We start from the raw sequence: 57,671 nt of genomic DNA on the forward strand, positions 1-57,671 counted from the left end.
TTTTACCAAAATCAAAAATACAGGAAATCAAAAATTATTTAAAAGGGAAAGAGTATAATCAAAATTTAGCAGTTTTCATCAATTTTAAAACACATTCTGGGAAATATCGTTATTTTGTTTACGATTTAAAAAATGATAAAATTCTCCAAAAAGCTGTTGTTGCACATGGCGAAGGTTCGGTAGTCAAAAACTCAAATGTTTTGCAATTCAGCAATACAGATGGTTCTCATCAGTCTTCTCTGGGGAAATATGAAATTCGTGAAAGTTATAATGGAAAATTCGGAAAAGCCTATCGTTTAAAAGGTTTAGATGCAACCAATAGCAATGCGATGGATCGGGCGATTGTCCTTCATTCTTATTACTGCGTTCCCGATAAAGAGTCTGCAGATTTGTCTTGTTTAAGTTTTGGCTGCCCGATGTTATCGAAAAATGCATTCAATGAAACAGCTAAATATTTAGACCAATCAAAGAAAACGATACTTTTATACGCCTTTTATTAATTCAATCCTAATTCCTGAAACCTGTTATCTTAAAAAATATGTCCATAAAATTCCTAGCCGAAGATGACCGACCCCGAGAAAAATTTTTACTGAAAGGTAAGAATTCGCTTTCTGATTCTGAGCTATTGGCAATCATCATGGGTAGCGGAAACAGGGAACAAACGGCAGTGGAACTGGCAAGAAAAATTTTGGCATCGGTTGATAACAACTGGCATCAATTGAGCTTACTTTCCATAAAAGATTTAATGAAATTCAAAGGAGTGGGCGAAGTGAAAGCTATTTCAATTGCTACGGCATTGGAAATCGGAAGACGGAGAGCCAGCCAGGAAGTGATGGAAAAACCTACTATCTCAAGCAGTAACAGCGCTTATTTGGTGTTAAAAAATCATTTGTCAGATCTAAGAACGGAAGAATTTTGGGAAATTTTTCTGAATCAAAGTAATAAAATCATTCATATTGCGCAATTAACACAAGGCGGAATCAGTCAGTCTATTGTTGATGTGAGGATTTTATTTAAAACGGCATTAGAACATTTTTCAACAGGAATTATCATTGCTCATAATCATCCTTCAGGAAATTTAAAACCGAGTAGGGAAGATATCGAGATTACCCAAAAAGTGAAAGAAGCGGGAAAACTTTTAACGATCCAGCTTTTAGACCATTTAATTATTACGCAGAATTCCTATTTTAGTTTCTCAGACGAAGGATTATTATGATTAGAAGATTGAAATACCACGAAATTGATTTCAAAAAATATACAGAATGTTTAGAAAATTCGGAACAGCGAAAATATTCAGCGACTAAAGATTTTCTGGATATTACTTCCGGAAAGCAATGGGAAATATTGGTTTATAATGATTATGAAGCGGTAATGCCGGTTCCTTTTGTAAAGAAATTTGGTTTTAAACTGGTTATCAATCCTAAACTTTGTCAGCAATTAGGTATTTTTTCAAAAGTTGATACTATAGAAATTAATGATGCTTTTTTAAATTTTTTTGAAAAGAAGTACAATATTTGGTATTATGCTTTTAATGCTGAAAATAAATTTTCTAAACAATTAAATCAGAGACAAAATTTTCTTATTTATCCCAATGATTATGAAACTGTAAGACAAAAATATTCGCCAAAAAGAAAAAGAAAATTACGGTTGGATGAAGAGGTTTTAGAAAATTCTGAAGTGCGAGAAGTGACAATGGCTGAGGCTTTTGATTTTATATCCAAGAATACAATCGGAGCAAAAGATGAGAAAGATAAAAATGAATTTTTAAAGACTTTTACGGATTTTGAAAATGCTCAACATCTTAAAATTGTTGCTTTTTTCTATCATGGAAACATCATTAATGCTATTGCTGTTTTTTCGGATGATAAAACACTTGCGCTTTTAGGAACTTTTAATGATAAAGAATATGTAAAATTATCTGGTTCTTCGGTCATTATAGATCATATTATTTCACAAAATATTCAGCATAAAATTTTTGATTTTGAAGGAAGCGAAGTTCCTGCCATTGAAGAATTTTTCCGGGGTTTTCGCCCGGAATTACAGAAATATTCTACGATTTTTAATGCTAAAAAAGATCTTTTGAAAGGATTTTTTAAATTTTATAAAAACTAATGATTCAACTAAAAAATACTGCAATCTCGGGAAAAAATAAAGCAATTGTGAAATTTGTGCTCGCGATTTATTTGTGCATCATGTCTTACTATCTTTATACTCATCAATATTATAATGCTGATATCGAAGCATATATGGGTTTGGTTTATAAGGCTAATTTTCCTGATATGAAAATTGAGGAAATTCATAAAAAAGTTTACGACGAATTAAAGCCCAAAAGACCTGAAATTACTCAAGTTGATGAAAATCGGGTAGAAGAAGCTGATGGAGAGAGTAGTTATTATAAGATTTTATCTGAAAATCCGAAAGTGTATGAAGAAGAAATTCAGTTGTTTACGGTGAAGCCATTCTATAATTTTATCAATTCTATTTTCTTTAAACTTGGGTTTAAGGCTGCTACATCTACGTTTTTAATAACTATCATTTCGTATGTTCTTATTTTAATACTAATTTTTTCTTTTCTGTTAAAAACGGTAAAAAATGACTACGTTGCTTTTGGGTTTACCATATTAATATCCTTGTTTAAGCCACTTTTAGATGCGTCTCGTCATGCAACACCAGATGGTTTGTCTTGTTTGCTTTTACTGTTAAGTTTTTATTTTGTGGCAATAAAAAGAAACCTGTTCATAGCTACTATTGTTGGTATTTTGTGTATTTTAACAAGACCGGAATACTTTATTTTTTACAGTTTTTTATTAGGAATACTTTATATTTTTAGATCTGATTTTAATTTTAAAGCTAAAGAAATTGTATTTGCATTTGTGTATTTTGCTTTAACTTTTGGAATTATCCAGTATTTTAACCAAATTTCATGGTCTGTATTGTTTATGAATCAGTTTACTAAAGTTCAATTGTATCCTATTTCAAATCCTGATGCCTTTAATTTTGGAGAATATTTAGCCTGTATAAAAAGTAAATTATTAATAGAATTTAATACTTCATACTTCCCATTATTATTAATTTTCATTATTTTAATTCTTGATTATAAATTAATTTTAAATAAAAACAGAAAGGCGTTTATTTTTCTAAGTTTGTACGCTGCGATTTATATCACTGTATTTGTGAGGTTTATCATGTTTCCGAGTTTGGTAACAAGAATGATGGTTGGTTTTTATCTGATTATCATTTTATCTTTAATTACATACCAAAGCTCTAAATCACAAATAATAGATAAGACAGCATAGAAATTATAAAATTATCATTAATTTTGCACATCAAATTATGGCTAGCTTTTCAGGATATCTACCGTATGCATTCGCATTAATTATCGCAATACCTTTTCTGGTTTTGCTGAGACAGTTTGTACATTCTTACATCACGCTTAAAAATCAGGAAATAAAGCTTCTTTCCGTAAAGTCGAACTCCGAAAACAAAGCGAAAGCTTATGAAAGGATGACACTTTTTATGGAGAGAATAAAACCTTCTAATCTGGTTCAGAGGTTTGATAAAGAACTGGCCGTTCACGAATTTATTTTCCTTACAGAAAAAACCATTCATGATGAATTTGAATATAATTCTTCTCAACAGCTGTATTTAACAAAAAATTCGTGGCAGAATATTGTTGATTCTAAATTGGCGGTGATCGATTTGCTTCACAAAACTTATGAAGGAATGAACAGCAATGCAAGTCTTGAAGAATTTAAAACAGTTTTTATCGTAAATTATATGAATAGTGATGATTATATCGCTTCAACGATGGAAAACCTTAGAAGAGAAATTTTAATAGTTGCATAAACTAAACGTAAAAAATAAATAGATATAATGATTCCAAATTTTAAAGCACATCCGTGGCACGGAATTTCTGCAGGAGAAGATGCGCCAAATGTTGTAAACGTATTCGTGGAAATCGTTCCTTCAGATACGATTAAATATGAAGTAGATAAAGAAACCGGGTTTTTGATGGTTGACAGACCTCAGAAGTTTTCTAACATTATCCCGGCATTATACGGTTTCGTTCCAAGAACATATTGCGATACGGCGGTAATGAATTTAGCGATCGAAAGAGGCGCTACAGACGTTACAATGGGAGATCACGATCCGTTAGATATCTGTGTTTTGAGTTCTCACAATATTCATTCAGGAGGTTTGTTGATGAAAGCTATTCCAATCGGGGGTTTCAAAATGATCGACGATGGTGAAGCAGATGATAAGATCGTTGCAGTAATGATTGGCGACCACGCTTTCGGACATTTCAGAGATATTACAGAATTGCCTGAAGCTGAAGTGAAACGATTAATGCACTATTTCTTGACGTACAAAAACTTACCAGATGAACCTGCAAAATGCAGAATTCAGGAGGTTTACGGAGCAGAACACGCTAGAAAAGTGATCCAGGCTTCACAAGAAGACTATGCGAATAATTACGGAGGATAATATTCTTTGTTTTATGATATTAAAAGGATAAATGAATTCTTCGTTTATCCTTTTTTTATTTTTTAAGGTAATATCTACAAATACTTTTTCTCAACCTCTCAAACACTCCAACACTAAGCCACTCCAACACTCAAGCCTAATAGGAGCTATTTCCCGCTTTCCGCACTCGCTATTTTTTTTTGGTTCGGCGCGGCAGCGAAGCTGCCGCGCCGAACCAAAAAAAATGAGCTCAAACAAATGCTGCAATCGCGGCTAGGAATTTAGTCATCAATTAAAACGGAGGAAATAAATTCCATATTTCTCAAGAAAAATATACTTTAAACAAACTAAAAAGGATAATAAAATAGAGTAATCATTTGTGAAAAATTCGTGGCAAATAAAAGAAAGATATACACCTTTAAATTTTATCACAGATAAAATCCTTGCGCCTTAAAAATATGCCACAAATAAAAAAATCCTTGTGCCTTTGTGATCGACCAACAAAAAATCTATAAACTAAAAACCATCAACTAAATCCATTTTGCTTAAGCGTTTAAGTGTTAATTTCGAATAACTTAGATTTAAACTTAACATAATCCTGAAAATTATTCATTATATTTAATATTATATTACCAAAAAAATATTAAACTATGGATCTATTCTTTTTAGTGCCAATTTTTGGTGTCATTGCCCTGCTTTATACATTTCTTCAAAGCAATTGGGTAAATAAGCAGAATGCCGGAAATGAAAAAATGAAACTGATCAGCGGACATATCGCTGACGGAGCGATGGCTTTTCTAAAGGCCGAGTACAAAGTCCTCATGTATTTCGTAATTATTGTAGCCATACTTTTGGCAGTGATGGGAATGAGCAATGATAATTCTCATTGGAGCATCGGAATTGCTTTTATAGTCGGAGCCATACTTTCCGCTCTCGCAGGTTTCATCGGAATGAAAATCGCAACAAAAGCGAATGTAAGAACCGCCGAAGCAGCAAAAACTTCACTTTCTCAAGCGCTTAAAGTTTCTTTTACAGGAGGTTCTGTAATGGGAATGGGCGTTGCCGGATTAGCCGTTTTAGGTTTAGGAGCTTTATTTTTAATCATCAAACAAATCTTTGCGCCAGATGCCACAGTAGATTCTCATGAAATGGAAAGAACAATCGAAATCTTAACCGGATTTTCTTTAGGAGCAGAATCAATCGCGCTTTTCGCAAGAGTAGGTGGTGGAATTTATACCAAAGCAGCCGATGTCGGAGCCGACCTGGTTGGAAAAGTAGAAGCCGGAATTCCGGAAGATGATCCTCGAAATCCAGCGACAATTGCGGATAATGTAGGAGATAACGTGGGAGATGTTGCAGGAATGGGCGCAGATTTATTCGGTTCTTATGTGGCAACAGTTTTAGCAACAATGGTTTTGGGCAGAGAAACGATTTCCGAAGATTCTTTTAGCGGTTTCGCACCCATTCTTTTACCAATGATGATTGCCGGTACCGGAATTATCTTTTCCATTATAGGAACTTTATTTGTCAGAATCAATGATAACGATGGTTCATCGACTTCAAGTGTTCAAAATGCTTTAAATCTGGGAAATTGGGGAAGTATTGTTATCACGGCAATTGCTTCTTATTTTCTCGTCAATTATATTTTGCCTGAATCAATGGTTTTGAGAGGTCATGAATTTACTAAAATGGGCGTTTTCGGAGCGATTATGGTAGGTTTAGTGGTCGGGACTTTAATGAGCATCATTACAGAATATTATACAGCCATGGGGAAAAGACCTGTTTCGAGTATTGTAAGGCAGTCTTCCACAGGTCACGCGACCAATATTATAGGCGGACTATCCGTGGGAATGGAATCAACTTTACTTCCAATCATCGTTTTAGCAGGAGGAATTTACGGTTCTTACCTATGTGCAGGATTGTATGGAGTTGCCATTGCCGCAGCAGGAATGATGGCAACCACAGCAATGCAATTAGCAATCGATGCTTTCGGCCCGATAGCAGATAATGCAGGCGGAATTGCTGAAATGAGTGAATTACCAAAAGAAATTCGTGAAAAAACAGATATTTTAGATGCAGTAGGAAATACAACTGCAGCTACCGGAAAAGGCTTTGCGATTGCTTCTGCAGCATTAACAGCTCTAGCATTATTCGCAGCCTTTGTAGGCATTGCAGGAATCGACGGAATTGATATTTACAGAGCCGATGTTTTAGCCGGATTATTTGTTGGCGGAATGATTCCTTTTATTTTTTCATCATTGGCGATTACGGCAGTCGGACAGGCTGCCATGGCGATGGTAGAGGAAGTTCGCAGGCAGTTTCGTGAAATTCCGGGAATTTTAGAAGGAAAGGCTCAGCCTGAATATGAAAAATGTGTCGCTATTTCAACCGATGCTTCGATCAAAAAAATGATGCTTCCGGGAGCTATTGCTATTATTTCTCCTTTGTTGATCGGGTTTATTTTCGGACCGGAAGTTTTGGGCGGATTTCTAGCAGGAGCAACCGTTTGCGGTGTTTTGATGGGAATGTTCCAGAATAATGCAGGCGGTGCCTGGGATAATGCTAAAAAATCATTTGAAAAAGGTGTCGATATCAACGGACAGACTTATTACAAAGGTTCAGAACCACATAAAGCATCAGTAACAGGCGATACGGTGGGCGATCCGTTCAAAGATACTTCTGGGCCTTCAATGAATATTTTAATTAAGTTAATGTCGATTGTGTCTCTGGTGATTGCTCCAACTTTAGCAGTTTTACATAAAGACAAAATTGAAGCGAACAGACAGGCAAAAATTGAAAGTTTAACAGGTGTTCAGGTAAGTTCTGCGGATCACGTTGATGGTAATGGAATGGTAGAACCTCAAAATATTTCAAGAGAAAATGCCAAAGGTCATCTCAATGAAAGCGGTGATTTTTTTTACGAAACCGGAAAAGAGCAGAAGATCAAGCTGAAAAACGGAAAGATGGTGATAATTGGTGAATCTAGCCAGTTGTACTCTCTTTATAATGCGATTAAGAAAAAAGATCAATCGATTATCGATCCCAATAAATGGTTTACGATTGAAAATCTTTATTTTGAAACTGGTTCCGGAGATTTGAAAGCGGGTTCCGAAATTCAGTTAATGAATCTTGCGGAGATCATGACGGCTTATCCTGATGTAAAGATCAAATTAGGCGGTTATACAGACGATACGGGTAATGAAGAAGGAAATCAGTCTTTGTCTAATTTAAGAGCACAAACAGTCAAATTAAAGCTTTTAGAATTAGGAATTGCAGGCGAGAGGATAGAAGCGGAAGGATATGGTTCTCAACATCCCGTTTGTCCGGCGAATGATACCGATGAGTGTAAAGCGAAAAACCGAAGAATTGATGTACGGGTTTTAGCTCTCTAAAGTCAATTTAAAATGTTGAAAAGCACTGCGTTTCGCGGTGCTTTTTTATAATCAAATATCTGCGTAATTTCCTAAATCTGCGAGACAAAAATATAGAAAGTAATTATTTTAAAGATTTTTCCTTAAATGTTCTAACGCCTGAATTATCACTTCATCTTTTTTAGCGAAACTAAAACGTATATAATCAGAGTTTTGTTTAGAATTATAAAACGCAGAAAGTGGTAAACAGGCTACTTTCTTTTCAATCGTCAGCCATTTTGAAAATTCAACATCAGATTTTGTTTTTGATACAGCCCTGAAATTAACGATCTGAAAAACAGCCCCCTCACATTGCTTTTCAACAACTAAAGGCATCTCTTTTATCATTTCATTAAAAATATCACGCTTTTTCTGCATTAAGATTTGATTTTCAGAAGGATCGTATATTTCTAAATATTTAGCAATAGCATACTGTCCTGGAGCATTGGCGCTGTAGGAAATGTATTGCTGATGGCATCTGAATTTTTTCGTCAGTTCTTCACTGGCGAGTAAATAGCTTACTTTCCAGCCGGTTGCATGAAACATTTTACCAAAAGAAAAAATACAAAATGTTCTTTTTTTTAGTTCAGGATGAAGATAAGAGCTGTAGTGCGTGGCACCATCATAGTAGTAAATGTCATAAATTTCTTCAGAAATAAGATAAATTTCGCGATCTTTAATCAATTCATACAATTTTTCCCAGTCAGATTTTGTCCAGATTTTTCCTGTTGGATTTTGAGGTGAATTTACAATAATAGCTTTTGTCTTTTCAGATATGCAGTTTTCCAACAAATCCCAATGAATAGCAAAATCATTTTCAAGATTATAATAAACCGGAATTCCACCATTCATAACAATAGATGGAGCATAAGTATAATATGAAGGTTGAATTATAATTACTTCATCTCCTTGATTTAAAATAGATTTAAGCGAAGTATATAAAGCAAAAGTAGAACATGGAACGATAGTCACTTCCTCTTCCTGAATCGATAAACTGTTTTCCCTTTTTAGATTATAATCCACAATACTTTTTATTAAAAGCGGGTTTCCGGCAAGAGGTTCGTAATTGTGATGATTAAGATCAGCGGCTTCTTTTAAATATTCTCTCAAGCGATCATCGATGTCAAAATCGGGTAAACCTAATGACAAATCGAAACTATTGTGTTTCGAAGCCAATTCCGCCATTTCGGTGAAAAAAGTATAATGATTGAATCCGTAAATATTTTCCATATCCTTTGCAATGGTATCAAATATAATGAAAATTAGTATTCAAAATATTTAGAAGAATATAATTTAAATTGATTGGTTATTAATGGTTTTTAAGTTGTTTTTCAGTGAATTTATCTAAATATCTTAAAAAATATTCAGTCTATGTAAAAATATTATGTACCACATTTTAAAATTTTAGCCCAAAATGGTATGCTTTTCGTTTTGATGATTTTAAGTTTTACTTATGAAAACTTAACAATACAAACACCAAATTATTATATTATGAAATTATCTACACAATCCGAAAACATTACTTCGCATTTCACTAGAGAAATGGAGCGTCAAAAGGCAATTAAGGCATTAGAAAAAGCAAAGTCGATTAAAAGAAAAGTTGTTTTTCTACCGATGGGAGCAACGGGAAATCTTAATATCAGAGAAGTTTTTTAATTCGTAATTAATCTTAAAATAAGCTGCTTTCGGGCGGCTTATTTTTTTGATCAATTTAATGATTTTGGTAAGTTTTAATATCTTTACGGCATAAATCATTAATATTATTTTATGAAAATTAAATCGTGTAATATACTTTTAATTGCAACTTTTCAATTATTCAGCATTTTTGCTTTAGCACAGAAAAATGTTAATTTAAGCTCGTTATTAGATAAAAACGCTGAATTTATTTTACCACAAACTCAGGATAATATTTCAAAAGTTTTAAAAATAAAGCCTGTGATTTCTGAAGATGCAAATGAGGAAAAGTATGCCTATTGGCGTACATCGTCGGGTTTGGAATTGTACAGTAGTTTTGGAAATGGTAAAATAAACGAAATGTTTTTTGATATTCCGGATGATAAATTTATCATTGTGAGCGGATTGCCTTACGGATTAACGATGAATAAAACGACTTCACAGGAAGCTAAAGCTAAATTTGCAAAATACAATCCCAAAAGTGAAAAATTGGGTGATGACAGTTCGTTTTCAGGAGGTTTAAAATTGACTTTGAAAAAAGAAAAACATTATCTCACATTGCTTTTTGATCGTAAAAACGTTTTAAAATTTCTAAGCATCACTCAAAATCTTATTGATCCGGCGGCTAATTAACCTTTATTAAAGCTATTGCTTTAGAAGATTCAATAAAAATTCTTATTTTTAAAATCAAATTAGTTTAATAATGAAAAAAATACTCATACCGCTATTTTCGGCTGCTGTGATGGTAAGTTGCGGATCTGCAAATGTTTCAAACAAAGGAAATTCATCGCAAAATTCTATTTCAACAAAAGTTCAAGGTGATAAATCGTTTCTATCTGCATATAAGGAAATTAAGGCTGATGATCTAAAGAAGAATTTATACGTGATTGCTTCGGATGAAATGGAAGGTAGAGATACAGGAAGTCCGGGACAGAAAAAAGCAGGTGAGTACATGATTAATTATTACAAAAATCTCGGAATTTCTTATCCAAAAGCGTTGGGATCCTATTATCAAAAGGTTCCTGCGGATTTTATGAAAAAGAGAGGTGGTGGAAATTTACCAGATTCTGAAAATATTCTAGCTTTTATTGAAGGAAGTGAAAAGCCTGAAGAAATTGTTGTTGTATCAGCACATTACGATCACGTAGGAACGAAAAACGGAGTGGTTTATAATGGAGCCGACGATGATGGAAGCGGAACGGTTGCCGTGATGGAAATTGCAAAAGCTTTTCAGAGTGCTAAAAAGGCGGGGAAAGGTCCAAAAAGATCCATTCTTTTTCTTCACGTGACGGGAGAGGAGCATGGTTTATTCGGTTCTGAATTTTATACTGATAATCCGGTGTTTCCGCTTGCCAATACAGTTGTTGATTTGAATATCGATATGATTGGTCGTGATGATCCTGAGAATAGAGGAAAACAGTATGTGTATGTTATTGGTTCTGAAATGCTAAGCTCTGAATTAAAGGTGATTAACGAAGCCTCGAATAAGAAGACAAATAATCTTGAGCTGAATTATAAATACGACGATCCAAATGATCCTGAGCAATTGTATTATCGTTCAGATCATTATAATTTTGCTAAAAATAATGTGCCTGTAGCTTTTTTCTTTGATGGCATTCACGAAGATTATCACAAGCCAACCGATGACGTGGAAAAAATTGATTATTCATTGCTGCAAAAAAGAACGCAATTGGTTTTCGCGACTGCTTGGGAAATTGCCAACAGAGAAGCCAGAATTGTAGTTGATAAAAAATAAGTTAACCAAAATATTTGAAAAAGGCAGATTTGTAATTGTACATTTTTGCCTTTTTTTGATTCAAATTTATAAGAAAATGAACATTCGTGAAGTAAAATTAAGCGATATTCCACAAATTCAGATTGTAAGAAATGCTGTGAAGGAAAATACTTTATCAAATCCAAATCTGGTGACCGATAAAGATTGTGAAGAATTTCTTTTTGAAAGAGGAAAAGGCTGGGTTTGTGAGATAGATCATAAAGTTATTGGGTTTTCTATTGTAGATTTACAAGAGAACAATATTTGGGCTTTATTTCTTCATCCCGACTTTGAAAATCAGGGAATTGGAAGGTTGCTTCATGATATTATGTTGGATTGGTATTTTGAACAGACCAAAGAAAACGTATGGTTGGGAACTTCACCCGATACGAGAGCAGAAATTTTTTACCGAAAATCCGGTTGGAAAGAAATTGGTAAGCACGGAAAAGAAATTAAGTTTGAAATGACTTATAATCAATGGACAAACAAATAATTATGAAACAAAATGTAAAATCAATTCGTCCGTTCATCGGATCGGAAAACTTTGAAGAAAGCAGAAATTTTTATAAAGATTTAGGATTTGAAGAAATTATCTTGGAGCCAAAATTATCTTTATTTGCATGGCAAAATATTAACTTTTATTTGCAGGATGCCTATGTAAAAGATTGGGTTGAGAACACCATGGTTTTCATTGAAGTAGAAAATACAGACGATTTTTGGCAGTATATTCTCAGCTTAGATCTTACCGAAAAATTTAAAACAATAAAGTTAACTCCCGTTAGTACAATGCCTTGGGGTAAAGAATGTTTTGTTCATGATCCTGCAGGAAATTTATTACACTTCGGAGAGTTTTTTAATAAATAATTCCAATCTTATAACTAAAACCGAAAAATGATTTACGCTTTCGATACGTACTATTATGATGATTATGCCAATACGATTTGTATTGCCTTTAAAGACTGGGATTCTGAACATGAAAATGAGATCTTCAGTGAAAAAACTCCAATAACTTCAGACTATGAAAGTGGCGCTTTTTATAAAAGAGAATTACCTTGCATTTTAAGTTTGCTGAATAAAATCAAGCTTGAAAATGAAGACATTATCATTGTCGATGGATATGTAACATTGGATAATGATGGCAAAATAGGATTGGGCGGTTATTTGTACGAAGCTTTGGATAAAAAATATCCGATTATTGGTATCGCTAAAAATGGTTTTGCATCACCTGATTTTATGCGAAGAGAGGTTTTTCGCGGTGAAAGTAAAACCCCTTTGTTTTTGACAGCGAAAGGGATAAATGTAGATGAAGTAAAGCCTAAAATTGAGAATATGCACGGAAATTTCAGGATTCCGACATTGCTGAAGAAATTAGATCAGTTAACAAGAATTTAAAATAAAAATTTTATTTCTATAAGAATTTTTAAACGAATGTTAATTTTTATTAAATTATAATTAAACTGAGAAAAGTCAGTTGTGAATTAAAAATATTTTAGTTTTTTATAAAGTATCGATTTTACATTATTTTTAAAAATAATTTGAAAAGGTCTTGTTTAATTAAAAAAAAGCTATACATTTGTCTCGTTATTATTAACAAAATGCAAATAAAATTCAACACTATTATTGCTATTATTATTGTCATTATCGGGTTCGGTGATGAGCGATGGTATTGTTGAAAATATTAAAAAATATAAATATTAATTACAACCATCCTCATCCACGAGGGTGGTTTTTTTTGTGGCAAAAATTTAAAACTATAAAATATAAATATGTATTACAACGAGGAGAGTTTACTCTATTTTGATGGAGAATTTTTACGGGCTTCCAAAGCTTCTACAGACTTGTACGGACAATCGCTTCACTATGGCTATGCTGTGTTTGAAGGAATTAAATCATATCAAACAGCAGAAGGAACTAAAATTTTCAAGGCTGAAGAACATTATGACAGATTAAGAAAATCTGCAGAATTGATGATGATGCCTTTCAATTATTCTACACAGGAGATGATTGATATTACGTACAAATTATTAGAAATGAACAATTTAAGTAATGCATATATAAGACCTTTGGTTATTTGTTCGCCTAATATGTCACTTTCTAAAGGGCAGAAAAGCACGCTTGTAATTGAAGCTTGGAATTGGGATAATGGCTATATGGCAAATAAAATGAAAGTAATGACTTCTTCTTTTGAACGTCCTAATCCAAAGGCTTTCAGGATAGAAGCAAAAGTGAGCGGACATTATGTAAACTCGATTTTAGCATGTCAGGAAGCTAAAGATAAAGGTTTTGATGAAGCTTTATTGTTAGACTCCAACGGAAATGTTGCTGAAAGTTCAGGGGCGAATGTTTTCTTCGAAAAAGATGCTAAGTTTTATACTCCGAAAAAAGGAAATATCCTGCCGGGGATTACTCGTGAGACGGTTTTCGAGATATTGGGTCAGTTAGGGATTTATAGTGAAGAAAAAGACTTTACGCCATCAGAAATGAAGGAAGCAGATGCCGCATTTTTCTGTGGAACGGCTGCTGAAATTGTAGCCTTGGAATCGCTTGATAATGTTCAGTTTAAGTTAAATTGGGAAGATAGTTTATCTGCTGTGGTTCAAAAAGCATACAGACATTTGGTAGTAGGAGAAGATTATTCATACTTAAAAAATCAGCTGCAATATGTGTAATGTACTCAATAAATATTCGAAAACGTTGACGCAGGATCCTACGCAGCCTGCAACTCAGGCAATGTTTTACGGAATTGGCTTTAAAAAAGAAGATTTTGATAAAGCTCAGATTGGCGTAGCGAGTATGGGTTATGACGGGAATACCTGCAACATGCACCTAAATGGACTTTCTGAAATTGTAAAAAAAGGAGTTAACAGTCAGAATTTGGTGGGTTTAATGTTCCACACCATCGGAATTAGTGACGGAATGACGAATGGGACGGATGGAATGCGATATTCTTTGGTGAGTCGAGACATTATTGCAGATAGTATTGAAGCCGTTTGTGCCGGGCAATATTACGACGGATTAATTACCGTTCCGGGTTGTGATAAAAATATGCCGGGTTCTGTGATGGCAATGGCGAGATTGAATCGTCCTTCAATTATGGTGTATGGGGGAAGTATCGAAGCAGGTCATTACAAAGGAAATGATTTGAATATCGTTTCCGCTTTTGAAGCCTTAGGAAATAAAATTGCCGGAAAACTTTCTGACGAAGATTATGATGGAATTATAAAAAATTCGTGCCCGAGCGCAGGGGCCTGTGGCGGAATGTACACAGCCAATACAATGGCATCAGCAATTGAAGCATTGGGAATGAGTTTGCCCTATTCATCGTCTTATCCGGCTTTAAGTGAAGAGAAAAAAGAAGAGTGCGAATATGTAGGTCATTACATCAGAATTCTTCTCGAAAAAGATATAAAACCTTCGGATATCATGACGCCAAAAGCGTTTGAAAATGCTTTACGAATGATTATGGTGTTAGGTGGAAGTACGAATGCTGTACTCCATTTTATTGCGATTGCGAAAAGTATAGGTCACAATTTGACGCTTGATGATTTTCAGAAAGTAAGTGATACAACACCTTTGTTGGCAGATTTAAAACCAAGCGGAAAATATCTGATGAAGGATTTACATAAAGTAGGAGGCGTTCCGGCGGTGATGAAATATTTATTGGATGAAGGCTTAATTCATGGAGATTGTTTAACCGTAACAGGAAAAACAGTTGCTGAAAATCTTGAAAATATTACATCAATTATTGATAGAGAGCAGGATATTATTCGAAAAGTTGATAATCCGATTAAAGAAACTGGGCATATCAGAATTATGTACGGAAATCTTGCAGAGAGAGGTTGTGTGGCAAAAATTACCGGAAAAGAAGGTAGTTTTTTTAAAGGAAAAGCAAGAGTTTTTGATGGTGAAAAACAATTTATCAAAGGAATTGAAGATAAAATTATTCAGGAAGGCGATGTTGTTGTGATAAAAAATGAAGGACCAAAAGGCGCTCCCGGCATGCCGGAAATGTTGAAACCAACTTCAGCATTAATGGGTTCAGGTTTAGGAAAAAATGTTGCCTTGATTACAGATGGAAGATTTTCAGGAGGAACACACGGTTTTGTGGTTGGTCATATTACACCTGAAGCTTTTGAAGGTGGTTTAATTGGTTTGGTTGAAAATAATGACCTCATTGAAATTGATGCAGAAAAAAATACAATTAATCTCATGGTTTCAGAGGAAGAATTAAATAAAAGAAGGTCAGGCTTTCAACAACCTGATTATAAAGTAAAAAGTGGTGTTTTATACAAATATGCCAAGCTGGTTTCTGATGCTTCAAACGGCTGTATAACAGATTTTTAAAATCAAAAAAAATGGAATTATCATTAAATAAATTAGAAGAAAATAAAACTTCAGCTTCCAAAAAATTAAAAGGAGCCGAAGTAATTCTCGAAATCTTAAAAGCAGAGAATGTAGACACCGTTTTTGGATATCCGGGAGGTGCGGTGATCCCTGTTTATGATGCTTTGTACGATTATAAAGATTCAATTCAGCATATTCTGGTAAGACATGAGCAAGGGGCAATTCATGCTGCACAGGGATTTTCAAGGTCTTCTAATAAAGTTGGGGTTGCGATTGCAACAAGCGGCCCAGGAGCAACTAATCTCGTCACCGGACTTGCCGATGCGATGATTGACAGTACGCCTGTGGTTTGCATTACGGGGCAGGTGTATGCTTCGTTATTGGGTTCCGATGCTTTTCAGGAGGTCGATGTGGTGAATATTACGGCTCCCGTTACCAAGTGGAATTGCCAGATTACGGATGCAGAAGATATTCCAAAGGCTTTGGCTAAAGCATTTTATATCGCAAAATCGGGTAGGCCAGGGCCTGTTTTGGTGGATATTACCAAAAATGCACAGCTTCAGGAAATTGATTTTGAAAGTTATGAAAAGTGTACAAATATAAGGTCTTATGTTCCAAAACCTAAAGTAAAACATGAATATTTAGAAAAGGCAGCTTATATCATTAGCGGAGCTAAAAAACCTTTTCTTCTTTTCGGTCAGGGAGTAATTCTTGGAAATGCAGAAAATGAATTGAAAAATTTCATTGAAAAGACAGGAATTCCGGCTGCTGCAACAGCTTTAGGTTTGGGTGCTTTATCTACCGATCATCCTTTGTATGTCGGAATGTTGGGGATGCATGGTCATTATGCTCCCAACAAATTAACCAACGATTGTGATGTTTTAATTGCTGTTGGAATGCGTTTCGATGATCGTGTAACAGGACGTTTGGATCAATATGCGAAACAGGCAAAAGTAGTTCATTTAGATATCGATTTAGCTGAAATTGATAAAAATGTAAAAGCAGATGTTCCGGTTTTGGGAGATTGTAAAGAAACGCTTCCGTTGTTGTTGAATTTATTGAATGACAATCAACATGAAGAATGGCTGAATCAATTTAAACAACTTCAAGAAGAAGAAAATCAGGAAGTTATTGAAAAAGAATTGAATCCGACTTCCGAAGAATTAACGATGGGAGAAGTTTTAAAATGCTTAAATGAAATCACCAACGGAGATTATATTATTTGTACGGATGTTGGTCAGCATCAGATGATTTCGTGTCGATATGCGCAATTTAAAGATTCCAAAAGAAATGTGACTTCCGGAGGTTTAGGAACAATGGGATTTGGTTTGCCTTCCGCGATGGGAGCAAAAATGGCAAATCCTGAAAAACATGTGATCTGTATTGCCGGAGATGGTGGTTTTCAGATGAATATTCAGGAATTGGGAACGATTTCCCAGTTTAATATCGGAGTTAAAATGATTGTTCTGAATAATTCATTTTTAGGGATGGTTCGTCAGTGGCAAGAGCTTTTCCATGACCGTCGTTATTCGTTTGTAGACATTACAAGTCCAGACTTTCCAGCAGTAGCGAAGGCTTATGGAATTAATGGGAAACATGTTCAGCAAAGAGAAGAATTAAAATCTTCATTAAAAGAAATGCTCGAAACGGAAGGAGCTTATCTTTTGGAAGTAAAAGTAGGTAAAGAAAACAATGTATTTCCGATGGTTCCGCAGGGATGTAGCATCAGCGAAATTCGTTTAAAATAAATCAGTTATAATGAATAAACAAGAATATACTATAAGTGTTTTCACCGAAAATCAGGTGGGATTACTGACTAAAATAGCAATCGTTTTTTCAAGACGTGGAGTAAATATCGAGAGTTTAAATGTTTCTCCAACAGAAATTGACAGTATTTCAAGGTTTACCATCGTAGTGAAAGAAAGCTACGAATTGGTGAGAAAAATTTCAAGGCAAATTCAAAAAATGATTGATGTTATTAAGGTGTATTACAATACCGATGAAGAAATTGTTTGGCAGGAAATGGCTTTATTTAAAATTGAAACCGACATTGTTTCCGAAAAATTTCAGGTTGAAAGAATCTTGCGTCAATATGGAGCGACAATCGTCTGTGTTAGAAAAGATTACACTGTGTTCAACATTGTTGGGCATTATGAAGAGATTGATAATTTCCTTAAAGTGATTGAGCCTCACGGATTATCAGAATTCATCCGAAGCGGAAGAGTCGCAATCATCAAGGAAAATGTTGGTTTCCACCAAAAGCTCAATTCATTTGAAATGGATTATCAGTAAATAATTATACAATTAAACTTTGCATCTGTTGTGTTAAAAGTATGAGACAACAGAATTATAAAATTTAAGATAAAACGAAGCGTTGGCTTCAACAAATTAACAATCAAATTATAAAAATTATGGCACTAATTAAGTTTGCAGGAGTAGAAGAAAATGTAGTAACAAGAGAAGAATTTCCGGTAGAAAAAGCGCAGGAAGTATTACAGAACGAAACAGTTGCGGTTTTAGGATACGGAATTCAGGGACCTGGACAGGCTTTAAATCTTAAAGACAACGGAATCAATGTGATTGTAGGACAAAGAAAAAATTCTAAAAGTTGGGATAAAGCAGTTGCAGACGGGTTTGTTCCGGGAGAAACTTTATTCGAGTTAGAGGAAGCGGCAGATAAAGGAACAATTCTTTGCTATCTTCTGAGCGATGCCGCACAAATCGAGTTTTGGCCGACTTTACAGAAATATTTAACCCCAGGAAAAACGCTTTATTTTTCACATGGCTTTGGAGTAACTTATAATCATCAGACAAGCATTGTTCCACCGAAAGATGTTGATGTTGTGTTGGTTGCGCCAAAAGGTTCGGGAACATCATTAAGAAGACTTTTTGTTGAAGGTAAAGGGTTGAACAGTAGTTTTGCCATTCATCAGGATGCAACAGGAAATGCAAAAGATAAAGTTGTAGCATTGGGAATTGCTGTCGGAAGCGGCTATTTATTTGAAACCAATTTTAAGAAAGAGGTTTACAGTGATTTAGTTGGGGAAAGAGGAACTTTGATGGGAGCGATCCAAGGGATTTTTGCTGCTCAGTTTGAAGTATTGAGAGCAAAAGGGCATTCTCCGTCTGAGGCTTTTAACGAAACCGTAGAAGAATTAACACAATCTCTAATGCCTTTAGTTGCTGAAAACGGGATGGACTGGATGTATGCCAACTGTTCTACGACCGCGCAGAGAGGTGCTTTAGACTGGTGGAAAAAGTTCTATGAAGCTACAAAACCTGTATTTGAAGAATTGTATGAAAGCGTAGAACAAGGGCAGGAATCTCAAAAATCTATTTCAAGCAACAGTAAAGAAGATTACAGAGAAAAGCTGAATGCAGAATTGGATGAATTGAAAAACAGTGAGTTATGGCAAGCCGGAAAAGCCGTAAGAGCGCTTCGTCCGGATAGAACCTTTGAATATGAAAACTAATACATTATGTTACCCATCTTTAGATTTAATTAAAAAAGCTCAGGAAACGCTTAAAAACGTAATAGAAAATACGCCATTACAGCAAAGTTTACGACTTTCAAAGAAATATTCAGCGAATATTTTTCTGAAGAGAGAAGATATGCAGCCTGTTCGTTCTTACAAAATAAGAGGTGCTTATAATAAAATTTACAGTCTTTACAAAGAAGGTAAAATCCAAAACGGAATTGTTTGTGCAAGTGCGGGAAATCATGCTCAAGGAGTTGCTTTTGCATGTAATAAGCTTCAGATACACGGAACGATTTTCATGCCGGTGACGACTCCAAAACAGAAGTTGGAACAGGTCGCCATGTTTGGAGAAAATTTTGTTGAAATCAAACTTTTCGGAGATACTTTCGATGCTTCTAAAAATGCAGCGATTGAGTTTTCAGAAAGTTCGGGAGCAGAATTTATCCATCCTTTTGATGATGTTCAGATCATTGAAGGACAGGCGACTCTGGCAATGGAAATTTTAAACCAAACCGACAAAAAGATAGATTATATTTTTGTTCCTGTTGGTGGTGGTGGATTATTGGCGGGAATTGTAAGTGTGTTTTCAAAATTATCTCCTGAAACACAAATCATTGCGGTGGAACCGAAAGGTGCCGCTTCAATGAAACAGTCCTTGGAAAATGGAATTAATACAAAATTAGATTCCATAGATTCTTTTGTAGATGGAGCTGCGGTGCAAAGAGTAGGAGATTTAACTTTCGATATTTGTAGGAATAATATTTATAAATGCGTTCCGGTAGATGAAGGAAAAGTCTGCGAAATTTTGCTGGAAGTTTACAATAAAGATGCAATGGTTTTGGAACCTGCGGGAGCTTTATCAATTTCGGCTTTGGATTTATTTGATGAAAATCTTTCAGGCAAAAATGTGGTTTGCATTGTAAGTGGAAGCAATAATGACATCACCCGAACTGAGGAAATTAAAGAACGGGCGATGCTTTATAAAGGGCTGAAACATTATTTTATTGTAAAATTTCCGCAAAGACCGGGGGCGCTTAAAGAATTTGTTTTGAATGTTTTAGGTGAAAATGATGATATTACGTTTTTTGAATATACAAAGAAAAATTCAAGAGAGACAGCATCGGCAACGGTGGGAATTGAGCTTTCAAAACCTGAAGATTTTGAAGGGCTTACCAAACGTATGAAGGATCTTGGCTATTTGGAATTTTATCTCAACGATTCACCAAGTACGATGAGCCTTATGATTTAATATAGAAAAGCTACTTTTTTAAGGTAGCTTTTCTTTTTTATGTAAATAGTTTGATAGACAATCAATTAGATTTAAATTTCATTTTACTGATAAATATCATTAGTTTGTTATTTTTATTAATTCTAAATAAATATAAATTTGTCATCAGTAAAAACGAACTATTCATGAAAAAAACATCTCTACTATTTTCACTTGGCTTTTGTGCTGTCATGCAGGTAAAAGCTCAGTATTGTCAGCCAACTTTTCAATATGGTGCAGATAGTAATATGATAACCAATGTAACATTTGAATCTATTAATAAAACATCGCCGTTTCAATCGGGAAGCACGCCTGTTTATGAAGATTTTACGAGTCTTTCAACAAATGTGCAGACAGGAAGCAGCTATCCGATTTCGGTAAAAGGGCCTTCGAGCAGTTTTCCGAGTGATGTGACGGTTTTTATAGATTTTAATAAAAATGGAAGTTTTGATGATGCAGGGGAGAGCTTTTATATTGGGCGTTTAGCGTCTGCAAATCCGGCAAATGCTTTTACAGTCACAGCGCAGATTGCTGTTCCTGCAGATGCCGCTATTGGAACAACAAGAATGAGAGTTCTTAAAAATTCTAATGTTGCCGCATATTCAGAAGCAAATGCTGCGAATAGTATTAACAGCGCTTGCCAGAGTTTGAGATCGGGGCAGGCAGAAGATTATTCTTTAAATATCACACAAGGAGCGCTTTCTACCATTGAAACGCAGAAAAATAGTGTGCTAAGAATATTTCCCAATCCAACAACGGATATGGTGAATATTGAGACTAAAGAAAAGTTGGAGAAATATGAAATTTATAATTCATCAGGCAGAAAGGTGGCAGATGGAAAAGAAAATATAATCAATGTAAGCTCTATTTCAGCGGGAACGTATGTGATTAAAATTCAAACTAAAAACCAGAAAATCATTACAGAAAAAGTGATCAAAAAGTAAAAACACATATCTAATCATATCCATATCAATTTTTGTTTTTTTCAAACCGGCGGGCCATATCCGCCGGTTTATTTTTATGGCTGAATCACAATATATTACAATACAATCTTCTCTCCCTGAACCGGAAAAATATAATTAATATTTGAGTTTTTCTGATCTTTCAATTGTTGCTTTATCTTTTCAATATTATCATCAACAGGCTTCATGTGAGTGATAATCACCGGAACTTGTTTCAATTTTCCTGATTTACAAAAGGAATTTAAAGTATTTAATTCTTCCTGAAGCAATTTCGGGGTTAAATGCCCAAACAAAGATTTCTCAGGTTGCTCATTCGGAAATGAAACCTCTATTAAAATACCTTTCAGCTGGTTTCCATTAATAAGCAGAGCCACCTGCTTCCAAAGATTCTGAAGGCGATCACTTTGCTCTACGCGGTCACTTCCTGTATCACCCAGATAAAGTACATAATCTTTTCCGTGACGAAGCAGAAACGCGGTACTTTCGTAAGGTTTTACATGACTTAACGGAAAGGCTGTAACCTCCATTTCTGTATCTGTAACAGGAATTTCTGTGCCGGACGTAAGAGTGATAAGATTGTATTTACCAAGCTTAGGAGCCTCACCGGCATTGGTGAAATTTGCCCATGTTCTCCATGAAAAATGATCATCAGTCAGAATTTTTGCTACCGATGGCAATGCGTAAATATATTTTTTGGAATCATCCGGACTGTTGATGACCATTCCGCTTACATGATCGAGATGACCGTGCGAAATCATATATCCTTTAATATTTTTTTGAAGAATTTCTGCCGCCGATTTCTCTGAAAAACTTCCTTTTTCAATGGCTTTTTGAATACCTGCGCGCAAGGTTCCTGCATCTAATGCCACATAATTTTCAGAATTCAGCGGGGCCGCCATATAGCTGGAAAGATTACTTTCGTCTCCACCGCCATACGTACCTAAAGGAATGATTTTAAAACTGTTCTGAGCTGAATAAAGAGTGACTGACATCAACATAGCCAGACCAAATACCTTTTTTATCATAGAATGATTAATATGTATTGCATGAGTCTTTTTAAAATAAAATCATACAATGAATGTAACTTAAAACTTCTGCAAAATTAAGAATTTACATTGATTAAGCTTTGGAAAGCGTATCATTTTAACGTTAAATTCATTCCAAGTCATTAAAATACATTGAGTTGATGATTATTTAATTTAAAATATTGAAATTTTCAGTTCTATTCATTTTGGCTACATCAATATCCGTTTTGGCAACTTTAATCTTTTTGTAAGTACAGACCTTTGTCATGTAAAATTTAAACAATAAAAAAATGAAAACAATTTTCATCACAGGTGCCTCAACAGGTTTAGGAAAAACAACCGCTAAATTATTTCAAAACAAAGGATGGAACGTTATCGCAACGATGAGAAATCCGGATGCAGAAACAGAACTGAATCAATTAGAAAACGTAACGCTTTTGCCGTTAGATGTTACGAATCTGGAACAAATTAAATCAACCATACATAAAGCTTTAGAAATCAGCGAGATTGATTTGGTTTTTAATAACGCAGGATATGGTTTGATTGGCCCTTTAGAATCTTTAAGCGATGACCAGATTATCAGACAATTGGATACGAATTTATTAGGAGTAATTCGCGTGACTAAAGAGTTTATTCCTTATTTCAGAGAAAGAAAAAGCGGAATGTTTATTACAACCACTTCTATTGGCGGTTTGGTTACTTTCCCGATTTCATCAACTTATCATGCTACAAAATGGGCACTCGAAGGCTGGAGTGAAAGTCTTGCTTTTGAATTGAATACTTTTGGAATTGATGTGAAAACCGTTTCTCCCGGAGGAATTAAGACCGATTTTATCACAAGATCTTTGGATATGGGGACACATCCAGAATATCAGGGAATTATTGATAAAATGATGGCTGGAACGGATGCTATGATGGAAGCTGCTTCGGAGCCGGAAGTGATTGCTGAAGTAGTTTATGAAGCCGCAACAGACGGAAAAAAACAGTTGAGATATCAGGCGGGAGAAGATGCAAAAGCGTTGTTTGCTCAGCGTCAGGAATTGGGAGCTGAAGCTTTTAGAACTGAATTTGGCAAACAGTTTATTTAAAAAATAATGTGAGAATGGAGTGTATTAGAGTATTAGTGTCAGAGGGTTTAAGTATATCCAAATATAGTTTACCACTAAAACACTAATACTCTCAAACACTCAAACTCAAAACTCTCCAACTCAAAAAAATCCCACATAATTCATACCTTTATATTATGGAAAAAAAAGATCATTCTCCATTAAAAATTTTGTCGATTTCTGAACTGCATACTATTTTGCAGCTTCCGAAGCCGCTTCATCCGTTAATCAGCTTGGTGAATAATACTGAGATGGAAGTCGATAAATGCTATCTTGACCGAAGTTTTACGTTAGGATTTTACAAAATTTCCTATAAATTTTCTGAGCACGGAAAGATGGGGTACGGTCAAGGATATTATGATTTTAATGAAGGCGGAATGATGTTTACCGCTCCCAATCAGGTATTGGCGACCGATGATAATGCTAAATATTTCGGATATACCATGTTTATTCATCCCGATTTTTTGAGAAATTATCCTTTGGCTAAAAATATTAAGAAGTATGGCTTTTTCTCGTATGATACCAATGAAGCGCTGCATTTATCAGACAAAGAAAAAACGTTAATTGTAGGTTTATTAAACAATATTAAAGATGAACTGAATACGGCGATTGATGAAGTAAGTCAGGATGTTATCATCTCTTATATCGAGGTTTTACTGAATTACAGCAACCGTTTTTACAAGAGACAGTTTATCACGAGAAAAGTGGTGAGCCATGATCTTTTAACTAAAATGGATGATCTTCTCAACGATTATTTCAATCAGCAAAAGACTTTAACAAATGGTTTGCCCACTGTAGAATTTCTGGCTTCTGCCTTACATTTATCGCCGCATTATTTAAGTGATATGCTGCGAAATCTGACGGGACAAAATGCCCAACAGCACATCCACGAAAAACTCATTGAGAAGGCAAAAGAGTACCTTACCACAACGAATTTTTCGGTATCGGAAGTGGCCTATCAATTGGGTTTTGAGCATTCACAATCTTTCAATAAATTATTTAAAAAGAAGACGAATATAACGCCTTTAAGCTATAAACAATCTTTTAATTAATCTAAAGGCTTGCCGTAAGGATAATTTAACCACTTGTTTACAAAATCAAATACTTTTTCTCTGTCTTTTGGCATTGTAAGTAATTGATTAATGATTTCTGTGGTTTCGCTATTAGGATTTTCTTTAATAAATCGATGAAATTCCTGAAGATTTTCGGTAGTGAAACCGCCTTCGTCATTTTGTGTTGACGTATTATCCAAACCTAAAATATAAGCATATCTATAAAGCTGAAGTTCTCTTTCAATAACTTTTTTTAATTTAGAAGTAGGGTAGTCGTGTAAAAATTTCTCCCGTACCTCAACACGTTTTGCCACATCACGCCACGGAATCGAGATGGCGGCATCCGACTGAAAAAGTACTTTGTCTTCTTCTGTTATTGTTTCCAGATATTTCTGATAATCTGCAGTCAGTTTACCATTAAAAATTTTAAAATAAAAATCAGGAAACATTCGAAGTTCAGTATCTGCTTCACCAATATCCCAAAATTCAATTCCGACCTGATTAAAGCTGTCTACCAGTTTTTTATACTTTTCCGGAACTTTTATAAAATGCTTATCAGTATCAGGGTTATAATCATAAAACGTGAAAAATTCTTCCAAAAGGTGAGTTTCCTTTAACGTTAATAAGGCTAAAGCAGAGTCATTTTCTTTTTTATAATTTTCGTAGATCAGATTATTTTTTTGTGATGATGAATTTTCTAAAATATTGATAATCTCTTCTTTTCTCTGTTTAATATGATTTAAAATTTCCTCTTCAGATTTTGAAGAATCCATATAAACTGGCGGCAAAGGAAAACTGGTTTTAGTTGTGGCTGTTGCTGTATTTTCTAAAGTTTTTTGCTCGTTTTTTTCTTCCTTTTTACAAGAATATGCTAAAGAAATTAAAGCCAGGCTCAGTATAATTTTTTTCATAAAATTTCAAGATTAATGTAAAAACAGTTTAGCAATCATTCATTTCATAATTCACGTTGTCGTATTTTTCTTCATACGGCTTAATTGTTTTGCTGTTCGTTGGTATTTTTTTCAAATTTACATTCAATTTTTTATTTCCGTCGGGTGAGATCCAGAAACCTTTCAATGTTTCGCCTATTTTTTTAACGCTGATAATTCCTGTAATTCCGCCTTCTACCATAACGAGACGGTTTTCTTCGTCATCCGAAATCTCCAGATAAAGCCAATTGCTTACTTTGTCGTATTTATACATTCCCGTATAATGCGTTGTTGGGCAGCCGGAAATTTCTTCTACCAAATACATGGTTACAGGAAATTTATCAATTGTTCCTTTAAAAAGATGTTTTTTTATTTCCTGAGCAGATATTTTCCCGAAAGAAAACAGTGCGATTGCAAAAGCTGCAATTTTCATTTTCATAGTTTATATTTTAGGTGTCAAAAATAATTTTATTTAAATTTATCTCGAAAGAAGAGTCATCTTCATAAGTGATTTTTAAAGTATGATCGTTTACAAATTCAATTTTTTTATTACAAAAACCAGCGCAGCTTTCAACAATAACAGGGAAGTATAGCTTTTTCTTTTTATCGTAAGCTAAAAGGTTTCCACGAAAATAAGTTCCCACAAGGTACTGGTCATTTTCGATAGTCATTTCAGGGGTTCCCAAGATTGAAAACAAATCTTTCTGGTAATATGTTGAATATATTTTATCTAATTCGCCAATATATCCTGCACCAAAATGAGAATCCTGACCATTATCTGTTTCCCATTTTTCCTGATAATTTTTATAATTATTCGGATTTTTTTCGCTGAGTTTAGGATGATAAATCAACTTAGAGTTTTTGGCAAACTGATAAAGTAAGTTTTTTACAGATTTATTAATGTTAAGTTTCTCATTTTCTGCAAAGTCACCTTTTATACATTCATTACAAAACTCGGAAGGATAACCGGAATACAATAAATTATAGTTTTCCTTCACATCATTTTTATTGATTGCCCAAAACTGAACGATTTGATTAGGAACAGCTTTTCCCATATTTGTTGTGTTGGCAGAAACAAGAAAATAATTTTTGCTATTTAGCTGTTTAAATGTAATATTTGTACTGTCAATCTCAAAATATGACCATTCTGTTTTTTCAAGGTCAACGCTTTTAGTTTTAATGAAATGATTATTTTCAAAACGATATTGCTCAGCCTTTAGAATATTGGCGGTGTCTGCAAAAAAATAATTACCTCGCTGTTCTTTACTCTGAACCCTCAATCTGAAAATTCCATCTTTATTTTTTTCTATAAAAATGCTGTTTTTAGATAAACTGTCAGGAATTTGAAAACTTTCCGATGATGCTATATTTTCATCTTTAATCGTTTCTTTCTTTTCCTGTTTGCATGAAATTAATCCAAGAAATAAAATGGTTATTATATTTTTTTTCATTTTGTGATGAGAATGTAATGCTAATATATAATAATTTTATTCATCGTGATCTCACCAGGAATCGAACCTGAATCTAAAGTTTAGGAAACTTCTATTCTATCCGTTGAACTATGAGACCGATGTTTAAAATTACAAATTATTCATTGCACATTGTACATTGTATTTCTGATTGGTGTCTATCCATTCTTAATAAGTTTAAAACCGCAGTTTTTAATTTGAGCCTGAATAACACTTTGTCTGTAAGAAAAACAATATCCGATATAATTTGTTTCATTAGTTTTTTTGAGGGGTAAAAATAAAAGAATGAATGGTAAATTTTATCATTTTTAGGAAAGTTTAACGAAAGAATTTATTTTTTAATTCATCATTTAATGAATTTTTAACAGTAAATCTATATTTGTTTATCATAATGTTGTAATTTTAATGAACAAATTAATTCAAATATATGTATAGATAGGGATTGAAATTTATTAACTAATACAAATATTTTAACTATGGAAACTCAATTTAATCATTCAGTAATTACAGAAAATCACAGGAAATATCCAGATTTTATAGCCAAAAAGATGGATGATTTTTATGTCAATCGTCTGCAAAAAGAATGGGAAGGGCGGCATATTATTCGAGGAAGAATGCCGGAAGAATCATCAATCAACCTTACAAGCAACGATTATCTTCGTCTTTCTACAGAGACTCACGTTTTAAATTGCCAGGCTGAAATACTGACTCAAATTTCTAATATGCCTCTTATGTCTGCCTCTTTTATTCATGGAGAAGCTCCACAGGCAAAATTGGAAAACAGATTTGCCAAATATTTTGAAGCGGAAAGTGCTATTTTGTGCCAATCAGGATATGTTGCCAATTTAGGATTGATGCAAACTTTAATTGAAGATATGGATATCCCTGTTTATATTGATTCTATGGCGCATATGAGCATTTGGAACGGTATCCGCTTAGGCGGAGGAAAAGCAGTGCAATTTGCTCATAATGATGTAGATCATTTGATGCAGAAAATTAATGCATTGGGCTTCGGAATTATTGTAGTGGACGCGGTTTACAGTACCGATGGAAGCATAGCGCCTTTACCTCAACTTGCTGAAATTGCAAGATCAAAAAACTGTATGTTAATTGTTGATGAATCTCATTCTTTTGGTACACACGGCCCGAATGGAAAAGGGTTAGTCGTTGGTTTAGGAATTCAGGAAACCGTTTTATTCAGAACAGCAAGTCTTGCCAAAACTTTTGCTTCACGCGCCGGATTGATTTTGTGCCCTCATGATTTTGCAGATTTCTTTAATGTTACCTCAAAACCACAAATTTTCAGTTCTGCCTTAATGCCTTTCGATATTGCCGGTTTAGGAGGAATACTGGATTTAGTCGATTCTCAAAAGGGGGATGAAAGAAGATCTAAATTGGTAAATTATTCTACAATATTAAAAGATCATTTGCAGGAATTGGGAATTGATGTAAGCGAAAGTAACTCGCAAATTTTGGGAATTAAGGCTAAATCTGAAAATAATCTTCTACATTTAAAAGAAATGCTGGAAAATGAAAGAATCTTTGGTGCTCCATTTTGTTCGCCTGCCACTGCCCGAAAAAGACCTATTCTGAGATTTTCCTTACATTCAGAGCTAGATCCAAACGATATTCAATATATTGCATCGAGTTGTAGAAAAGCGCTTACAGAGCTTAATATTTGATAAACCTTCAAAAATCCAATAAAAGAATCCACTCTTTAGAAGTGGATTCAGTAGATAAAACATCTCATTTTTTTAATTAGACAACAATAAAAAGCACAGCCGACAATGCTGTGCTTAAATTTTTATAAATTTAATTGCAATTTCAAAGCTGAAAAAAGCAAAAATTGAGTTCATTTCAGATTTATTACATAGTAAATGTAGTGAATATTTTAATTGCTTTTATGAATTTAATGTTAAAGTTTAAAGTTTTTTAGGCGCTTGTTATTTTAATTTTCCTGCAAATATTTCAAAATATAACCAGTCAATATTTTTCTTTCTTCTTTAGAAGCTTCATCATCCATATGCCCGTGATTGATATTCGTTTTCTGAATAGTCATTGTAAACTTTTTAGCTTCTTCTTCAGTTGGTAAAACCCCTTCATCTGCGGGATAATCATTGGATCGTAAAGAATACATTTTTGGTTTTGAAGTTCGCGGAAGATACATTCTGCGGTTATCCATTGCGATAATTTTATATACCTGTTCAGGATATTTATCAGCAAAAAGCGCGGTCATATCTGCTCCGTTCGAATGCCCAATTAATGTGAGATGAGCAAAATCAAGTTCAGGTTTAGATTTTTTCAATTCATTCAAAACAAATAAAATATTTTTCGTTCCACGCTTCCAAAAAGGCATTCTTACAAGCTGTAAATTTCCTTCTAAGGTAAGTAATTCATCTGTTGGCAATTCATGTTGAATGCTTACTACGAAATAACCTTTGGCGGCAAGGTAATTTGTTAAATAGGAATAAATTAAATAATCTCCGCCTTTATTTTGACCGTAACCATGATTGAAAATAATAACTTGCTGTTTTGAGCTTTTCTTATCTATTTTAGAATGGAAATATGCCACAGGAATTTTACGTTTTCTATTATTATCTAATAAGGTTAATGTATCAATTTTTACATCATTGCTATTATTGATGTTTTTCTTAGTAAAGCAATTGATTAATAAAAAAATGGGTGAGACAAAAAGTAAAAATTTGTAATTCATAAAAGTCATTTGTTAAGAGGACAATTTAAACAAAAAAAGAGAGCCAAAACGACTCTCTTTCTATTTTAATTCTCCAGCTTTTCTTTAATATATTTCGCTGTGTGAGATTTTTTATTTTTTGCTAACTCTTCCGGTGTTCCGGTAAAAACAACTTCACCGCCATGTTTTCCGGCTTCCGGACCAATGTCGATGATGTAATCAGCAGATTTAATGATATCGGGTTGATGTTCAATAACAATCACAGAATGCCCTAAATCAATCAAAGCCTGCAAAGACTTCAACAACTTCTGAATATCATGGAAATGAAGACCTGTAGAAGGTTCATCGAAAATAAACAACGTTTTATCCGTTGTCACACCTTTTACCAGGAACGAAGCCAGTTTCACACGCTGTGCTTCACCTCCGGAAAGGGTGGAAGAACTCTGTCCCAACTGCAAATATCCCAAACCAACGTCTTGCAAAGGCTTCAATTTGGTTGCAATTTTATCTTCATGATTATCTCGGAAAAATTCCAAGGCTTCATCAACAGTCATGTGAAGGATATCCGAAATATTTTTTTCGTCGTATTTTACTTCCAAAATTTCGTTTTTGAAACGGGTTCCTTTACAAACTTCGCATTCAAGCTCAATATCTGCCATGAACTGCATCGAAACATTAATCACACCTTCCCCTTTACATTCGTCGCATCTTCCGCCATCAACGTTGAAAGAGAAATGCTTAGGCTTGTAACCCATCATTTTTGAAACCTTTTGTTTCGCAAAAAGATCTCTGATGTCGTCGTAAGCTTTTAAATATGTTACAGGATTCGAACGGGACGATTTTCCGATAGGATTTTGATCGATCAATTCAATATGTTGGATTAGCTTTTTCGGAAATTCCACAGCATCATAATCTCCTTTTTTTCCGCCCATTCCTAACTGGATCTGAATGTCATTCGTTAAAATTTCCTTCATCAAAGTAGATTTTCCACTTCCTGACACTCCGGAAATTACAGCAAGGCTTTCCAAAGGAACATCAACATCAATATTCTTTAAATTGTTTTGTCGAGCGCCTTTTATATGAATCCATTCTTTTGCTTTTCTTCGTTTTTTCGGAACTTCAATCTCTAATCTTCCGGTTAAATATTTCGAAGTTAAAGTATCTGCATCTTTCAGTTCTTTATAATCTCCGGCAAAAACCAGTTCGCCACCAAGATAACCTGCTTCCGGACCAATATCAATGATATAATCGGCAGCTTTCATCACATCTTCATCGTGTTCTACAACGATTACCGTGTTTCCAAGGTCGCGAAGATTCTGTAAAACTTCAATTAAATTTTCCGTGTCTCGTGAATGAAGTCCGATTGACGGTTCATCCAGAATATAAATTGAACCCACCAAAGAACTTCCTAAACTTGTCGCTAAGTTAATTCTCTGACTTTCGCCTCCTGAAAGCGTATTTGATGTTCTGTTTAACGTTAAATATCCTAAACCAACTTTTAATAAAAATTCAAGTCGGGTGGTGATTTCGTATAATAATCTTTTGGCAACTTCTTGGTCGTGTTCGGATAATTTTAAACTGTTAATTAAAGGAAAAAGTTCATCCAAAGGAAGCTCAATCATCGACTGGATATTATGTCCGTCGATTTTTACCCAAGTTGTTTCTTCGCGAAGTCTCAGCCCTTCACAGGTTGGACAAAGCGTTTTTCCTCGATAACGTGAAAGCATTACACGATACTGGATTTTGTATAAATTTTCCTCCAGCATTTTGAAGAAATTATCAATCGAAGGGAACGTGCTTTTTCCGTCGCCTTTCCAAAGATATTTTTTCTGATCTTTGGATAATTGATGGTAAGGCTTATGAATAGGGAAGTCTTTTGCTTTTTTAATGAAATCTTTTTTCCATTCGCTCATACTTTCGCCTTTCCATGAAGCAACCGCATCTTCAAAAACGGATAATGTTTTATTTGGAATGACTAAATCTTCATCAATTCCAATCACTTTTCCGTAACCTTCGCAAGTCGGACAAGCACCATAAGGATTATTAAAGCTGAAAAAATGAACATTTGGTTCTAAAAATTCAATTCCGTCAAGCTCAAATTTATTTGAAAATTCTTTTATTTTTCCTGTGTCTGTATTTTTTAAAGAACAATAGCCACGACCTTCATAAAAAGCCATTTGGATAGAATCTGCTAGACGCTGAAGGAAACTTTCGTCTTCTTCATACGAAAAACGGTCGATCACGAGATTGATTTCCATTCCTTTTTCGGGAGTGAAACCAAAACTTTCCAAATCTTCGATTCCAGCTACATTTCCATTGATTTCTAATCTTGTGAAACCTGCCAGTTTTAAGACATTTAAATTTTCACCAAAATTTGAAGCATCATATTCGTAAGGTGCAGTCAATAAAAAGGAAACGTCTTTATTGGAAGATTTAATAAAATCTACAACATCCGTCACCGAATCTTTCTTCACTTCTTCACCCGAAACCGGAGAATAGGTTTTCCCGATTCTTGCGAAAAGAAGTTTCATATAATCATAAATTTCCGTAGAAGTTCCCACTGTTGATCGTGGATTCGAAGAAATTACCTTTTGCTGAATTGCGATGGAAGGTGCCAAACCTTTAATATCATCAACTTTCGGTTTCTCTAATTTTCCCAAAAACTGACGGGCGTAAGAGCTCAAACTCTCAACATATCTTCTCTGTCCTTCAGCATAAATAGTGTCAAAAGCCAATGAAGATTTTCCGCTTCCGGAAACTCCTGTAATGACAATTAATTTATTTTTCGGGATGAGAACATCTATGTGTTTCAGATTGTTAAGGTGTGCATTCTTAACGAAAATCTGCTTTTTAATATCTATATCTGTTGTATTAGCCATAGTAAAATTAAGACTAACAAAAATACGAATTTTTAGCGGATTTTTTATGATTTCATACAATTGATTTTTAATATGAATCAATCATAAACTACACTTACTATTTTAGAATTGACAATAATGAATAGTAAGGATTTTCACAGTGAAATTATTTAGATTTTAATTATAAAATGTTAAAGTTGAAAAATATTTTAAATCATTAGAAAATAGGAGTTAATTTAAAAATACATTCAACAGAGAAATATTATAAAATTGAAAGATTCATAACAATAAGGTTTTTAAAGGGTTGGAAATTTGAAATATTTCAATCAAAAGAGAGATTCTGTTGCAAATTGTTGATAGTCAATGTTAAATTTTATGATATTTATTACTTTTTATGACTATGGTATTGTTTGGTATTTTAAAATTTGTTAAAATTGTATTCATAAATATGTAATATAGAAATGAGAAAATTGTTCAGAGATCTAGTTACACATTTAATGAGAAAAAGATAAAAGAATTTACATTACTTCCCAAGATGCAGTATCACACTGCATCTTTTTTTATGACAATTATCATTTTCTAATCTTATAGAACTCCAGTACTTTTGGGGCTTGCAAAAAAGAAACTAATCGGCAATAAACTATTTGGGTATGATTAAAAAACTAGGGAGCATTTTTTTCGTGGGTTCGGCACTTTTCGTGAGCGCTCAGGAAAAGAGTTCAGAGATCGAAACGATTGAAATTCAGGGGAAATTTATTTCTACACCTTATAAATCCGCTAATCAGAATATTACGGTGATTACAAAGGAAGAAATTGCGAATTCACCTGCCAAAAGTATCGATGAAATGCTTCAGCAAGTTGCCGGAATGGATATCAGAAGGAGAGGAGCGAATGGCGTACAAAGTGATGTGGCTTTCCGAGGAAGTTCTTTTGAGCAGGTTTTATTACTCATCAACGGAATCAGGATGAATGATTCTCAGACTGGGCACAATTCTTTAAATATTCCTGTAGATTTAGAAGATGTTGAACGAATTGAAGTGATAAAAGGTCCTGCTGCAAGAAGATTCGGACAAAATGCCTATGCGGGAGCCATTAATATTATCACCAAGATCGGTCAGGGCAAAAAAGTAAAGATTAGTGCCGAAGCGGGGGATTATGAAACCTATGGGTTTGGAATGAATGCCAATCTGGGAGGTGAAAAATTTTCAAATTCATTAAATATAAACTCCAACAGTTCGCAGGGATATATGCATAATACGGATTATGATATTCGGAATGCTTTTTATCAGAGTCAGTTGAAGATCAAAGATGGAGATTTGAGATTGCAGGCTGGTTTTTCGGAAAAAAAGTTCGGTGCAAATGGTTTCTATTCTTCAGCAAAAGCGACAGAGCAATATGAGGAAATGCAGGCTTCTATCATCAGTTTGGCTCACAGACAGAGTTTTGGAAAGCTAAAATTGAACTCAAATGTGTATTGGAGAAGAGGGCAGGATATGTATTTGTATATCAGAGATAAACCGGAAGTTTACCGAAATATGCACATCGGGAATAATGTAGGCGGAGAGGTGAATTCCAGCTATAATTGGGCTTTGGGAACCACGGGTTTAGGGGTTGAGTTAAGAAAAGAATTTTTGGCAAGTAATAATTTAGGACATAGAGATCGTTTTGTTTCTCAGGTTTTCTTTGAGCATTATTTTTCTTTTTTTGATAAAAAATTAAATATCTCTCCGGGAATTTCTTGGGCAAATTATTCTAATGAAGGTAATTTTTTCTATCCCGGTTTAGATGTAGGATATAATTTCAATGAAAACAATAAAGTGTACGGAAATGTCGCTAAAGTTCACAGAGTTCCTACATTTACCGACCTTTATTATTCAAGCAATACAGAAAAGGGAAATGAAGCTTTGGTTCCTGAAAATGCCGTGTATGCAGAAGTTGGTTATCAATACCAGACGAAGAGCCTTTTAGCAAAAGTAAGCGGATTTTTAAGAAGCTCTAATAATTCGATTGATTGGATGAAAATGACGATCGATGATCCTATTTGGTATGCTCAAAACGTTGGCGATATTGAAACGAAAGGTGTAGAAATAGAGGTGAATCATCAGTTGATGAGCTGGCTGAAATATTCATTAGGATATACTTATTTAGATAATGATTTTAAGCAACCTAAGGATTTTGTTTCAAGATATACTTTAGATAATTTAAAGCATCAAGTTGTTGCTAAATTACAGACTACTTTCCTGAAACATTTTACCAATGAAGTCGTTTACCGATATAATGACAGACTGAACCAATCGAGTTATAATCTGGTGGATGAAAAGCTAACTTTCAATCAAAAAGATTTTTCGGTTTACGTTTTAATCAACAATTTAACAAATACAAAATATTCTGAAGCGTTTGGGGTGAAAATGCCAGAAAGTTGGTTCCATATTGGTTTTACCTACAATATTCAATATTAAATTAATGTTAATTGAGAATGAATTAAAGTTAATATTACAAAATTGTTAATTCAATTACATTTGCAAAAATTTTTTAAATGAAACTGTTTGTAAGTCTTAGTTTACTTTTAAGTGTTACATTTTTCAAAGCTCAGGAGCATGTATCCAGCTTCAATGCCCTGACTCTGACTTACAAATTTCATCCTAAGTTTTTCCTCTATGCAGAAGGGCAATCAAGAGGTATTGAAGAATATTCTTATCCCGATTATTACGAAATAAAAGGTGGTTTAGGATATAATCTTACTAAAAATCACAAACCTTTCATTGGTTTGGGAAGATATGCAACGTATAAAGATCATGCGATTAACAAAGAAGAATTCCGTGTGTGGCTTCAGGATGTGATCGATTTCAAAAAAGGAATTGTAAAATTCGAGAACAGACTTCGTGTAGAAAAGTCGTGGTTTAATGAGCCGAAAAACGATAAAACCTCTGAAAGAATGCGTTACCGTTATCGTCTGAATATTTCTGTGCCATTAAATGCTAAAAGCATCAAGCCGGGAACTGTTTTTGCCAATGTTTACGATGAAATCTTTGTAGTTACCCCTATGAAACCTGCTTTTGCAAGAAACAGAGTTTACGGCGGTTTTGGATATCAAATCGATGAAAACTTCGGAATCTTGGGCGGTTATCTTTGGCAAAGAGAATTTGAGGCAAAAGGCAACAAAAACGTACATTTTGTATATCTTGCTTTAAACATCAATATAGACGATACTAATCCTCCTGCCAAAACCTACCATTTCCCTGGAGCAGATTAATATTTGTCAATCAAATAATGATACGCTTTCAGGTATTTGTTGAATCTTTTGATGTCTTTAGGAACCAGTTCACCCGTCACTCTTCGAAGATCCATATTGTCGCGAAGGTCATTTAATTTTACGGCAACGGCAAGTGGCGATCTTTCAGTACGTTTTACGAATTCGTCATAGCTTTCATCCGGATCAAACTTTGTTAAACAGCTGATAGCGAAAACAATATATTCTGGGAAACCTTCGTTTCTCAGAAAATCCAGACTGAATTCTACAGGATGATCTTCTACCACATCATGTAAAACACCGACAATTTTTTCGTCCATCGTTTTACCATATTCCATAACTCTCATTACGTGAGCAATATACGGTGCATGGTATTTGTCTTTTTGACCTTTATGTGCCTTATCGGCGATTTTTATAGCTTTGTTTAGTAATTCTTCTTTTGTCATCCCAATTGGAAAATAGAGTACAAAAATAAAAAATGCCACCACATTCTAAAGATTTTTTTCAGGAATTATTTTACATAATATTCATGTTTTGTTTCATCTTTCTTCTCAGGCATTTTAAATGATATTTTTAAGACCTTTTTAATTGATGGAATAAAGTTTTATTAGTATTGATTATCAAACTTATTTTAAATTTAACCGCAAAAGAAACAAAAGACTTTATTGGATTTATTTTAAGCATTCCAAAAGTCTGCAAAAAGAAAAGCCCCAAAACTTGAGGCTTTATTTATCAATTAATTATTTGTATCGTTTTCTACAGAAGCATTTGGAGCATTGTTTTTCACCGAATCAATACCTTTTTCCATTCCATTATCAGATTCGTACATCTGGCTGGTTCCGATCACCTGTCCGTTTCCGGCTTTAAGATTGAAATACCAGCGACCATCTTTTGCCGTAAGCCTTTCAAATCGTGCATCATCCGGAGCATTTTTCTTTACAGATTCTATTCCGTTTTCACATGAAGCTTTAGAGTTATATCCCTGGCTAGTCAGGATAACTTGTCCGTTTGCAGCTTTTAGATTAAATTGATAATCGTCATTTGTTCTCTTAGAGATAATAAATTTTCCCATTGTTTGATATTTAAAGTTTATGATTTTAGTTTATTTTGATGTTTTTTCTTTTTCTGTGGGAGTTGCATTCAGAATTTTATATTGAGAATGATTTTGATTGCTTGATTTTAAGCCTGAATAAATACTATCGTTAGGTTTAAAAACAGGCATATTATCCAGATTTTTTCTTTTGATTTTTGTTTGAACGGTATCTTTTGAAATTTTAAATTTGGCACTATCCGATTTTTTTTGCGGATCAATTTTCTTTCTTTGTGCATTTGCAGAAATAGAAAGTAAGAGCATTAGGAATAATAAAAGTCTCATCAGTTTGAATTTTTTTTAAAATTAATAAAAATTTTCTTTATAAAGGACTTAAAATCTATTACTTATTGCAAAAAATAATTTTTACTGGGTTATTCTCATTAACAGAAAATTGATTAACTAGAAATTCATTTATTTTTAATCGTATTTAAAATAATGTTTGTTAAGAAAGAAAAATCATTACTTTTGAAGTCAACTAAAAAAATTAAAAACTATGAATTGGTACTTAAAAGTATTAAAACAGTACGCTGATTTTAACGGAAGAGCAAGAAGAAAGGAATATTGGATGTATCTTTTATTCAACATGATTTTCGCTATTGTAGCTACAATTTTAGATAATCTTTTGGGATTGAGATTTAACGAACAAATTCCTTATGGATATATTTATTTGTTGTATGTTCTTGCAACTTTCCTTCCAAGCTTAGCGGTTTCTGTGAGAAGATTGCATGATGTTGATAAAAGCGGATGGTTTCTGCTTATTTCATTTATTCCTATTATTGGTGGGATTTGGCTACTAATATTATATTGCACAGAAGGAACACAGGGAAGAAATCAATATGGTGAAGATCCTAAAGGAAATTATAATGAGATCAACGAAATAGGTCAGAAAGAATTTTAAAGTCATAAAAAAACCGGAAGTAAATTCCGGTTTTTTATTTGTGAAAACATTTTATTAATAATGTCCTTTTTCAATATAATGCGCAGCCACCTTTTCAGTTAAAGCAACTACATTCGGATGGTTTGTATACTTCGTGAATCTTCTCAATCCAGAAAGCATCATTCTTTGCTCGTCACCTTCCGCGAAAGAAACAATTCCTTCTTTTGCCGATGTAATGATTTTTTCAACCGCTTTGTAAAGATTTAATTGAGCCATTGAAGCTTCCACAGAATCAGCAGAGAAATGTTTTTCTGCTCTCAAAACAGCAGATTCTGCCATGTAGATTTGATTCAATATTTCAGAAGCATTTAATAATAAATGTTGTTGTTTTTCAATATCCATCATATATTTTTGAAGCGCAGCACCGGAAACCATTAAGAAAACTTTCTTAAGATTGGCGATGATTGCTTTTTCTTCGCTCATGAATTCAGAATAATCAGGAACTTCGAATGACGGAATTCCCATCAATTCTTTGCTGATCGCCATTGCTGGAGAAAGTAAATCTAATTCTCCTTTCATTGCTCTTTTAATCAACATTCCAACGGCAAGAAGTCTGTTGATTTCGTTAGTTCCTTCATAAATTCTTCCGATTCTTGCGTCTCTCCATGCAGATTCCATTGGTGTGTCTTCTGAGAATCCCATTCCTCCGTAGATTTGGATTCCTTCGTCTGCTGTATTTTGAGTTAAATCTGAAACAAAAACTTTAAGAATTGAAGCTTCTACTGCAAATTCTTCAACACCTTTTAATTCAGCTTGTTGATGATCCATTCCTCCTGCAACCAATTCTGCAATTTTATCTTCAACATTTTTTGCTAAACGGTAAGAACCTGCCTCACTTACGAAAACTCCGGTTGACATTTCAGCAATTTTCTTTCTGATCGCTCCAAAAGTTGAAATTGAAACACCAAACTGTTTTCTTTCGTTTGAATATTGAATCGAATGGTTTAAAATTCTTCTTTGTCCGTCAAGGTTTGCAGCAGCTAATTTAATTCTACCAACATTTAACGCATTCAAAGCAATTTTGAAACCGTTGTTTCTTTCGCCCAACATATTCTCAACAGGAACTTTCATATCATTGAAGAAAACCTGACGAGTAGAAGATGAACGAATTCCTAATTTATGCTCTTCCTCGCCGAAAGTTAAACTTTCAGGATTCTCCAATTCAGAACGATTGATTACAAAACCTGTGATGTTTTTATCATCATCAATTTTAGCAAACAAAGTGAAAGTATCTGCAAAACCTGCATTGGAAATCCACATTTTTTGTCCGTTGATGATGTAATGTTTTCCGTCCTCAGACAATCTCGCTCTTGTCTTTCCTGAGTTTGCATCAGAACCTGCATCTGGCTCAGTCAAACAATAAGCTCCGAATTTTGTTCCCGTTGCTAAGTCTGGAAGATATTTCTTTTTCAATTCTTCACTTCCGTAAAGTAGAGTTGGCAACGTTCCAATTCCTGTGTGAGCTCCATAAGCTGTTGCTAATGAGCCGTTTCCTCCTGAAACATAATCACAAGCCAACATGGTACTCACGAATCCCATTCCAAGACCTCCATATTCTTCTGGAACGGTGATTCCTAATAATCCCATTTCGCCCAACTGACGCATTGTTTGTTCCGTTAATGCATAATCTTTTTTCTCAAAACGATCATGGTGAGGAATTACTTCTCTATCTATAAATTCTTTCGCGGAATCGCGAAGCATTTTTTGTTCTTCGTTCAGTTCTTCCAAACTGAAAATTTCGTTTGCAGGAATTTCTTTAATCAAGAATTCTCCACCTTTTAATATATTTCCCATTTAATATTTGATTTTTTCTTATTATTTTTTGAGACTTTTAGATAATAGACGGATAGAGGATAGACTTTTTCACTCTTTTAAAAGTTATTTTATTATCTATGTTCTATCAGTCTATTATCTTTTAGTCTTTATTAAGCATATTCTGAAATACCATTGTTGCTCTTTGAAATTCTTCAATTTTTATTTCAAAGGTTTCGCAATTTTCATCAGATAAATATTTTCTATGATTTGCTAACAATATTTTAGTTTGCAATTCAAAAGATGAACCCAAAGAAATATCTAAAAAATGACTAAAAGACTTATTTGTTCTGCTTGAACCTTCGGCTATATTTGAAGGAATGGAAATTGAGCATCGATCCATTTGGCTTTTCAAACCATATTTTTCATAAGCTGGAAAAGTATCGGTAAGATCTAATGTTCCTCTTGATAATTCCATACCCATTTTCCAAATTTTAAGCTTTTTAAAATTGTGTCTTTTAAAATCATTCATCATTTTTTCTTGTGTGTTTCTAATCTATTATCTATCAGTCTATTCTCTTTTTATCTTTAAAGAAGCTCAAAAATTGAAGCAGCACCTTGTCCCGTTCCCACACACATAGAAACCATTCCGTATTTGTTTCCGCGTTTTCTCATTTCGTCCAGAAGCTGAACGGTTAATTTTGTTCCTGTACATCCAAGTGGGTGACCAAGAGCAATTGCGCCTCCATTAACGTTTAAAATATCAGGATTTAAGCCTAATTCTTTTTTGATGGCAACAGACTGTGATGCGAATGCTTCGTTTAATTCGATTAATTCAATATCTTTTAATTCTAAACCTGCTTGTTTTAATGCTTTTGGAATCGCATAAATAGGTCCCATTCCCATGATTCTTGGTTCAAGACCTGCTGCTGCATAAGCGACTAATCTTGCTTCTGGTTCAAGACCTAATTCTTTTATCATTTCCTCACTCATTACCATGACGAAAGCGGCTCCGTCGCTCATCTGAGAAGAATTTCCTGCAGTTACGCTTCCTCCGTTGGCGAAAACGGGTCTTAATTTAGACAAACCTGCCAAAGAAGTATCTGCTCTTGGTCCTTCATCTACCGAAAAGTCAAACTTTTTAGTCTGCATCTTTTGATTTTCATCAAGAAAATTATATTCAACAGGAATCGGAACAATCTGGTTGGCAAATTTACCTTCTTGGTTGGCTTTTAAAGCCTTCATATGAGATTCAAAAGCAAACTGATCCTGCTCTTCTCTTGTGATATTATATTGTTTTGCAACTTCTTCCGCCGTATAACCCATTCCCCAATAATAATCAGGATTTGTTTTGGCAATATCCGTTTCAGGAACCGGTTTATAACCTCCCATCGGAATATAAGACATTGATTCTGTACCTCCTGCAATAATGCAATCAGCCATTCCTGCCTGAATTTTCGCAGAAGCAATGGCAATCGCCTCACTTCCGGATGCGCAATATCTGTTTACGGTAACTCCTGGAACTTTGTCAGTATTTAAACCCATCAGGGAAATTAAACGAGCCACATTTAAGCCTTGTTCAGCTTCTGGCATCGCATTTCCTACAATAAGGTCGTCGATTCTGTTTTTGTCTAATTGCGGAAGTTCAGCCATTAATTTTTCAATCACGGTTGCCGCCATTACATCGGGTCTTGTGAATCTTAAACTTCCTTTTGGAGCTTTTCCAACGGCAGTTCTGAAACCCTTTACTATATATGCTTGTTTTGACATTTTTTTGTTAATTAAAAATTAGTTTAAAAGTTTTTGCCTCGTAGAGGTAAAATGTTAATAGCTTTTTTGTTTTGCAATATTTACGGAGCTCCGTAGGAGCGACCTGTTAATCTTCAATCCATTCAAATAAATATTTTGAATCATATTCAATTTCAAATTTTTCCATAAAATCTAAATATTCTTCTCTGAATGTTTTCTTTTTATGATGTTCTTCTTGGTTTAAAATATATTTTACTACAGAATCTACACTGCTTTTAGAATAGGAAAATGCTCCGTACCCTTCCTGCCAATTGAATTTTCCGTTTGTCCATCCTTTTTCATTAATAAATTTTGATGAACCAGCTTTAATATCTCTTACTAAATCTGAAATTGAGACTGTTGGACTCAGACTTACAAGAATATGTACATGATCCGGCATTGCAAAAACTGCAAATAATTTTTGATTTCTATTGGAAACAATACCTGTAATAAATTTATGTAATTCTTCTCTGTTTTCTTTTAAAATCAGGCTTTGTCTTCCTTTGACAGCGAAAACAATTTGAATATAAATTTGAGTGTATGTATTTGCCATAAAAATTAACAGGTCGCCTCTACGAGGCTCGATGTTTTCTAAAATTATTCTGCTATTAACAGTTCGCTCCTACGGAGCTCCCTATTAATTTCTTAGCGGTTTCCCCTTCTGTAACATGTACTGAATTCTCTCCAATGTTTTTCTTTCCCCACAAAGTTGTAAGAAAGTTTCTTTTTCAAGATTCAATAAATATTGTTCAGTTACGATTGTTGGTTCAGAAAGATTTCCGCCGACCATCACGTTGGCCAATTTATCTGCAATTTTTTTGTCGTGTTCAGAGATGTAATTTCCGGTTAACATTTGGTCGGTTCCTACATAGAACATTCCCAATGCATCTTTACCAAGAACTTTTACTTTCTGTTCGATTGGTTGCGTGTAGCCTTGCTCAGCTAATAGTTTTGCTACCTTTTTAGCTTCGGCAATTTGTCTGTTTTTACTTACAGAGACAATGTCTTTTCCTTTTTCAAGAATTCCCATATCGTACGCTTCATAAGCTGAAGTCGCTACTTTACCCATTGCGATATTCATGAAAGCTTCACGAAGTCTGTTGTTTTTAACATCATCACTGTGGAATTCTCTTGAGGTTCTCAATGTTAATTCTTTCGTTCCGCCACCGCCAGGAATTACACCAACTCCGGTTTCAACCAATCCAATGTAAGTTTCTGCTGCTGCGACAACTCTATCGGCGTGCATAGTCATTTCGCAACCGCCACCAAGCGTCATTCCGTGAGGAGCGACAACAACCGGAATAGAAGAGTAGCGAACTCTCATCATCGATTTTTGGAAATAAGCAATTGCCATATTCAAATCATCCCAATCCTGTTCGATCGCCATCATTAAAATCATCGCTAAATTGGCTCCAACAGAGAAATTAGTGCCTTGATTTCCAACAACTAAACCGTCATATTCTTTTTCAGCTAAATCAATCGCTCTGTTTAATCCATCCAAAACTTCGCCTCCCAAAGAGTTCATTTTAGAACGAATTTCAAAGTTGATAATTCCGTCGCCTAAATCTTCAATTGCAGCTCCTGAATTACTCCAAAGCGTCTTGTTTTTTCTGATATTATCTAAAATAATGAAAGCATCCTGGCCCGGAATTTTATTGTATTCTCCTGAATTTTTATCAACATAAATACTTTGTCCTTCATCATTTATTTTATAGAAAGTTTCTACATTTTTTACCCAGTCTGAAACTTGATAACCAGCTTCTGTAGCCAATTCAATACCTTTTTGAACGCCAACAGCATCCCAGATTTCAAACGGTCCATTTTCCCAACCGAAACCTGCTCTCATCGCATCGTCGATTTTATAAACTTCGTCAGAAATTTCAGGAACTTTATGCGAAACATAAGCGAATAGCGCTCCCAAAGATTTTCTGTAAAGCTCTCCGGCCTTGTCTTTTCCACCAATTAAGACTTTAAATCTATCAATTGGTTTATCAATATTTTTAGTTAGTTCTAAAGTAGGGAAAGAAGATTTTCCTTGAAGTTCGTATTCTAAAGTATCAAGATTTAATCCGTGAATTTCAGATTTTCCTTCTGCATTTTTTATTTTTTTGTAGAAACCTTGTTCAGTTTTAGAACCTAACCATTTATTATCAACCATTTTCTGGATATAATCTGGAAGGGCAAAAACATTGTTAAAGTTATTCGCTTCCACGCCGCTTTGACGAACACCGTTTGCAACCATCACCAAAGTATCCAAACCAACAACATCCGCAGTTCTGAATGTTGCAGACTTTGGACGGCCAATTACAGGACCTGTCAATTTATCAACTTCAGAAACGGTTAAACCTAATTTCTGAACATTATGAAGCAAATCCATCATTGAGAAAACTCCGATTCTGTTGGCGATAAATGCTGGAGTATCTTTTGCTAAAACAGTTGTTTTACCTAAGAATTTTGCTCCGTAATTCATGTAGAAATCAATGATTTCCGGATTTGTATCGTTGGTGGGAATAATCTCTAAAAGAGGAAGATATCTTACAGGATTAAAGAAATGCGTTCCTGAAAAATAATGTTTGAAATCGTCGCTTCTTCCTTCCACCAACATATTAATTGGAATTCCAGAAGTGTTTGAAGAAACCAAAGTTCCCGGTTTTCTGAACTGTTCGATTTTTTCGTAAACAGATTTTTTGATGTCCAGTCTTTCAACTACAACTTCAATAATCCAATCTGTATTTTTTATTTTTGGTAAATCATCATCAAAATTTCCAACCTTGATTCTATCTGCGAATTTCGGAGAATAGAGTAGAGCCGGACTTGCTTTTTTCAGTTTTTCAAAGTTTTCAGAAGCGATTCTGTTTCTTACCGCTTTGTCATCCTTTGTCAAACCTTTTTTCTGTTCTGCTTCAGTGAGTTCAAAAGGAACGATATCCAACAACGAAACTTCTACACCAATATTGGCAAAGTGCGCTGCAATACCGCTTCCCATAATTCCTGAACCAAGAACTGTAACGTGTTTGATTCTTCTTTTCATTTGATTTATTGATTTGTATATTATTTTTTATTATTTAAATCTGTCGCAATCTTCATGATTTCGGTCATTACTTCCTTAAAAGTTTCCAATTTTTCAGGAGCAATTTTTTCCATCACTCTTTTGTTGAAATTCACGACAACCTCTTTAGACATATTTCTGGAATTCAATCCTTTGTCTGTAAGTTTAATGATCACTTCACGCTTATCTGTGGTGGTTTTTTCCTTATAGATATATCCGTTGTCTTCGAGAAGTTTAATAATTCTTGTGAGGGAAGTTGGCTCGATTGCCATTTTAGGTCCCAGATTCGTACTTCTTGTTCCTTCTTTCGGGTCGATTTTAAGAAGAGTAAGGGCTTGTACAGCCGTAGAATCGTGTTCCTGAGCTAATTCTGTATACATTTTCGAAACAGCTAACCAGGTCTGCTTCAAAATTAGATCTACATTTTCTATTTTATCCTTGTTATTGTCCATCAAAATTTGTTGAAATGGTTATATTCAAATATAATAAATATTATGCATGCATAGTATTTATTAACGTTAAAATTTGTTAATAATCTGATTATAAATGAATTAAATTGTATGATTTGCATAATACTATGCATGCATAGTATATGGAATGTATAAAGAAAAGAGTGGATTAATAAATGGTTTTCACGAAATTAATAATTTCTTCAAAAGATTCGCATTGTTGTTTTAAAGAATCATTAGAAATTAACCAAAAGTTGTTTTGAAACTCAAAATGTAGAGCAGAAAGGTCTCTTTGAAAGTTTTTTTGAAGCAAAGAATACAACATTTCTTTATAAAAATCCGGAGCAACGATTTTTGGCGCAACAAATTTGTCATTAATTTGAAATAAAGAAGCGTTGATCAATTCATCATGTTGAAGCAAAACATCCTCAACAATTCCGGAATACAAATGATTGTCTTTTAAATACCAAATTTTGTCTGCAAATTCCTTTGCCAAGCGCCAATCGTGAGAAGAAAAAAGAATTAATTTATTTTGCTCCTGTGCTAATTTTCGAAGCGTTTTTAAGATTATAATTTTATTTTTTTCATCCAAATGAGTGGTTGGCTCATCAAGAATAATGATAGGAGAGTTCTGCGTTAAAGCTCTCCCAATAAAAGCTTTTTGAAGATTACCGTCTGAAAGATTTTTAAGCAAAGTATTTTTATATTGAACTAAATCGAGTTCTTCGATGATATGCGAAACTTCGTCTCGGTCTTCTTTTTTAAGCTCAAAATAAAAAGGATAATAGATATATTTTCCCAGCGATATTAAGTCTTCAACCGTATAATTCTGCGGAATGATTGACTTTGAAAAAACCACTGCAATATTTTCTGCAATTTCTTTAACGGAAAGATGTTTAACATTTTTATTATTGATAGAAATTTCTCCACCCAAAATCGGGATCTGATGTAAAATAGATTTAATTAAAGTGGTTTTTCCGACACCATTGTTACCAATCAACAAGCATACTTCTCCTAAATTCAAATGGGCATTTGCATTTGAAATTAAGGTTTTGTTGTAGCCGATGTTTGCTTGGTTGATTTGTAGGTGCATCTAATTTTCTTTAATAACAATGTTAAAAATAATTATTGATAAGAATATAAAAACAGGTAGAAGACTAAAGAAAAAGTAAACGAACTTTTCCTTTTTAAGTTTGTTTAAACTATAATATGCTAAAATAATAGAACCAATCATTGGAAGAGGAAAACCTATAAATAAATGGAATAAGTTTGAGTAGCTATAAATCCAATGCAAAGATTGATTTAATCTAAATTGATTACCAAATTTGATCAAAACAAAACTCACTACAAACAAAAAAATGTTTGCAATAATTAATTGTTTTTGTGTTATTTTGATATTCATTTTAGATATTAAATGTATCTCTACAAATTTAGCTTAGATTCCTACGGAATGACAAATTGGACGTTTTATCTTTAAATTTAATGAAAATTACTCTCAATCATCTGCGTAATCTGCCAAATCAGCGAGAGATTTTAAAATTAACAATTCACTCATTCACCATTCACTTTCACACTTTATTCTGTCTCAAAAGCATCATCAAAATTACAGGAATTCCAAAAACGGAACTTATCACATTCAAAGGAATCTGAGATTTTTCGGCAATGATTGAGAAAAACAACATCATCAACATTCCTAAAAACATATTTAAAATCCATTGCTGCCAAAGTTTTGCGGGATTATAAATCAATCTGCAAAAATGCGGAACAATAATTCCAATGAATAAAATTGGACCCAAAAACGCTGTGACAGAAGCAGAAAGTAAGGAGGACGCAACAATAATAAATATTTTAAGTTGATTTAAATTTACACCTAAACTTTGTGCATATGAAGTTCCTAATGAATTTCCGATCAAAGGTTTAATGGTTTTAAAACAAACAAATAAACCTATGAAAATCAGAATTGATAAAACATAAATCTGATTTCTCGTCACCATATTATTGGCTCCAAAAGACCACAGAATATAGTTTTTCAGGCTTTGATTTTCAGCATAAAATTGAAGCAAAGAAACAATTGCTCCCGCAAAAGCTGAAACCAAAAATCCAAATATGATCAAATAAGATTTATCCTGAAATTTATTCGACATTGAAAGCAAAACCAGCATTAATAATAAGCTTCCTGCAATGGCCGCTAAACTTAAAAAACTGTTTTGAAGAAATTCAGGAATCAGAATATCATGTGAAAAAAAAATATAAAATGCAACTGATAAACTCGCTACGGAAGTTATTCCCAAAATGTCAGGTCCCGCCAAGGGATTCTGAAAATATTCCTGCATCAGAAAACCGGACGTCGGAATTGAAATTCCAGCCAAAAGCATAACTAAAACACGGTTTACTCGTATTTCTGCAATCTGACTATTGGAAGATTCTGAAAAAAAATCCTGAATATTTAAACTTAAAAATCCTGTGTTTAAATTAATGACTGCCATGAAAATAATCGCGATCATCAAAAGCAAGCACAGGATTCTGAATTGAGTTGACATTCTAAAAAGTCAAATTTATTGTAAGAAAGAATTGATTTTTTTATCCAATTCACCTTCTGTCATCATTCCTAAAAATTCTTCCGTTTTATCACCTTTTCTAAAATAGGTAAAAGGAATAGATCCTCCGTCCCATTGTTTGAAGTTTTTCGGAAAGAAATTCTCATCAAGTTTTTGTCCGTCAAGCAAAACAATATTTTCAGCAAGCCCATTTTCGTTTGCGAACTTTTTTACAGCGCCATTCCATTCAGATTTTTCATCCAAATTCACGAAAGTAAATTTTACAGGTTTTCCTTTCAATTCGTTTATTTTATTCTTAAAATGAGGAATTTCTCTCATGCACGGTCCGCACCATGTTGCAAAGAAATTCGTTACATATAAAGTGTCGTTATTTTTTGCTAAATAATCACCTATTTTTTCTGGGGCAATTTCCGGAGAAGTGAATGTATTGCTTGAAGCATCCGTATGTTCGGTTACGGAAACAGAATCTGTAGCTGTTGTGGCATCATTTTTCTGGCTTTCTTTTTTGCAACTTGCCAAGGCAAACAGAACAAGCGTGGATAAAATTATCTTCTTCATAAATTATTTTTTATCTATTTTTGAATTGAAGTATGGAACAACAAATCTATAAAGGGAAACTAACGCAGTTTCATTGGCTAAAAATAACGAAAAAGGAAGAACTGACCAAAAATACTTTTTCTCTGGAGTTTGAAATTCCTGAGAATTTGAAGGAGAATTTTGAGTTTGATGCAGGACAGTTTCTAAGTGTAAAATTTCAATCTCACGGGGAAGAAATTATTAATGACTATTCAATGACTTCAGCGCCTTACGAGAAAAAAATAGCGTTGGGAATAAAAGTGAATTCGCCTGAAGGAGCAACTTCTCAGCTATTCAAAAATTATCATGTTGGAGACAAATTGCTGGTTAGTGAACCTAATGGAAGATTTACTTTAATATCAAAACCAAGCGAATTCCGAACGATTGTTGGATTTGCTGCAGGAATTGGAATTACTCCGATTTTAAGTCATTTTAAAAATATTCTTCATAATGAACCAAGAACAAGGTTGTTTTTATTTTACGGAAATAAAAGTTCAGAGGATTTAATTTATAGAGAAACTCTGGATAATCTGGCGAAAACCTATCGTGACAGACTGCAGATTTTTTATTTTTATTCGAGAGAGAAAACGGATAATCATTTCTTTTATGGAAGGCTTGACGAAAAAAAATTGGGTTTAATTATTAATCAAATTCTGCATTTAGATGATACCGATGAAGAGTCTACTATTTGGGACGCTGTAGATGATGTTTTGATCTGCGGAAAAGGTGAAATGATTAAAGCTCTTGCCAATGCGTGCTATCATCATGGGATTCCGAAGAAAAATATTCACTTTGAGCTTTTTCAGGAATTTAATGACGATATTTATCCTGTAGAAAAAGAATTTCCATTGATTGAAAATGTGGAAGTGGAATTTAAAATGCTTGGAAAGGAATATCAAACGAAGCTTCCGACCAATGAAGAACGAATTCTTCAACAATTATTGGTTCAGAAATTTGAAGTTCCATATTCTTGCAAATCAGGAATCTGCGGAAGTTGTGAATGTGTTTTGGAAGAAGGAGAGGTGGAATTGCTGGAAAATGAATATTTAACGGAAAAAGAAGAAGCGAAAGGTCATATTTTAGCTTGTATGTCGATAGCGAAAACTAAAAAAATAAAGCTTAACTTTGATTTGACTTGAGAATCATAAGAAACATATTTAATTTAGGTTTTATATCAATCGAAATTGGTATTCTTCTGATATGTCTTGCCAATGCGTGGGTTTTTGCATTGACGGACGGAAGAACGTACACTAAAATTTCTAAAATTCCGCCTAGAGAAATTGCTTTGGTTTTGGGAACTTCCCCGAAAATGCGATCCGGTGTTTCCAATCCTTATTTTACAAAAAGGATGGATGCAACGGCTTTGTTGTATCATCACGGAAAAATTAAGAAAATTATTGTAAGCGGCGAAAAAAGTACAGGTTACAATGAGCCTGCTGCCATGAAAAAGTATCTCATATATCAGGAAGGGGTGCCCGAAGATATTATTATTGAAGATCCGAAAGGTTTCAATACCTATAAAAGTATTTTACGTTGTAAAGATGTTTACAAGAAAGATAATGTGATTATCGTTTCACAAGGTTTCCATAATTTAAGAGCATTGCTTTTCGCAAGAAATAATAGTATGAATGCTTTAGGTTTTGATGCTCAGGATGTCACAAAACCAGAAAGTTACTACAGAAACCAGTTCCGAGAGATACTCGCCAGAACGGTTGCTGTAGTTTATTTTGCATTGGGAATTTCGCCGGATTAGAAAGGATATCCAAACGCGATATTCAATGTAGGTTTGAATGGATTAAAATTATTAAATCTCCATTTTTCTCCATCCGGTTTGTTCGGATCGTAAATTTTATAGGCTAAATCTACTCTTAAAGTAATGTAAGCAACATTTACCCTCAATCCGAAACCGCTACCGATACCCACTTGGCTTAAGAATTTATTAAATTTAAACTCATCTCCGTAGCCATCGTTGTAGTTTTTAAGACTCCAGGTGTTACCAATATCCGTAAACAATGCTCCTTCATACATATCTGTAAAAGGAACTCTTAATTCGATATTGGTGGTTAATTTAATATTATCAGTCATATATGTTCGAACTCTCTCATCGACCTGAGAATCAGCCGGACCAAGACCGCCGAAAGCCACCCAAGCACGGATATCGTTCGATCCACCGTTAAAATATGATCGTACAATCGGCATATCTTTAGAATTTCCGTAAGGGATTCCGACGCCGATAAACTGACGAAGAACTAGGGTATTTCTGTTAAATTTAAAATACTTTCTCGTATCAATATCAAATTTCACAAATTGTGCATAAGGAATTCCGAAAATGGTTCTTTGTGGTTGTGTCACAATACCGCCACCGTCGTTTCTTTTTTGGTTGAAAGCACTTAAAATATTTCCTGCTAATTCTACTTTTCCATTGAAATAAAAGGCATTAGGATAATCTTTCTTACCAATTTCATTATAGACAAAATTGTAAATCATAGATGAAATAATTACATCCTGAGTTTGTCGGTCTTTATTTACCAAAGTTCCGATAAATGCGGTATAAAGATCTTGCCCCTGTGCATCTAAAGTTCCATGATACAGATTGTCTTCAGTTATTAATTGTGAAACCTGATCTCTGGTAAGTAAACCTGCTTTAAACTCGTCTCTTACATTGGTATTGTAGGCGAAATAATTTTGGAAAATCTCTTCCCTGATCGCATTATCATTTACGAAATAATCATAATAAGCTGATTTATTTTTAGTTAAACTCAGCTGTGTATTAAACAACGTTAGTTTGTGATATACCTGATCATTTACATTCGCCTGATAATTTAAGCCTGTATTAAAATTCACCCTTCCCAAGCCAATATTATTTTGAATTGATGCTCCTAAAATAATAGATGAAGTAGGGGTGTATCTTTTGGGGATAAATTTATAATAATCAAACGGAAGTAATAACCTTGGGAAATTAAGTGATCCTTGAGCCGAAATTTCGTATGCTAAAACTCTCTTATTGATATCCTGAGTACTTCGAATAGATCCAAATGTTCCGGATAAACTTGTGGAAAGATTTTCCATGCCCCTGAAAACATTTCTTGTCGTTAAATCGATAGATGGAGAAATCCCCAAATTCAGAAGCTGGGAATAATTAACATCTGTTCCTACTTTTAACTCATATTTAGGAAGAGGTTTTAGCAGATATAAAACATCTACAATACTGTCATTCGGAGCAGCTCCTCCGCCATGTCTTAATGAATCTCTAGCTTTTAATATGCTAAAGTTGTTCATTGTAAGAAAGTTTCTCTTTGTTACGTCAAGCTTTTTTTGATCATAAACCTGCTTGCTGTCAACAATAATAGCACGCCATAATGATGAACTTTTGTAATTATCATTCATCTTATGGAATCGAACTCTTCTTAAACTGTCTTTCTTTGTATTATTTGGAAAATCACTGGCATCATCTACAATAGCAACGTCAATATTTCCAATAGTTGCTACTTTATAAGGTGTGTCAAGAGAATCTCTATGAATTTCAAGCGTTAAAGGAACCTGCTTTCTGCTTTTCAAAGAATCGGCAACAAAATATACTTCCTCGTTGGAGTTATTGAATCGATAATAACCATTTTTCCGCATCAAATCATTAACTCTTGTTACCTCTTTTTCAAGAACGGTTTGGTCTAAAACCTGTCCGGCTCTTATATTCGTTTCCCATTTAGACTGTTCATAAACAGACTTAATTTTAGGATCCGGAATATTATAATAATAGTCTTTTATATAAGTAGCATCGTTATGTTTGATGAAATAATTTACAGCCGCTTTTTTACCTGTAGAATCTAAATTGTGTTTAAATTTTACTTCAGCATCCCAAAAACCTCTATATGTTAATCTTTTTTCGATAGATTCGGCACTTTTTTCAGTTCTTGTCTGGTCTAAAATTACGGGAGGAGTTCCCCAATTGTGATATAACCTATCCATCAATAGACTTTTTCCAATACTACTTTTCATATTGTATTTAATGAAAAGAGAATCTCTTAATTTCTGATTTCTCATCTCATTAGGATACGTCATATATTCGTTAAGAAGTGTGTCGTATTTAGGATTGGCAGCATTATAAAGCAATAAGCTTAAAGGCATAAAGAGCAATTGCTTTTTATTGGGCTTTTGCTGAACATAATTTTTTAATTCATCATCAAAACTTTCTTTTTTATCTTCAAACTCAAAACTGTTTTTGGTAAGCAGATATTCGCCATCAGGAACTTTCTTCGTCGTACTACAAGCATACAAGAGACCAACAAATGTTGCAAATGAAATAATTTTATAATACTTTTGAGGAGAATTCTTATAATGCTTACAGCTCATACAATAAAAGTTTTACAGTCTTTAGATAAAAAGAAGTTCAGACAAAAATACAATTTGTTTTTGGTTGAAGGTAATAAAATCATTTGTGAACTTGAATCTAACTTTAAAATTAAAGAAATTTTCTCTACGGATCCGCAAAAATTAGACCGTACAGATGTACCAATTACTCATATCTCTGAAAATGAGTTGAAAAAAATTAGTTTTCTTCAAAATCCGAAAGATTCTGTGGCGATTTGTTATTTAAATGAAGAAAAAAAACTGGAAGATAAAAATATTCAACTGGTTTTGGATGGCATTCAGGATCCCGGAAACTTAGGAACAATTATTCGTCTCGCAGATTGGTTTGGTATTGAACAAATTATCTGCAGCGAAGACACTGTAGATTTCTATAATCCGAAAGTAATTATGGCGAGTATGGGCTCTTTTACGAGAGTCAATATGGTTTATACTAATTTGGTAGAATATCTTTCAAAAACAGAAAATGTAAATATAGGAACCGATATGGATGGCGAAAATATTTATACATTTGAAAATCCTGAAAAAATCAACCTTATTTTAGGAAATGAAGGAAAGGGCATGCGCCCAGAAACAGAAAAATTAATTAAGAAAAGTATAATGATTCCAAGATTTGGAAAGTCGCAATCTACAGAAAGCCTGAATGTTTCTATGGCAGCAGGGATTATTTTAGGACAGCTCTTTCGATAGTGAAAATAGAGTTTTAGAGTTATAGAGTCAGAGGATTTTAGAGTTTATCATTCTTTCTAAACTCAAACACTCCCACGCTATAACTCTAAAACATCATATAAGCTGTTCCATACTGGAAACACTTTTGTTTTTCTGGTAGCTTTCCAGTTGTTTTCTTACATATTTTAAAGCAATTGGGGCAAGATAAATCATGGCAGCACCTAAAAGTTTCTTTTTCCAGTTAGAGCTTTTCATGTTCTTTTTAGCATAATTTCCTACCAAAGCAGTTACGCCCAATCTTACCACGCCGTCTAAAGCATTTCCTGAAAAGGCAGAACCTGCAATGCCCATTGCTGTATTTTTACTCAGTAAAATATCTTTTACTTCTGAGGTAACCTGTTTTGCGATAACATCTTTGCGAATTACCACTTTTTCTTCACCGTTTTCGCCTACCTTTTCCTGAAGATATTGATCCGTCAGTCCGTTTGTAAAGGCGCTTAAGCTTTCTTTTGTGTTTTTAAATGTCAAAAGATTTTCAAGATCATCAATTTCCCCCTTCAACAATTTTTTCTTTATTCTTAATTCATTTAAATTTTCGTAGTTTCTCCCCATAGTTTAGTGGTTTAAAAATTTAATAACACTGTCTGCCACAGTATTTACAATCTTATTCTTAAAGATAACGATAAAAATCATGATTACAAAATAAAATGCAGCCACTATCAGAAAGCCGAAAGATGTATTATTCAGTGCTTTACCAATAAGAAATGCTATTCCAAAATTGAAAAGAACAATAAAAAAGGCAAAAGCAACAAGCAGTACTACGAAATAGGCAATCATTCCTGCAGAAAGGGAAGATTTTTCGGTTGCCTCAATTTTTAAGAGGTCAATTCTCTTCGATGCGTATTCTTTAATAGTCTCTATCATTGTTTTTTTTTAAAAGTTACAAAAAAAGGAACTTTAATTTCCAAAGTTCCTTTTAATAATTTAATCAGAAATTAAATTATTTATTTTTTAAGATCGTTTAATTCTGCCTCTACATCTTTTACTACGTTAGTTGTCTGAGACACAATTTGATCTTTGTATTTATCGTAACCGTCCTTTACTGTGTGTGCTACACTATTTGCTGTTTCTTTGAAAGTAGAAGAAATATTATTGTATTGATCTTTCACTTTTTCAGAAACCTCACCGTATTTATCCTTAGCCTGATCTTTAAGATCATTTGCCTTATTTTTGATTTTCTTTCTTGTTTCTTTTCCTTCTTCAGGAGCGTAAAGCATTCCTAAAATTACACCCGCCGCAGCACCTGCAAGAAGTCCTGCCAATATACCCGCTGTATTGTTTCCTTTTCTAGACATTTTTCGTTTTTTTAATAGTTAATAAAGATTAGTTTTTACACTGATAAAGTCTACAATTAACATACCAAAGGAGCCAAATGTCGTAATAAAAGTTGTTAAATCTTTTCGATGTGAGATAAAATAGTGTCTATTGTTTCTTTTTTCGTCAGATTCGTATTATCAATGACAATAGCGTCTTCTGCCTGACGTAATGGCGCAATTTCTCTTTCGCTGTCTATTTTGTCACGTTCAATCAGATTTTGTTTTACCTGTTCTTCATCTGCTTCAATGCCTAAACTTTTCAGTTCGAGAAATCTTCTTTTAGTTCTTTCATCGATGCTTGCTGTTAGGAAAAACTTGTAATCTGCATTGGGTAAAACAACCGTTCCAATATCTCTTCCATCCATAATAATCCCTCCTTTTTCGGCTAAATTACGTTGAGACTGCAACAGAAAATCTCTTACTTCTTTTTGCTTGGCAACCAAACTTACATTATCTGAAACTTCGGTGGTTCTGATTTGTTTTGAAATATCAATATGATTAAGGAAAAGAATCAATCCTCCTTCCTGATTTTTAAATTCAAGATCAATTTGATTTAAATTTGAAAATAACTTATTTAAATTAATAGATCCTGCTTGATCGGTACAATTTTGTAATGCAAACCAGGTAACCCCACGATAAAGAGCGCCTGTATCAAGATGAATAAGTCCTAATTTATCGGCAATAATTTTTGAGATTGAACTTTTTCCGGTAGACGAGTACCCATCGATAGCAATTACAGGTTTTTTCATACCGCAAATTTCAAAAATTTTTCTTTAAAATCAAGAAAACCTTAAGAAAATCTCTTAAGGTTTTTGTTTTATATTGTTTATCAATAGGATCTGAATTAATATCCTGCATGGCTGCTTAAATCTACCGAAACACCTATCTGATTGACATTCGAGGCGTTATGGTATCTTATGTGTGCATAATCTAAACGGAATCTCGCAAGCTTGATTCCAAAACCACCGGAAAGTCCGGAAAAGTTTCTTTGATCTGCAACGGCCATTTCATTTCCTCTTTTTACATTATATCCTAATCGAATATTGAAATTCTTCTCAGGAAATAACTCTGCACCCACAGAAAAGTGATCGGCAATTTTTCTTCCTACATTTACTTCCTGTCCGTCTACATTATAGGGTGAAGAAATATCAAACTCCTGCAAATCGTGAGCGGTAATGGTAATCGCCAAAGGAATTGCCTTCAACGTTCTTGTATATCCAAGATCGATTCTGAAAGGTAGGTTTTCTCTTGTTCCGTTAAATGATTTAAACTGATATCCGAAATTTCTTAAAACTAAAGAGGCAACTTCCTTACTTTTCTTATTGTGATAAGTGATTCCGGCAGTTCCTGCGATGGCAGAAGAAGTATAATTATCAATTTTTGAAGTGATGAAATTTAAACCTCCACCAATCGTCCAGTCTTCTTCAAACTGATAAGCATATCCTGCTCCGATAGCAACATCAGAAGCTGAAAATGTTCCGTTTTCGTAACCACTTTCATCTGTTCTCGGGATACTCCCGTAGCTCATATATCGTGCATTGAGGGTGGCCATGTGACCGTTTTCAAAGTCTCGGGCATAGGCTATGGTTCCGTATTTGGAGTCTGCCAGATATGCAGCTCCGTTAACAGAAAGCTGTTTATCAGAATCTTTATTTAACAACGCCGGGTTTGCAATCGCAAAGGAAGCATCATAATCTCTTATGGTAATTGCATCTCCACCCAAGGCAGCCTGTCTTGCAGACACAGGAATGTTTAAGAAAGGATAAACATTTGCTCCTGTTTGTGCATAAGAAACAATTCCTGACAGAAATAATGAAAAAATGACAATTTTCTTCAATTCAGTTTATTATTAATGCAAAAATAATCCTTTTTCGTACTTTTCAAAATATTTATCACATTATTTATACGTAAATAGTTAAGTTTTGTGAAAATTGTGGTTTTCATTTGATTTTGAAGTGGAAATCGGGAGGAAAAACATTGTATTTTTTGGCAGATTTTGAACTGGTGGGCAGATCCCTAGCCCCGATTGAAGCTTTGTTTGAGCTCATTTTCCTGGTTTCGGCGGCGGCTGGCAAAGCCAGCCGCCGCCGAAACCAGGAAAATAGCGAGTGCGAAAAGCGGGAAATAGCTTCTTGAAAAAGAAATAAGGAGAAAAATTTTCAATAATAATTCAGAAAAAGCCTTTATTAAAGGTATGAAACACCACTTTTAAAATTTATGATCTATAATATAAAATCAACCTTATTAATGATTATATTTGCAAAGTCAAATTTTGACGCATTCTAACGAAAAAAAGTTATTTAAAATAAAGATGAAATATAAAAGAATCCTTCTTAAACTGAGTGGTGAGGCCTTAATGGGTAACAGACAATATGGTATTGATACGGACAGGCTGCAGGAATATGCTGCTGAAATCAAGAAAGTGGTAGAAAAAGGCTGTGAAGTTGCCATAGTAATTGGAGGAGGAAATATTTTCCGTGGTGTTGCAGGTGCTGCAAAAGGTATGGACCGAGTGCAGGGAGATTATATGGGAATGCTTGCTACAGTAATCAACGGAATGGCTTTGCAAGGCGCTTTGGAAGATGCAGGAGTGAAAACCAGACTTCAATCTGCTATCGAAATGGACAAAGTAGCGGAACCTTTCATCAAAAGAAGAGCGGTAAGACATCTTGAAAAAGGTAGAGTCGTGATCTTCGGAGCAGGAACAGGAAATCCTTATTTTACCACAGATACAGCGGCAACATTAAGAGCGATCGAAATTGATGCTGATGTGATCTTAAAAGGAACCAGAGTAGACGGTATCTACGACAGCGATCCTGAAAAAAATGCTGACGCGGTAAAATATAATTCTTTATCTTTCGACGAAGTTTATGCTAAAAACCTTAAAGTGATGGATATGACAGCATTTACGTTAAGCCACGAAAATAAATTGCCAATCATTGTTTTTGATATGAATAAAGATGGTAATTTAGAAAAAATTGTAGACGGAGAAAATGTTGGTACTTTAGTTGACTTATAAGTTAAGAGCCAAGTAAAAAGTAAAAAGAGCCAAGTGGAATAAAAACTACAAAGTTAATAAGTAAATGAACTTTTTACTTTTAACCTGTTTCTTTTTACTTGAATCATTTATAAATGTGTAATTTATCAAATTTTTATTATATAATGGAAGAATTAGATCTTATAGTAGAATCTGTACAGCAGGACATGGAAGCAGCTATTAAGCACTTGGATCATGCATTTCAAAGAATCAGAGCGGGGCGTGCGTCTACAGCAATGGTTCAGGATGTGATGGTAGAGTATTACG

56 protein-coding genes and 1 tRNA gene (2 of these 57 cut by a window edge) are annotated in these 57,671 nt (G+C 34.1%); 31 read left to right on the forward strand and 26 right to left on the reverse strand.

Annotation, left to right across the window (positions count from 1 at the left end; genetic code table 11):
- The 7 genes from OXQ85_RS17755 to OXQ85_RS17785 form a co-directional block, all read left to right on the forward strand.
- Window positions 1–500: the 3' portion of a murein L,D-transpeptidase catalytic domain-containing protein gene (locus OXQ85_RS17755; protein WP_267406219.1), read on the forward strand. 82 nt of this gene lie to the left of the window's left edge; the window shows 500 of its 582 coding nt (coding positions 83–582); its start codon lies off the left edge, out of view; its stop codon occupies window positions 498–500.
- A 38-nt stretch (window positions 501–538) separates the two neighbouring features.
- Window positions 539–1,216, forward strand: coding sequence for a DNA repair protein RadC (gene radC, locus OXQ85_RS17760; protein WP_267406220.1), 678 nt, complete (start codon window positions 539–541; stop codon window positions 1,214–1,216).
- Window positions 1,213–2,112 (forward strand): hypothetical protein, encoded by a 900-nt coding sequence (locus OXQ85_RS17765; RefSeq protein ID WP_267406221.1) that lies wholly within the window; start codon window positions 1,213–1,215, stop codon window positions 2,110–2,112. The genes radC and OXQ85_RS17765 overlap by 4 nt, the downstream gene beginning before the upstream one ends.
- Window positions 2,112–3,296 carry a hypothetical protein gene (locus OXQ85_RS17770; protein ID WP_267406222.1) on the forward strand — a complete coding sequence of 395 codons (1,185 nt, stop codon included), beginning with the start codon at window positions 2,112–2,114 and terminating at the stop codon, window positions 3,294–3,296. Before OXQ85_RS17765 ends, OXQ85_RS17770 begins: the two co-directional genes overlap by 1 nt.
- A gap of 37 nt (window positions 3,297–3,333) precedes the next feature.
- Window positions 3,334–3,846 (forward strand): hypothetical protein, encoded by a 513-nt coding sequence (locus OXQ85_RS17775; RefSeq protein WP_267406223.1) that lies wholly within the window; start codon window positions 3,334–3,336, stop codon window positions 3,844–3,846.
- A gap of 27 nt (window positions 3,847–3,873) precedes the next feature.
- A complete protein-coding gene (locus OXQ85_RS17780) occupies window positions 3,874–4,485 on the forward strand; it encodes an inorganic pyrophosphatase (protein ID WP_267406224.1) in 612 nt (203 codons plus the stop codon).
- Window positions 4,486–5,114: 629 nt separating this feature from the next.
- Window positions 5,115–7,856, forward strand: coding sequence for a sodium-translocating pyrophosphatase (locus tag OXQ85_RS17785; protein WP_267406226.1), 2,742 nt, complete (start codon window positions 5,115–5,117; stop codon window positions 7,854–7,856).
- A gap of 108 nt (window positions 7,857–7,964) precedes the next feature.
- Here OXQ85_RS17785 and OXQ85_RS17790 read toward each other — a convergent pair whose 3' ends face one another.
- Window positions 7,965–9,104: an aminotransferase class I/II-fold pyridoxal phosphate-dependent enzyme gene (locus OXQ85_RS17790; protein WP_267406227.1), complete on the reverse strand. Its 1,140-nt coding sequence runs from the start codon at window positions 9,102–9,104 to the stop codon at window positions 7,965–7,967.
- A 261-nt stretch (window positions 9,105–9,365) separates the two neighbouring features.
- Here OXQ85_RS17790 and OXQ85_RS17795 point away from each other — a divergent pair, with 261 nt between their 5' ends.
- The 13 genes from OXQ85_RS17795 (at window position 9,366) to OXQ85_RS17855 (ending at window position 21,356) form a co-directional block, all read left to right on the forward strand.
- Entirely contained in the window at window positions 9,366–9,530 is a 165-nt protein-coding gene (locus tag OXQ85_RS17795; protein ID WP_267406228.1) for a hypothetical protein, read from the forward strand.
- Window positions 9,531–9,641: 111 nt separating this feature from the next.
- Window positions 9,642–10,181 carry a hypothetical protein gene (locus OXQ85_RS17800; RefSeq protein ID WP_267406230.1) on the forward strand — a complete coding sequence of 180 codons (540 nt, stop codon included), beginning with the start codon at window positions 9,642–9,644 and terminating at the stop codon, window positions 10,179–10,181.
- A 70-nt stretch (window positions 10,182–10,251) separates the two neighbouring features.
- Window positions 10,252–11,304 (forward strand): M28 family metallopeptidase, encoded by a 1,053-nt coding sequence (locus OXQ85_RS17805; protein ID WP_267406231.1) that lies wholly within the window; start codon window positions 10,252–10,254, stop codon window positions 11,302–11,304.
- 76 nt (window positions 11,305–11,380) lie between these two features.
- Window positions 11,381–11,815 (forward strand): GNAT family N-acetyltransferase, encoded by a 435-nt coding sequence (locus OXQ85_RS17810; protein ID WP_267406232.1) that lies wholly within the window; start codon window positions 11,381–11,383, stop codon window positions 11,813–11,815.
- Window positions 11,816–11,817: 2 nt separating this feature from the next.
- Window positions 11,818–12,186, forward strand: coding sequence for a glyoxalase (locus OXQ85_RS17815; protein ID WP_267406233.1), 369 nt, complete (start codon window positions 11,818–11,820; stop codon window positions 12,184–12,186).
- A gap of 27 nt (window positions 12,187–12,213) precedes the next feature.
- Window positions 12,214–12,714, forward strand: coding sequence for an endonuclease V (locus tag OXQ85_RS17820; protein WP_267406234.1), 501 nt, complete (start codon window positions 12,214–12,216; stop codon window positions 12,712–12,714).
- A gap of 374 nt (window positions 12,715–13,088) precedes the next feature.
- A complete protein-coding gene (gene ilvE, locus OXQ85_RS17825) occupies window positions 13,089–13,991 on the forward strand; it encodes a branched-chain-amino-acid transaminase (RefSeq protein ID WP_267406235.1) in 903 nt (300 codons plus the stop codon).
- Window positions 13,984–15,666 carry a dihydroxy-acid dehydratase gene (gene ilvD, locus OXQ85_RS17830; RefSeq protein WP_267406236.1) on the forward strand — a complete coding sequence of 561 codons (1,683 nt, stop codon included), beginning with the start codon at window positions 13,984–13,986 and terminating at the stop codon, window positions 15,664–15,666. The genes ilvE and ilvD overlap by 8 nt, the downstream gene beginning before the upstream one ends.
- Window positions 15,667–15,677: 11 nt before the next feature.
- Window positions 15,678–17,414 (forward strand): biosynthetic-type acetolactate synthase large subunit, encoded by a 1,737-nt coding sequence (ilvB, locus tag OXQ85_RS17835; RefSeq protein ID WP_267406238.1) that lies wholly within the window; start codon window positions 15,678–15,680, stop codon window positions 17,412–17,414.
- Window positions 17,415–17,424: 10 nt separating this feature from the next.
- Window positions 17,425–17,958 carry an acetolactate synthase small subunit gene (ilvN, locus tag OXQ85_RS17840; protein WP_267406239.1) on the forward strand — a complete coding sequence of 178 codons (534 nt, stop codon included), beginning with the start codon at window positions 17,425–17,427 and terminating at the stop codon, window positions 17,956–17,958.
- Between the two features lie 119 nt (window positions 17,959–18,077).
- Window positions 18,078–19,139 carry a ketol-acid reductoisomerase gene (gene ilvC / locus OXQ85_RS17845; RefSeq protein WP_267406240.1) on the forward strand — a complete coding sequence of 354 codons (1,062 nt, stop codon included), beginning with the start codon at window positions 18,078–18,080 and terminating at the stop codon, window positions 19,137–19,139.
- A complete protein-coding gene (ilvA, locus tag OXQ85_RS17850) occupies window positions 19,129–20,394 on the forward strand; it encodes a threonine ammonia-lyase IlvA (RefSeq protein ID WP_267406241.1) in 1,266 nt (421 codons plus the stop codon). The genes ilvC and ilvA overlap by 11 nt, the downstream gene beginning before the upstream one ends.
- A gap of 164 nt (window positions 20,395–20,558) precedes the next feature.
- Window positions 20,559–21,356 carry a T9SS type A sorting domain-containing protein gene (locus OXQ85_RS17855; protein ID WP_267406242.1) on the forward strand — a complete coding sequence of 266 codons (798 nt, stop codon included), beginning with the start codon at window positions 20,559–20,561 and terminating at the stop codon, window positions 21,354–21,356.
- A 95-nt stretch (window positions 21,357–21,451) separates the two neighbouring features.
- Here the strand turns inward: OXQ85_RS17855 and OXQ85_RS17860 are convergent, their stop codons facing one another.
- Window positions 21,452–22,399 carry a 3',5'-cyclic-nucleotide phosphodiesterase gene (locus tag OXQ85_RS17860; protein WP_267406243.1) on the reverse strand — a complete coding sequence of 316 codons (948 nt, stop codon included), beginning with the start codon at window positions 22,397–22,399 and terminating at the stop codon, window positions 21,452–21,454.
- Window positions 22,400–22,689: 290 nt separating this feature from the next.
- On the opposite strand from OXQ85_RS17860, the gene OXQ85_RS17865 reads away from it, so the two are divergent.
- Together OXQ85_RS17865 and OXQ85_RS17870 are read left to right on the forward strand one after the other, a co-directional pair.
- Window positions 22,690–23,487 carry an SDR family oxidoreductase gene (locus OXQ85_RS17865; RefSeq protein ID WP_267406244.1) on the forward strand — a complete coding sequence of 266 codons (798 nt, stop codon included), beginning with the start codon at window positions 22,690–22,692 and terminating at the stop codon, window positions 23,485–23,487.
- 155 nt (window positions 23,488–23,642) lie between these two features.
- A complete protein-coding gene (locus OXQ85_RS17870; protein ID WP_267406245.1) occupies window positions 23,643–24,557 on the forward strand; it encodes a helix-turn-helix transcriptional regulator in 915 nt (304 codons plus the stop codon).
- Here OXQ85_RS17870 and OXQ85_RS17875 read toward each other — a convergent pair.
- The 4 genes from OXQ85_RS17875 to OXQ85_RS17890 form a co-directional block, all read right to left on the reverse strand.
- Window positions 24,554–25,468, reverse strand: coding sequence for a hypothetical protein (locus OXQ85_RS17875; RefSeq protein WP_267406246.1), 915 nt, complete (start codon window positions 25,466–25,468; stop codon window positions 24,554–24,556). The two genes, OXQ85_RS17870 and OXQ85_RS17875, sit on opposite strands and share 4 nt — an antisense overlap.
- A gap of 28 nt (window positions 25,469–25,496) precedes the next feature.
- The gene (locus tag OXQ85_RS17880; RefSeq protein ID WP_267406247.1) at window positions 25,497–25,925 is read right to left on the reverse strand and encodes a hypothetical protein; all 429 of its coding nucleotides are present in this window, start codon (window positions 25,923–25,925) and stop codon (window positions 25,497–25,499) included.
- A 10-nt stretch (window positions 25,926–25,935) separates the two neighbouring features.
- A complete protein-coding gene (locus OXQ85_RS17885) occupies window positions 25,936–26,937 on the reverse strand; it encodes a hypothetical protein (RefSeq protein ID WP_267406248.1) in 1,002 nt (333 codons plus the stop codon).
- Between the two features lie 46 nt (window positions 26,938–26,983).
- Window positions 26,984–27,055: transfer RNA gene (locus tag OXQ85_RS17890), tRNA-Arg, on the reverse strand.
- A gap of 376 nt (window positions 27,056–27,431) precedes the next feature.
- Here OXQ85_RS17890 and cqsA point away from each other — a divergent pair.
- Window positions 27,432–28,637 (forward strand): alpha-hydroxyketone-type quorum-sensing autoinducer synthase, encoded by a 1,206-nt coding sequence (gene cqsA, locus OXQ85_RS17895; protein ID WP_267406249.1) that lies wholly within the window; start codon window positions 27,432–27,434, stop codon window positions 28,635–28,637.
- A 266-nt stretch (window positions 28,638–28,903) separates the two neighbouring features.
- On the opposite strand, the gene OXQ85_RS17900 is transcribed toward cqsA, so the two are convergent.
- Together OXQ85_RS17900 and uvrA are read right to left on the reverse strand one after the other, a co-directional pair.
- On the reverse strand, window positions 28,904–29,668 hold the full coding sequence (locus OXQ85_RS17900) for an alpha/beta hydrolase (protein ID WP_267406250.1): 765 nt from the start codon (window positions 29,666–29,668) through the stop codon (window positions 28,904–28,906).
- 65 nt (window positions 29,669–29,733) lie between these two features.
- Entirely contained in the window at window positions 29,734–32,526 is a 2,793-nt protein-coding gene (gene uvrA / locus OXQ85_RS17905) for an excinuclease ABC subunit UvrA (protein ID WP_267406251.1), read from the reverse strand.
- A gap of 629 nt (window positions 32,527–33,155) precedes the next feature.
- Here uvrA and OXQ85_RS17910 point away from each other — a divergent pair.
- Window positions 33,156–34,964, forward strand: coding sequence for a TonB-dependent receptor (locus tag OXQ85_RS17910; protein WP_267406252.1), 1,809 nt, complete (start codon window positions 33,156–33,158; stop codon window positions 34,962–34,964).
- Between the two features lie 77 nt (window positions 34,965–35,041).
- Complete coding sequence (locus tag OXQ85_RS17915; RefSeq protein WP_267406253.1) at window positions 35,042–35,758, forward strand: DUF2490 domain-containing protein; 717 nt, start codon at window positions 35,042–35,044, stop codon at window positions 35,756–35,758.
- Here the strand turns inward: OXQ85_RS17915 and OXQ85_RS17920 are convergent.
- From OXQ85_RS17920 to OXQ85_RS17930, 3 genes are all read right to left on the reverse strand, one after another.
- A complete protein-coding gene (locus tag OXQ85_RS17920) occupies window positions 35,755–36,201 on the reverse strand; it encodes a phosphohydrolase (protein WP_267406254.1) in 447 nt (148 codons plus the stop codon). The genes OXQ85_RS17915 and OXQ85_RS17920 overlap by 4 nt on opposite strands.
- 290 nt (window positions 36,202–36,491) lie before the next feature.
- On the reverse strand, window positions 36,492–36,827 hold the full coding sequence (locus OXQ85_RS17925) for a YegP family protein (protein ID WP_267406255.1): 336 nt from the start codon (window positions 36,825–36,827) through the stop codon (window positions 36,492–36,494).
- Window positions 36,828–36,857: 30 nt separating this feature from the next.
- Window positions 36,858–37,130, reverse strand: coding sequence for a hypothetical protein (locus OXQ85_RS17930; RefSeq protein WP_267406256.1), 273 nt, complete (start codon window positions 37,128–37,130; stop codon window positions 36,858–36,860).
- A 211-nt stretch (window positions 37,131–37,341) separates the two neighbouring features.
- On the opposite strand from OXQ85_RS17930, the gene OXQ85_RS17935 reads away from it, so the two are divergent.
- Complete coding sequence (locus tag OXQ85_RS17935) at window positions 37,342–37,746, forward strand: DUF805 domain-containing protein (RefSeq protein WP_267406257.1); 405 nt, start codon at window positions 37,342–37,344, stop codon at window positions 37,744–37,746.
- A gap of 54 nt (window positions 37,747–37,800) precedes the next feature.
- On the opposite strand, the gene OXQ85_RS17940 is transcribed toward OXQ85_RS17935, so the two are convergent.
- The 9 genes from OXQ85_RS17940 to OXQ85_RS17980 all read right to left on the reverse strand — a co-directional run bounded on the left by OXQ85_RS17940 (window position 37,801) and on the right by OXQ85_RS17980 (window position 47,939).
- Window positions 37,801–39,579, reverse strand: coding sequence for an acyl-CoA dehydrogenase family protein (locus OXQ85_RS17940; protein ID WP_267406258.1), 1,779 nt, complete (start codon window positions 39,577–39,579; stop codon window positions 37,801–37,803).
- 121 nt (window positions 39,580–39,700) lie between these two features.
- On the reverse strand, window positions 39,701–40,069 hold the full coding sequence (locus tag OXQ85_RS17945; protein WP_267406259.1) for a four helix bundle protein: 369 nt from the start codon (window positions 40,067–40,069) through the stop codon (window positions 39,701–39,703).
- Window positions 40,070–40,125: 56 nt separating this feature from the next.
- Complete coding sequence (locus tag OXQ85_RS17950; RefSeq protein ID WP_267406260.1) at window positions 40,126–41,307, reverse strand: acetyl-CoA C-acyltransferase; 1,182 nt, start codon at window positions 41,305–41,307, stop codon at window positions 40,126–40,128.
- Between the two features lie 106 nt (window positions 41,308–41,413).
- Window positions 41,414–41,878: an IS200/IS605 family transposase gene (gene tnpA / locus OXQ85_RS17955; protein ID WP_267406261.1), complete on the reverse strand. Its 465-nt coding sequence runs from the start codon at window positions 41,876–41,878 to the stop codon at window positions 41,414–41,416.
- An 84-nt stretch (window positions 41,879–41,962) separates the two neighbouring features.
- Entirely contained in the window at window positions 41,963–44,356 is a 2,394-nt protein-coding gene (locus OXQ85_RS17960) for a 3-hydroxyacyl-CoA dehydrogenase/enoyl-CoA hydratase family protein (protein WP_267406262.1), read from the reverse strand.
- A gap of 20 nt (window positions 44,357–44,376) precedes the next feature.
- Entirely contained in the window at window positions 44,377–44,826 is a 450-nt protein-coding gene (locus tag OXQ85_RS17965) for a MarR family transcriptional regulator (RefSeq protein WP_267406263.1), read from the reverse strand.
- A 166-nt stretch (window positions 44,827–44,992) separates the two neighbouring features.
- Window positions 44,993–45,916 (reverse strand): ABC transporter ATP-binding protein, encoded by a 924-nt coding sequence (locus tag OXQ85_RS17970; RefSeq protein WP_267406264.1) that lies wholly within the window; start codon window positions 45,914–45,916, stop codon window positions 44,993–44,995.
- 475 nt (window positions 45,917–46,391) lie between these two features.
- The gene (locus tag OXQ85_RS17975) at window positions 46,392–47,363 is read right to left on the reverse strand and encodes an iron ABC transporter permease (RefSeq protein ID WP_267406265.1); all 972 of its coding nucleotides are present in this window, start codon (window positions 47,361–47,363) and stop codon (window positions 46,392–46,394) included.
- A gap of 15 nt (window positions 47,364–47,378) precedes the next feature.
- Complete coding sequence (locus OXQ85_RS17980) at window positions 47,379–47,939, reverse strand: thioredoxin domain-containing protein (protein WP_267406267.1); 561 nt, start codon at window positions 47,937–47,939, stop codon at window positions 47,379–47,381.
- A 32-nt stretch (window positions 47,940–47,971) separates the two neighbouring features.
- On the opposite strand from OXQ85_RS17980, the gene OXQ85_RS17985 reads away from it, so the two are divergent.
- Both OXQ85_RS17985 and OXQ85_RS17990 read left to right on the forward strand, forming a co-directional pair.
- Window positions 47,972–49,096 carry a ferredoxin--NADP reductase gene (locus tag OXQ85_RS17985; RefSeq protein WP_267406268.1) on the forward strand — a complete coding sequence of 375 codons (1,125 nt, stop codon included), beginning with the start codon at window positions 47,972–47,974 and terminating at the stop codon, window positions 49,094–49,096.
- Complete coding sequence (locus tag OXQ85_RS17990; RefSeq protein ID WP_267406269.1) at window positions 49,093–49,710, forward strand: ElyC/SanA/YdcF family protein; 618 nt, start codon at window positions 49,093–49,095, stop codon at window positions 49,708–49,710. Before OXQ85_RS17985 ends, OXQ85_RS17990 begins: the two co-directional genes overlap by 4 nt.
- Here OXQ85_RS17990 and OXQ85_RS17995 read toward each other — a convergent pair.
- The gene (locus OXQ85_RS17995) at window positions 49,707–52,307 is read right to left on the reverse strand and encodes a BamA/TamA family outer membrane protein (protein WP_267406271.1); all 2,601 of its coding nucleotides are present in this window, start codon (window positions 52,305–52,307) and stop codon (window positions 49,707–49,709) included. The genes OXQ85_RS17990 and OXQ85_RS17995 overlap by 4 nt on opposite strands.
- Here OXQ85_RS17995 and OXQ85_RS18000 point away from each other — a divergent pair.
- The gene (locus tag OXQ85_RS18000; protein ID WP_267406272.1) at window positions 52,293–53,012 is read left to right on the forward strand and encodes an RNA methyltransferase; all 720 of its coding nucleotides are present in this window, start codon (window positions 52,293–52,295) and stop codon (window positions 53,010–53,012) included. The two genes, OXQ85_RS17995 and OXQ85_RS18000, sit on opposite strands and share 15 nt — an antisense overlap.
- Before the next feature lie 93 nt (window positions 53,013–53,105).
- Here OXQ85_RS18000 and OXQ85_RS18005 read toward each other — a convergent pair whose 3' ends face one another.
- The 5 genes from OXQ85_RS18005 to porQ form a co-directional block, all read right to left on the reverse strand.
- The gene (locus OXQ85_RS18005; protein WP_267406273.1) at window positions 53,106–53,603 is read right to left on the reverse strand and encodes a phosphoribosyl-ATP pyrophosphatase; all 498 of its coding nucleotides are present in this window, start codon (window positions 53,601–53,603) and stop codon (window positions 53,106–53,108) included.
- Window positions 53,604–53,606: 3 nt separating this feature from the next.
- A complete protein-coding gene (locus tag OXQ85_RS18010; protein ID WP_267406274.1) occupies window positions 53,607–53,915 on the reverse strand; it encodes a phage holin family protein in 309 nt (102 codons plus the stop codon).
- An 80-nt stretch (window positions 53,916–53,995) separates the two neighbouring features.
- Window positions 53,996–54,346 carry a YtxH domain-containing protein gene (locus OXQ85_RS18015; RefSeq protein WP_267406275.1) on the reverse strand — a complete coding sequence of 117 codons (351 nt, stop codon included), beginning with the start codon at window positions 54,344–54,346 and terminating at the stop codon, window positions 53,996–53,998.
- 95 nt (window positions 54,347–54,441) lie between these two features.
- Window positions 54,442–55,116 carry a (d)CMP kinase gene (cmk, locus tag OXQ85_RS18020; RefSeq protein WP_267406276.1) on the reverse strand — a complete coding sequence of 225 codons (675 nt, stop codon included), beginning with the start codon at window positions 55,114–55,116 and terminating at the stop codon, window positions 54,442–54,444.
- Window positions 55,117–55,211: 95 nt separating this feature from the next.
- On the reverse strand, window positions 55,212–56,204 hold the full coding sequence (gene porQ, locus OXQ85_RS18025; protein ID WP_267406277.1) for a type IX secretion system protein PorQ: 993 nt from the start codon (window positions 56,202–56,204) through the stop codon (window positions 55,212–55,214).
- 474 nt (window positions 56,205–56,678) lie between these two features.
- Between porQ and pyrH the strand changes: the two genes are divergently transcribed.
- Together pyrH and frr are read left to right on the forward strand one after the other, a co-directional pair.
- Window positions 56,679–57,386: a UMP kinase gene (gene pyrH, locus OXQ85_RS18030; protein WP_267406278.1), complete on the forward strand. Its 708-nt coding sequence runs from the start codon at window positions 56,679–56,681 to the stop codon at window positions 57,384–57,386.
- Between the two features lie 143 nt (window positions 57,387–57,529).
- Window positions 57,530–57,671 carry the 5' end (the start) of a ribosome recycling factor gene (frr, locus tag OXQ85_RS18035; protein ID WP_267406279.1) on the forward strand. It continues 413 nt past the right edge of the window, so 142 of the gene's 555 nt are visible here — the first part of the coding sequence; it begins with the start codon at window positions 57,530–57,532; its stop codon lies beyond the right edge, outside the window.

It is taken from the genome of Chryseobacterium sp. GM_Chr_2 (assembly GCF_026540445.1).
GTDB lineage: Bacteria > Bacteroidota > Bacteroidia > Flavobacteriales > Weeksellaceae > Chryseobacterium.

Bases quoted from the DNA above. Each gene is read 5' to 3' on its own strand.
- radC (WP_267406220.1), top strand. From the start codon at position 539: ATGTCCATAAAATTCCTAGCCGAAGATGACCGACCCCGAGAAAAATTT.
- OXQ85_RS17765 (WP_267406221.1), top strand. From the start codon at position 1,213: ATGATTAGAAGATTGAAATACCACGAAATTGATTTCAAAAAATATACA.
- OXQ85_RS17770 (WP_267406222.1), top strand. From the start codon at position 2,112: ATGATTCAACTAAAAAATACTGCAATCTCGGGAAAAAATAAAGCAATT.
- OXQ85_RS17775 (WP_267406223.1), top strand. From the start codon at position 3,334: ATGGCTAGCTTTTCAGGATATCTACCGTATGCATTCGCATTAATTATC.
- OXQ85_RS17780 (WP_267406224.1), top strand. From the start codon at position 3,874: ATGATTCCAAATTTTAAAGCACATCCGTGGCACGGAATTTCTGCAGGA.
- OXQ85_RS17785 (WP_267406226.1), top strand. From the start codon at position 5,115: ATGGATCTATTCTTTTTAGTGCCAATTTTTGGTGTCATTGCCCTGCTT.
- OXQ85_RS17790 (WP_267406227.1), bottom strand. From the start codon at position 9,104: ATGGAAAATATTTACGGATTCAATCATTATACTTTTTTCACCGAAATG.
- OXQ85_RS17795 (WP_267406228.1), top strand. From the start codon at position 9,366: ATGAAATTATCTACACAATCCGAAAACATTACTTCGCATTTCACTAGA.
- OXQ85_RS17800 (WP_267406230.1), top strand. From the start codon at position 9,642: ATGAAAATTAAATCGTGTAATATACTTTTAATTGCAACTTTTCAATTA.
- OXQ85_RS17805 (WP_267406231.1), top strand. From the start codon at position 10,252: ATGAAAAAAATACTCATACCGCTATTTTCGGCTGCTGTGATGGTAAGT.
- OXQ85_RS17810 (WP_267406232.1), top strand. From the start codon at position 11,381: ATGAACATTCGTGAAGTAAAATTAAGCGATATTCCACAAATTCAGATT.
- OXQ85_RS17815 (WP_267406233.1), top strand. From the start codon at position 11,818: ATGAAACAAAATGTAAAATCAATTCGTCCGTTCATCGGATCGGAAAAC.
- OXQ85_RS17820 (WP_267406234.1), top strand. From the start codon at position 12,214: ATGATTTACGCTTTCGATACGTACTATTATGATGATTATGCCAATACG.
- ilvE (WP_267406235.1), top strand. From the start codon at position 13,089: ATGTATTACAACGAGGAGAGTTTACTCTATTTTGATGGAGAATTTTTA.
- ilvD (WP_267406236.1), top strand. From the start codon at position 13,984: ATGTGTAATGTACTCAATAAATATTCGAAAACGTTGACGCAGGATCCT.
- ilvB (WP_267406238.1), top strand. From the start codon at position 15,678: ATGGAATTATCATTAAATAAATTAGAAGAAAATAAAACTTCAGCTTCC.
- ilvN (WP_267406239.1), top strand. From the start codon at position 17,425: ATGAATAAACAAGAATATACTATAAGTGTTTTCACCGAAAATCAGGTG.
- ilvC (WP_267406240.1), top strand. From the start codon at position 18,078: ATGGCACTAATTAAGTTTGCAGGAGTAGAAGAAAATGTAGTAACAAGA.
- ilvA (WP_267406241.1), top strand. From the start codon at position 19,129: ATGAAAACTAATACATTATGTTACCCATCTTTAGATTTAATTAAAAAA.
- OXQ85_RS17855 (WP_267406242.1), top strand. From the start codon at position 20,559: ATGAAAAAAACATCTCTACTATTTTCACTTGGCTTTTGTGCTGTCATG.
- OXQ85_RS17860 (WP_267406243.1), bottom strand. From the start codon at position 22,399: ATGATAAAAAAGGTATTTGGTCTGGCTATGTTGATGTCAGTCACTCTT.
- OXQ85_RS17865 (WP_267406244.1), top strand. From the start codon at position 22,690: ATGAAAACAATTTTCATCACAGGTGCCTCAACAGGTTTAGGAAAAACA.
- OXQ85_RS17870 (WP_267406245.1), top strand. From the start codon at position 23,643: ATGGAAAAAAAAGATCATTCTCCATTAAAAATTTTGTCGATTTCTGAA.
- OXQ85_RS17875 (WP_267406246.1), bottom strand. From the start codon at position 25,468: ATGAAAAAAATTATACTGAGCCTGGCTTTAATTTCTTTAGCATATTCT.
- OXQ85_RS17880 (WP_267406247.1), bottom strand. From the start codon at position 25,925: ATGAAAATGAAAATTGCAGCTTTTGCAATCGCACTGTTTTCTTTCGGG.
- OXQ85_RS17885 (WP_267406248.1), bottom strand. From the start codon at position 26,937: ATGAAAAAAAATATAATAACCATTTTATTTCTTGGATTAATTTCATGC.
- cqsA (WP_267406249.1), top strand. From the start codon at position 27,432: ATGGAAACTCAATTTAATCATTCAGTAATTACAGAAAATCACAGGAAA.
- OXQ85_RS17900 (WP_267406250.1), bottom strand. From the start codon at position 29,668: ATGAATTACAAATTTTTACTTTTTGTCTCACCCATTTTTTTATTAATC.
- uvrA (WP_267406251.1), bottom strand. From the start codon at position 32,526: ATGGCTAATACAACAGATATAGATATTAAAAAGCAGATTTTCGTTAAG.
- OXQ85_RS17910 (WP_267406252.1), top strand. From the start codon at position 33,156: ATGATTAAAAAACTAGGGAGCATTTTTTTCGTGGGTTCGGCACTTTTC.
- OXQ85_RS17915 (WP_267406253.1), top strand. From the start codon at position 35,042: ATGAAACTGTTTGTAAGTCTTAGTTTACTTTTAAGTGTTACATTTTTC.
- OXQ85_RS17920 (WP_267406254.1), bottom strand. From the start codon at position 36,201: ATGACAAAAGAAGAATTACTAAACAAAGCTATAAAAATCGCCGATAAG.
- OXQ85_RS17925 (WP_267406255.1), bottom strand. From the start codon at position 36,827: ATGGGAAAATTTATTATCTCTAAGAGAACAAATGACGATTATCAATTT.
- OXQ85_RS17930 (WP_267406256.1), bottom strand. From the start codon at position 37,130: ATGAGACTTTTATTATTCCTAATGCTCTTACTTTCTATTTCTGCAAAT.
- OXQ85_RS17935 (WP_267406257.1), top strand. From the start codon at position 37,342: ATGAATTGGTACTTAAAAGTATTAAAACAGTACGCTGATTTTAACGGA.
- OXQ85_RS17940 (WP_267406258.1), bottom strand. From the start codon at position 39,579: ATGGGAAATATATTAAAAGGTGGAGAATTCTTGATTAAAGAAATTCCT.
- OXQ85_RS17945 (WP_267406259.1), bottom strand. From the start codon at position 40,069: ATGAATGATTTTAAAAGACACAATTTTAAAAAGCTTAAAATTTGGAAA.
- OXQ85_RS17950 (WP_267406260.1), bottom strand. From the start codon at position 41,307: ATGTCAAAACAAGCATATATAGTAAAGGGTTTCAGAACTGCCGTTGGA.
- tnpA (WP_267406261.1), bottom strand. From the start codon at position 41,878: ATGGCAAATACATACACTCAAATTTATATTCAAATTGTTTTCGCTGTC.
- OXQ85_RS17960 (WP_267406262.1), bottom strand. From the start codon at position 44,356: ATGAAAAGAAGAATCAAACACGTTACAGTTCTTGGTTCAGGAATTATG.
- OXQ85_RS17965 (WP_267406263.1), bottom strand. From the start codon at position 44,826: ATGGACAATAACAAGGATAAAATAGAAAATGTAGATCTAATTTTGAAG.
- OXQ85_RS17970 (WP_267406264.1), bottom strand. From the start codon at position 45,916: ATGCACCTACAAATCAACCAAGCAAACATCGGCTACAACAAAACCTTA.
- OXQ85_RS17975 (WP_267406265.1), bottom strand. From the start codon at position 47,363: ATGTCAACTCAATTCAGAATCCTGTGCTTGCTTTTGATGATCGCGATT.
- OXQ85_RS17980 (WP_267406267.1), bottom strand. From the start codon at position 47,939: ATGAAGAAGATAATTTTATCCACGCTTGTTCTGTTTGCCTTGGCAAGT.
- OXQ85_RS17985 (WP_267406268.1), top strand. From the start codon at position 47,972: ATGGAACAACAAATCTATAAAGGGAAACTAACGCAGTTTCATTGGCTA.
- OXQ85_RS18000 (WP_267406272.1), top strand. From the start codon at position 52,293: ATGCTTACAGCTCATACAATAAAAGTTTTACAGTCTTTAGATAAAAAG.
- OXQ85_RS17995 (WP_267406271.1), bottom strand. From the start codon at position 52,307: ATGAGCTGTAAGCATTATAAGAATTCTCCTCAAAAGTATTATAAAATT.
- OXQ85_RS18005 (WP_267406273.1), bottom strand. From the start codon at position 53,603: ATGGGGAGAAACTACGAAAATTTAAATGAATTAAGAATAAAGAAAAAA.
- OXQ85_RS18010 (WP_267406274.1), bottom strand. From the start codon at position 53,915: ATGATAGAGACTATTAAAGAATACGCATCGAAGAGAATTGACCTCTTA.
- OXQ85_RS18015 (WP_267406275.1), bottom strand. From the start codon at position 54,346: ATGTCTAGAAAAGGAAACAATACAGCGGGTATATTGGCAGGACTTCTT.
- cmk (WP_267406276.1), bottom strand. From the start codon at position 55,116: ATGAAAAAACCTGTAATTGCTATCGATGGGTACTCGTCTACCGGAAAA.
- pyrH (WP_267406278.1), top strand. From the start codon at position 56,679: ATGAAATATAAAAGAATCCTTCTTAAACTGAGTGGTGAGGCCTTAATG.